The sequence below is a fragment of the Variovorax fucosicus genome (genome assembly GCF_030316825.1).
Lineage (GTDB): Bacteria > Pseudomonadota > Gammaproteobacteria > Burkholderiales > Burkholderiaceae_C > Variovorax > Variovorax fucosicus.
Genome location: NZ_JASZYU010000002.1, coordinates 1 through 57,671 on the forward strand (window position 1 = coordinate 1; position 57,671 = coordinate 57,671).

Consider the following 57,671-nt stretch of genomic DNA (forward strand, 5'->3'; position numbering starts at 1 on the left):
CGTGCCGAAGCGGCACCACTCGCTGCCCACGCAGGTCTTGACCGTGCGCAGCGACTTCGCATACGCAAACCCCGAAGGCATGCCGATGTCCTTCCACACGCCCGCCAGGTCTTCCTTCTTCACCCCCAACAGGTCGATGCGCTGGCCGCCGGTGACCTTCACGGTCGGGATCTTGTACTTGTCGGCCGCGTCCGCGATGCGGCGCAGCTCATCGGGCGTGGTGTGCCCGCCCCACATGCGCGGAATCACCGAGTAGGTGCCGTCCTTCTGGATGTTGGCGTGGCTGCGCTCGTTGATGAAGCGGCTCTGCGGATCGTCCTTGGCCTCCTTGGGCCAGGTGCTGATCAGGTAGTAGTTGACCGCCGGGCGGCAGGTGGCGCAGCCGTTGGGCGTGCGCCAGCCCAGGCCCTCGTAGACCTCGGCGTGCGTCAGGTACTTCTGCGCGCGGATGGCCTCGCGCACGTCCTTGTGGCTCGCGTCGGTGCAGCCGCACACCGCCTTCTTCTTGGGCGCGGCCGAGTAGTCGCCGCCGGCCGTGAACATCAGGATCTGCTCGACCAGCCCGGTGCAGGAACCACAGCTCGCACTGGCCTTGGTGTGCTTCTTGACCTCGTCCAGCGTGAACAGGCCCTTGTCCTTGATCGCCTTGCAGATGGCGCCCTTGCTCACGCCGTTGCAGCCGCACACCTCGGCCTCGTCGGGCATGGCAGCGGCGCTGTTGTGCCCCTCGTGGCCGGTGTCCCCGATGTTCGACTCGCCGAACATCAGCTTGTCGCGGATGTCGCTCACGCTGCGCCCGTCGCGCAGGAGCTTGAAGTACCAGCTGCCGTCCACCGTGTCGCCGTACAGGCACGCGCCCACCAGCTTGTCGTCCTTGATCACCAGCTTCTTGTAGACGCCGCCGAAGGGGTCGCTCATGACGATCTCCTCGGTGCCCTCGCCACCCATGAACTCGCCGGCGCTGAAGAGGTCGATGCCCGTCACCTTCAGCTTGGTCGAGGTGAGCGAGCCCAGGTAGCGCCCGATGCCGAACTGCGCCAGGTGGTTGGCCGCCACCTTGGCCTGCTCGAAGAGAGGCGCCACCAGCCCGTAGGCGATGCCGCGGTGCGCTGCGCATTCGCCCACCGAGTAGATGCGCGCATCGGTCACGGTCTGCATGGTGTCGTTCACCACGATGCCGCGGTTGCAGTGCAGCCGCATCGATTCGGCCAGCGCCGTGTTGGGGCGGATGCCCACCGCCATCACCACCAGGTCGGCCGCAACCTCGGTGCCGTCCTTGAAGCGGATGGCCTTCACGCGGCCATCCTCGCCTCCGAGCAGATCCTGCGTCTGCGCGCCGATCAGGAATTTGAGGCCCCGGTCTTCCAGCGACTTCTGCAGGAGCTTGCCGGCCACGTCATCCAGCTGGCGCTCCATCAGCCAGGGCATCACGTGCACCACGGTCACGTTCATGCCGCGCAGCATGAGGCCATTGGCCGCCTCCAGCCCGAGCAGGCCGCCGCCGATCACCACCGCGTTCTTGTGCGTGCGGGCGGTCTCGATCATGTAGTCGGTGTCGGCAATGTCGCGGTAGGCGATCACGCCCTTGAGGTCCTTGCCCGGCACCGGCAGCATGAATGGGTTGGAGCCGGTGCACATGAGCAGCCGGTCGTAGGCCGCCTCGGCGACGCTGCCGTCCTTGCCCACCGCGCGCACGATGCGCTTGACGCGGTCCACCTCGGTCACCGTCTTGCCCGCGTGCAGCGTGATGTGGTTCTCCGCATACCACTCCCAGCTGTTGAGCACGATCTCCTCGACCGTCTGCTCCCCGGCCAGCACCGGCGACAAGAGGATGCGGTTGTAGTTCGGATGCGGCTCCGAGCCAAACACCGTGATCTCGTACAGGTCCGGCGCTATCTTGAGCAACTCCTCCACCGCACGGACTCCGGCCATGCCGTTGCCTATGAGCACGAGTTTCATTTTTTCAGCCATGGGTTGAACCTTTCCTGGACTCAAGCAAGGGGATGCGCATGGCGCGCGTGGAGAATCGCGCCATGAGCTTTGAAGTGGACATTGGCTACAGCAGCCTGCGCGGACCGCGCGACGTGAACGAGGATTTCGCCGGCGCCGTGCATGCGCCGCCGGGCGACGAGGCGCGCGGGCTGATCGCCGCGATTGCCGACGGCGTGTCCATGGGCGGCCGCGGCCTGGAGGCGGCGCAGACCACGGTGATGGGCCTTCTGGCCGACTACTTCGCCACGCCCGACACCTGGGAGCCGACCGCCGCGCTCGACCGCTTGATCGGCGCGCAGAACGCCTGGCTGGCCGACCACAATCGGCGCCGCCAGGGCAGCGGCACCGCGCTCACCACCATGACCGCACTGGTTCTGCATGGCCAGAGCTACACGTTGGCGCATGTGGGAGACACCCGTGCCTGGCACGTGCGCGAGGGCGGTGAGGCGGCCGTGCCGCTGACGCAGGACCATGCCTTCGACCATCCCGATCTGCGCAGCCGCCTGACGCGTGCGATCGGCCTGGATGACCAGGTGCGTGTCGACTATTGCGAAGGCAATGTGCGCGTGGGCGACTGCTTTGTGCTCAGCACCGACGGCGTGCACGGCGTGCTCAAGGCGCAGCATCTCGCGGCTCTCGCACTGCAGGGCAGTGCCGGGCAGGCCAGCGAAGCACTGGTGCAGGCCGCGCTGGCGGGCGGCACGCGCGACAACGCCACGGCCCTCGTGATTCGCGTCATCGGACTCGATGCGCGGCAACTGGACGACGAGCAGGGCGATGCGCGCCGGCTGGCACCGCCGCCCGCGCTGAAGGTGGGCGAGGTGCTCGATGGCTACGTCATCACCGCGCTGGTGGCCGATACCGGCGTTCACCTGCTCTACCAGGCGCGCGATCCGGCCACCCGCGCCCTGGTCGCGCTCAAGACCCTGCATCCGTCGCGCGCCAGCGATCCGCAAGAACGCGCGATGCTGGCGCACGAGGCCTGGCTCGGGCTGCGCGTCAGCGCGCGCGGCGAGGGCGGCTTCGTGCGGGTGCACGAGCGCAGCGAACATGCGAGCGCGCTGTACACCGTGTTCGACTGGCATGGTGGCCGCACGCTGGAACAGCTGCGCAAGTCCGGCCAGCGCGGCACGGTGGCCGAGGCGGTGGCCGCGGCCATCGAGGTGGCCAAGGCACTGGGCCGGCTGCACCGGCATGGCGTGGTGCATCGCGACATCAAGCCCGGCAACCTGCACCTCGGCGACGACGGCCGCTGGCGCATCATCGACCTCGGCGTAGCGGTGTCCGGCCGCGAGGGCGCGGTTCAACGCGAGTTGCATGCCGGTACGCCGAGCTACATCAACCCCGAGCAGTGGGAGGGCGCCGATGCCGATGCCGCGAGCGACCTGTTCGCACTGGGCGTCACGCTCTACCAGTGGCTGGCCGGGCGCCTGCCCTACGGCGAGATCGAGCCCTACCAGGTGGCGCGCTACCGGCGCGATCCGGTCGCGCTCTCGCGCATCCGGCCCGATGTGCCGATGTGGCTCGATCACCTCGTGCGCAAGGCCGTGGCGCGCGATCCCCGGCAACGCTTCGAGACGGCCGAAGAAATGCTGCTGGCGCTCGAACGCGGCGCCTCCCGTCCGGTCGGTGCGCCCAGCGCCACGCCGTTGATCCGGCGCGACCCGGCGGCGCTCTACAAGATCGCGCTGGCCGTGTCGCTGCTGTTCAACGTGCTGCTGGTGGTGTGGCTGCTTTTCCTGCCGCACTGAACCGACCTGTAGTGTCATTGGCGTGCGGTGGTGCGGGCGCCGGCGGGCTTGGCCGGGGCCGACGGCGTGGTGCGGGCGCGACCGCCTTTTTCTGCCCAGGTGCGCGTCCAGCGGATCTGCATCACGCGCATGACGCCCAGCATGACCATCGACAGCACGGCGAAGAAGACGAAGCCCCAAAGGTAGGTGCCCAGGTACTGCTTCGACAGGCCCATCGCGTTGGGCACCAGCCCGCCGCCGAGCGCGCCGATCTCGCCGATCATCGAGCCGGCCACCGCCGTGCTGGTCGGCCAGCGCAGCGGTACCAGTTGGAACAGGGCGCCGTTGCCGGCGCCCAGCGCGGCAAAGGTCACGATCAGCAGCAGCGTGGTGAGCGTCAGCGAGGCCGATGAGAAGCCCACCAGCGCAAGCCCCACGGCCACCACCAGCAGCACCAGCGTCAGCGTGTTGACGCCGCCCCAGCGGTCCGAAATCCAGCCGCCGACGATGCGGACCGCCGCGCCCATGAAGGCCGCCAGCATGGTCAGTTGCCCGGCCTGCACCTTGCTCACGCCGAACTGGTCGTAGTAGTAGGAGGGCAGGAAGGTGATGAGGCCGATGAAGCCGCCGAAGGTCACGCCGTAGATCAGGCTGAACACCCAGCCGTCCTTCTCGAACAGGCAGGCAATGTGCTCACGGAAGCTGGCATGGCTGTCGACGTCGGGCGGCTCCTTGGCGAACAGGATCATCACGATCATCGGCAGCAGGATGGCGCCCGCCGCCACGCCGTACACGCTCTGCCAGCCCAGCCACTGCGCCAGCGGCGGCGCCACCAGCACCGACACCGCGGTGCCGACGTTGCCCGCGCCCACCAGGCCCATGGCCAGGCCCTTGTGCTGCGGCGGGAACCAGCCCGAGCCGAGCGACAGCGCGACGCCGAAGCTCGCGCCGGCAATGCCCAGCAGCACGCCCATGGCGAGCAGGTCGTTGAAGCTCTTCACGAAGAAGAAGCCGAACAGCATTGCCACGGCGATGAGGCCCATCTCGACCAGCGTGGCGTTCTTGCGGCCGATGTACTGGGACAGGATGCCCAGCGGGAAGCGCATCAGCGCGCCGGCAATGATCGGCACCGACAGCATCAGGCCCTTCTCGGCCGGCGTGAGGTTGAAGGTTTCGCCGATGAAGGGCGCCATGGCACCGTTCAGAACCCATATGCAGCATGAGAACGAGAAATAGAGAAACGCTGCAAAGAGGGTGGGTGAGTGGCCCGATCTCAGAAAGCTCTTGAAGGTCGACATGGCAACAGGCGGTACAAATGCCGCAACGCAGCCATCGCGCGGCCGCATCGTCGGACTGGTTGGGGGGAGGTTGCCGGCGGCGTTGCCGGCGGACGGGGTGTCAGGTCAGGCGCTGGTTGCGCCAGGAGCTCTCGCGAGGCCGCGGGAGTCACACCAAAGCGGTGCTTCGTTACACCGCGAGCAATGAGTGGAGCAAAAAGCGTGCCTGAATGGTTTCGCTGCTTCCCCTTATGCTTTCCACAGTGACGCCGCACTCCAACACCCCGATCTCCCTGCATTGCCTGACGCCCGGTTCAGCGGATACGCATGACCTGCCCGAGGGCGTGCGCCGGGCGCTCGCCGATCCCGGGCTGGCCGTTGTCCACCACCGAGAGTTCGGGACGCTGCCGCCCCCCAGCGACAAAAAGGAGGCCGACGAGGCGCAGCTTCTGATCTGCGCCCCGGCGGACATGGACAAGGTGCTCGAGCTGCTGGGTGCATGGGCCGGGTCGCCACCGTGGCCGGTGAGCCTCCTGAGTCCCCCGCTGGATGCGGCGGTGCACGAGGAGCTGATCCGCGCTGGCGTCCACGCCTGGGCCGCCGTGGATGCCATCAATGAAGCCGGGCTTGCGGCCCTGCTCGCCCGGTCGCGGGCACGCTGGCGCCGCGAGGCCGCGTTGCGCGTCGAACTGGTGCAGTTGCGCACGCGAATGGACGAGCGCAAGTGGGTCGACAAGGCCAAGGGCCTTCTGATGCTGGCGCGCGGCATGGGCGAGGACGAAGCATTTGCACTGTTGCGGCGTGCCGCCATGCACGCCAATCTCCGGCTGGGAGAAGTGTCGCGCTCCGTCGTGGACGCCGCCCAGTGGGCGGAGGCGATCAACCGCGCCGGCCAGCTGCGCATGCAGGCCCAGCGGCTGTCGCGGCTGGCAGCGCAGGCGCTGGCCGGCGTGGATGTGTCGCGCAGCCGCGAGCAGCGCGGGCAATCCGTGGAGCGCGTGCAGGAGAACCTCGGATTTCTCGACGGCCTGGGTCTGGTCGACGAAGCCGCTGCGGCGCTCGATCGCACCAAGGCGGCATGGCGATCGCTCCAGGCCGCATGGACGCCGCGCGTGGCCGCGCCGGCGATGGCCGTCATCGATGCCGCGGCGGAGGCGCTGCTGCGGAGCGCCGACGCACTCACGGCGGTGCTGGAGCGCGCGAGCGGGCGGCGGGCGCTGCGGATCATCAACCTCTGCGGGCGGCAACGCATGCTGGCGGAGCGGCTTGCCAAGGATGCGCTGCTGGCCTTGACCCAGGCGGCCGATCAGGGCCCCGGGCTGGCGTCCACGGCGGACGAGTTCGAGAAGGCCTTGCGCGAACTGGAAAACGCGCCACTGACGTCGCCCGAGATCCGCACCGCGCTGGGCAAGGCGCGCGACGAATGGCTTCGCCTTGCGCGCGGCGTGCAGGGCATCAACCGGCCGCAGGGCGGCCTGGAACTGGTGCGATCGGCTGAAGCGCTGGTCGACACCTTCGACCACCTCGCCGCACAGTACGAACACAGCGTCCAGGTCATCATGTCCTGATGGCCATGGAGCCGGGTGGGGGCGCCGTTGCATTGACAGCGCCTGCGCGGGACGAAACAATCCCCGTGTTGTACGACATCGTATGACGGCAAATTGCCAACGCTATAACCTATAAAAGGAGACGATTTCATGCAAACGCGTACGAGGTGGTTCTACGGCCAGGCCTGGCCGGCTTGGCTGTCGGGAGCGGCCATGCTGCTGTTGGCGGCAGGCGCCCAGGCCGGAACCTTTGTCTATGTTTCGAATGCCGACAGCCAGGAGATCTCGGTGCTCGAACTCGACCGGGCCCAGGGACAACTCAAGCCGGTGGAAACCGTCGGGGTTGCCGGCACCGTGATGCCGATGGTCGTGAGCGCGGACAAACGGTTCCTGTACGCGGCGCTGCGTTCCCAGCCCTTCCGGGTCACCAGTTTCGCGATCGACGGTGGCAGTGGCCGGCTGCGCAAACTGGGTGAAGCACCCCTGGCCGACAGCATGGCCAACATCGACCTGGATGCCACCGGCCGATGGTTGTTCGCAGCGTCCTACCCGGGGCACAAGATCACCGTCAACGCCATTGGCAAGGACGGTGCGGTGGGCGCCATACAGCAGCTGATTCCGACCGCACCCAATGCCCATGCCATCCATGCCGACGCGTCCAACCGCTACGTGCTGGCAAGCAGCCTCGGCGGGGACAACCTTTCGATCTGGCGCTTCGATGCCGAGAAGGGGCAGCTCACGCCAAGCGACCCGCCTCTGGTTTCCAGCGCACCGAAGTCGGGCCCGCGTCATTTCGCCTGGGACAAGGCGCAGCGTTTCTTCTACCTGCTGAACGAGCTCGATGCGTCGCTCTACACCTATGCCTGGGACAGCGCGCGCGGGACGTTGCGCGAGTTGCAGCGAACCACCACCTTGCCAGCCGGCTTTGCAGCCAAGCCCTGGGCGGCAGACCTGCATCTGACGCCTGACGGCAAGTACTTGTACGCTTCCGAGCGAACCTCCAGCACGATCTCCGCGTTCCGGGTCGATCCGGCCAGCGGCCTGCTGCAGCCGCTCGGGCAGACGCCGACCGAAAAGACGCCACGCGGATTCGCCATCGATTCGACCGGCCGCTACCTGGTGGTCGCGGGACAGGAGTCCCACAGCGTGTCGGTGCACCCCATCGATGCCGCGAGCGGCGCCTTGGGTGCGCCCAAGAGCCTGGCCGTCGGCAAGAACCCGAACTGGATCGAAATCGTCGATCTGCCCTGAAGCGCGTTACTGGCGCAGCTTGATGCGGGCACGTTCGAGCAGCGCCTGTGCCCCGTCGGGATCGGCCGCGACGCCGTAGACGACGTGGTCCGGGCGCACGAGCGCCGCGCCGCAGCCCTGCTTGTCGAACCAGCGCGCGATGACGCCGTCGGCCTCCGCGAGGCAGACAAGATCCTCCAGGTTTCCGGCATCGCCCAGGCAGACGGCTGTCGCGTGCAGGGCCCGCAGACCGGCGGCCAGGCGGCCGAACTGTTCGCGGGAAGGCGGGTCGCGCAGAAACAGCAGGAAGCCGTGGGGCAGCAGATCGTCCATCATCTGCGCGGCGCCCTGCTGGCCGATCCGTCCCACCGCCTGCGGGAAAGGCGTGCCTGATGCGCCATGCTCGTCCTCGATCAAGCCGTGGCGCACGCCGGGCAGCAGGCTCTGGCGCAACTGCATCCGCACCTCGCCGCCTTGCTGCGCGCGCAGGCCGCGATCGCGCTCCGTGGCGCGTTCGGCGTCGCGCTCGCAGATGATCAGGCCCAGGCGCTTGACGGTCTGCGTGGTGTCTTCGACCTGCGGGCCGCGCTCCGTGCCATAGCTGTCCAGCAGCGCGTCGGGCGCTTCGCCGCGCAGCACCCAGTCGAGCTTCCAGGCCAGGTTGAGCGCGTCGCGCAAGCCCTGGCACATGCCCTGTGCCAGGAAGGGCGGCATCTGGTGCGCTGCGTCGCCGGCCAGCAGCACGCGCTGCTGGCGCCATTGCTCGAGGACGACCGCATGGAAGCGGTAGGTCGCGGCCCGCCAGATGCGCGCCTGGTGCGGCGCCAGCCAGGGCGAGAGCAGGGCCCAGATCGCGTCGTGCGGCATCTCGCGGTGCGCTGCTTCGTGCGGCAGCAGCAGGAATTCCCAGCGCCGGTGCGTGCCGGGCCCGACCACGTAGGTGCAGGGGCGCGCCGGGTCGCAGTACTGGATGTTGGTGGCCGGCAGGCAATCGAGCATGTCCTCGTTCACGTGCATGTCGACCACGATCCACGGCTCGTCGAATTCCAGGCTCTTCATGCCGAGGCCGAGCCGCTTGCGCATCGGGCTGGTGCCGCCGTCGCAGGCGACCACGTAACGCGCCCGCACCTGGGCCGGGGCGCCGTCCGGCGCCTGCACGGACAGCGTCGCGTACTCGCCATCCTGATCGGCCTGATCGGCGGACACGACTTCATGGCCCAGGTGAACCGAGACCGAAGGCATCTCGCCCACGGCGCGGCGCAACGAGAGTTCGAGCGCCGGCTGGTTGAAGGTGTACGAAGGCGCCCAGGCCAGAGGGTAGGGCGACGGGCCCATGTCGAAATGCTGGATCGGCTTGCCATCGGCACCCTGGTAGATCGTGGGGCGGTACGGCGTCATGTGGGTTGCCAGGGCGCCTGCGATGCCCAGTTCCTGGAAGGTGCGCATCGCCTCGTGGTCGAGCGCGAAGGCGCGCGGCAGGGGATAGATCTGGTCGGACTTGTCGAACACGGCCACGCGTCGGCCACGCCGGCCCAGAAGCGCCGCCAGCGTTGCACCGACCGGGCCGAAGCCGATGACGGCGACATCGACAGGCTCGTCGAAGGTGTGATTCACTCGTTCTCTCCAAATGCAGGAAGTGAGAATTGTGCATAAAAATGGGTGTTATGGATCGAGGGTTCTTCCCGATGGCGGCCGCCGCGTCGCCGCAGAAAAATGCACAAAACCAACTTTGTGCATTTAACAAGGAGACGAGATGTCAATGATGAAAGCCGCCCGACTTCACAAGGTCGGCGCACCGATGCAGATCGAACAGCTGCCGATTCCCCAGCCCGCAGCCAACGACGTACAAGTGAGGGTGCATGCCTGCGGCATCGTGCCGAACCTGGGCAACATCCTGGCGAACTGGACCACCTGGTTCCCCGAGCTGCCGCTGCCGCCGCTGCCCGCCATCTTCGGGCTCGACCCGGCGGGCGAGGTCACGGCCGTCGGCTCCCACGTCCACACCTGGAAGCCGGGCGACCGCGTCTACGTCAACCCGAGCCTGTACTGCGGCGGGTGCAGGGCCTGCCGCAATGGCGACCTCATCAACTGCACGCACTACGCATTCAGCGGCTACTTCGGCTTCTCGCAGAACGCGCTCAAGCTCTACAAGAACTACCCCTACGGCGGCCTGGGCGAGTACATGATCGCCCCGCAGTACGCGCTGGTGAAACTGCCCGACAACGTGAGCTTCAACCAGGCGGCGCGCTTCGGCTACCTGGGCACCATGTACTCCGCGATGCGCAAGGCGCAGGTCGGCCCCGGGCGCAGCGTGCTGATCAACGGCATCAGCGGCACGCTGGGGATAGGCGGCGCGCTGTTCGGCCTGGCGATGGGCGCCACGCGCATCCTCGGCACCGGCCGCAACAAGGAACTGCTCGAGCGCGTGAAGGCGCTGGCGCCGGATCGCATCGAGGTCTTCTCGAACGCCAGCGGCGAGGCTATCGACACCTGGGCCAAGGAGCGCACCGGTGGCTTGGGCGTGGACACCTTCATCGATGCGCTGGGGCCGGGCGCGCCGCACGAGTCGCTGCAGCAGGGCATTCGCGCGCTCAAGCGCGGCGGCCGCGCCTTCAACATCGGCGCCATCGCAGGCATGGTGGGCATGGATCTGCACACCATGATGGACGAGCAGCAGAGCATCGAGGGCTCGGCATGGTTCACCGCCGGCGAAGGGCAGGACATGGCCGACATGGCCGAGGCCGGAACGCTCGACCTCTCGGTGTTCGAGCACGTCTGCTATCCGCTGGACCGCGTCAACGAGGCGATCTCCGGGATCGCGACGCGCAACGGCGGCTTCAGCAACTTCGTCATCAACCCCTGAACGGCGGAAGGGCGCAGCAAGGGGCGCCGAACCCGGCCGCCCCGCGCCTTCTTCGCCCCGTCTAGCTGCGGGCGCGCGCCAGCATCTCGATTTCAAGCAGCAGATCGTGCAGCGCTGCCTGCACGAACTCGAGCGTGCTTGCGTCGACCAGTCGACCGTCGCGCACACGCTGCCCCACCCCTGCGATGGCGACGTGCTGCCGAACCACCGGCCGCGCCAGCGTGGCGGCCAGCGCGTCGCGAATCTGCGCCTGCGCGCGCACGCCACCGGCGGTGCCGGGCGAGGCGGTCATCACCAGCGCGGGCTTGCCCTTGAGGGGCGAGGCGAATCCGGGCCGCGATGCCCAGTCGATGGCGTTCTTGAGCACGCCGGGCATGCCGTAGTTGTATTCGGGCGAGCACAGCACGAGCCCGTCCGCCTCGGCGATGGCTTTCTTGAGGCGGGCGACCGGCTCGGGCGGCGTGTCGCCATCGAGGTCGGCGTTGTAGATCGGAATGTCATCGAGCGGAAACAGGTCGATGTTCGCAGTGGCGGGCAGCAAGGGCGGCAGGCTGCGCAGCACCGCGGTGCAGTTGGATTCGCGGCGGATGCTGCCGGAGATGGCAAGCAGCCGGATGGATCGGGGCGGGGTGAGGGTCGACATGGAACGGTAGGAAGTGCGGGGAGGGAAGTTTATGCATGAACGCAGACTTGCGCACAAAACAAATATTGAGCATTAGGGTTCGTCCGGATGAAGATCCGGGGGTAGCGATGCATATTTGCACAAAAGAAGTTTTATGCATTTTATTGAAATTCTCAGGAGACCAATCATGAAAGTCAGACGGGTAGTTCTAGGTGTGGGTTCGAACGGCAAGTCAGGCGTGTTGTCGGACGAGGCCGCGCCTCGCAACATCGCATTCAAGACCGTGCCGGGCTTCGAGGCAACCTTGCTCTGGTCGACCGCCGCGTCGAGCGAGGCAGGCAGCAGGAAGGCCTTCGCCGATCCGAGCATCGAAGCCAACTTTCTCCCGGGCCAGGGCGAGTCGCGCCTCATGTTCGTCACGTTTCCGCCCGATTCCGTGATGATGCGGGCGGACTTCGACGGTGCGGCGTTCGGGGCAGAGTTCGGCCAGTTGCTGCCAGGCTTGGCGGAGACCTTCGAGCCGGATGCGCCGGGCATGCACACCACCGACAGCATCGACTACGACGTCGTGCTGGATGGCGAGATCACGCTCGAACTCGATGATGGCCAGGAGGTCTTGCTGAAGCAGCACGACGTTGCCGTGCAGCAAGGCAACCGGCACGCCTGGCGCAACAAGGGCGACAAGCCCGCGACGATGCTCTTCGTGCTGATGGGCAAGAAGCGCGCAGCCTGAGCCGTGGTCCCCATGAGCACCTCCGATCCATCCGACGACGCCAGGGCGTTGATCGACCTCGAGCAGCAGCGCTGCAACGCCATGATGAATGGCGACACCGAACGCCTGCGCGAATTGCTGCATCGCGATCTGACGCATGTCCATGCCAAAGGGCAGGTCGACGGCTTCGACAGCTACTTCAGCACGGGCGGCTTCAACGTTCACTACCAGCGGGTCGAGCGGTCTGAACTCGCCGTGCGCGTGATGGGCAACAGCGCCCTGATGACCGGCCGCCAGCTGCTGGTGGGCGTGCGCAAGAACGGCACCGGCACCGTGACCATCGACTCGCGCGTCATGCAGGTCTGGGTGAAGGAGGGCGAACGCTGGCGCCAGCTCGCATTCCAGACCACGCCCACCGAAATGAGCGTTGCCTGACCTTGCCCCTTGAAGAATCAACCCGGAGACATCCATGACCACAAAGCAACAACGCCGCGACTTCGTTCGCGTTCTGGGAAGCGCCGCACTGGCGGCTTCGGTGCCCGCCTTCGTGCGGGCACAGGGCACCGATACCAAGATCAAGTTCGGCTGGGCCATCTCGAAGACGGGCCCGTTCGCAGGCGGCGCTGCATCAGCGCAGCTTCCAAACTACCGGTTGTGGGTCGATGACGTCAACAAGGCGGGTGGCATTTCGGTCGGGGGTGCGAAGCGCCTCATCGAAGTCGTCGAGTACGACGACCGCAGCCAACCGGAAGAAGCGGTGAGGGCAATCGAGCGGATGGTCAACCAGGACAAGGTCGACTTCCTGCTGCCGCCGTGGGGCACCGGCATGAACCTGGCCGTTGCGCCTGCGTTCCACAAGGGCAACTTTCCCATGATCACGCCCACCTGCATCACCGATCAGATGCCGCAGCTCGTCAAGCGCTGGGACAACATGTTCTCGCTGCTCGGTACCCCGTCCAGCTATTCGGATGCCATCGTCGGGCTGCTCACGCAGATGCGCAGCGACGGCAAGATCGGCAGCAAGGTGGCCATGGTGAACGTGACCGACCAGGGCGGACTGGAACTCGCCGGCGCCGCGCGCAAGTCGCTGAAGGCCGCGAAGTTCGAGGTCGTGGTCGACAGCAGCTATCCGATTTCCACGCAGGACATGACGCCCCTGATTGCCGATGCCCAACGCGCGAATCCGGACGTTTTTCTGGCGTTCAGCTATCCGCCGGACACCTTGGGCCTGACCGAGGCCGCGCGCGTGCGCGGCTTCAACCCGAAGATTTTCTACGCCGGGATCGGAACGGCGCTGCCTCTGTACGTCGGCAAGTTCGGCGCGAGCGCCGAGGGCGTCATGGGCCCGGGCGGATGGAATCCGGCGTCGGACGCCATCAAGGCCTACATCGCCAGGCACACCGCGTTGATCGGGCAGCCGCCCGAGCAGTGGGTCAGCGTGCTCTGCTATTCGGGCCTGCAGGCGCTCGCCCAGTCGATCGAGAAAGTGGGCAAGCTCGACCGGCCGGCCATCATCAAGACGCTCGGATCGACGACCTTCGACACGGTTGCCGGGCCATTGAAGTTCGACAACCATTTCATGGCGGGCGGCTGGACGGTCGGGCAATGGCAGGGCGGCACGTTCTCGGGAATCGCGCCGAAGCAGACGGGCGCGAAAGACCCGGTCGCCAAGCCGGCCTGGAAGGCCTGAAGCCTTTCATGAGGCTGATCGATGCATTGATATTCGGGCTGACACTGGGTGGGACCTATGCGCTCATTGCGCTGGGTCTCAACCTCCAGTACGGCGTCGCCCGCATCCTCAACCTCGCCTACGGCGAGATGTTGATTGCCGCGGCCCTGGGGGGCCTGGTGCTTTTCACGCGCGCCGGTGTCTCGCCGCTGGTCGCACTCCTGCTGCTCGTTCCGGTCGCCGCGGCCGCCGGTGCGCTGCTCTACAAGGTGGCCTTCCTGCCGCTGGTCAGGCGCGCGCGCAGCCGTGACGCGCTGGAGGCCGACAGCATCCTGTCGACCTTCGGCCTGTTGTTCGTGATCCAGGGCCTCATGCTCACCGGGTTCGGCGGCAACTACCTGAGCTACTCGTTCCTGTCGATCCCGATCGAAGTGCTGGGAACCACGGTGGCCGCCAACCGCCTGCTCGCACTCGTGGTTGCGCTGGTGCTGGGCGGCGCGCTGTTCCTGGTCCTCACCCGCACGCGAATCGGCACCGCCCTGCGCGCGGTGGCCGTCGACCCCGGGTCGGCGCCGCTGGTGGCGATCGACGTGACGAAGATCGCGATGCTTGCCTTTGCCATGGGCACGGCGCTGGTCGCCATCGCCGGCGTGCTGGTCAGCATGTTCTCGACCTTCAGCGCCACCATGGGCGTGCTCTTCACCATGAAGGCCTTGATCGTCGTGATCATGGGCGGCGTCGGCAACTTCGTCGGCTGCGTGCTGGCTGCACTGCTGCTCGGGTTGAGCGAAAGCCTTGTTTCCACCTATGTGGATCCGGGCCTCACCCTGGCTGCCAACTACGCCATCTTCCTGCTCGTGCTGGTGTTCCGGCCCTCCGGCCTGTTTGGAAGGGCTGGCCGGTGACATCGAAATCCAGACTCTTCCTTGCGTTGTCGCTTGCAGCCTTCATTGCGCTGGCGTTTGCGCCGCAAACCGGCAACGACTACACGACGTCGCTGCTGATCAACCTGCTGCTCTATGCCAACCTGGCCACGGCCTGGGGCATCTTCTGCGGCACGACACGCTTCATTTCGCTGGCGACCGTCGCGTTTTTCGGGGTCGGGTGCTACAGCGTCGCGGTGCTGTCGGAGTTCCTGCCCTGGCCAGCGGTGCTCGCCGTGGCCGCCTTGCTGGGCGGCGCATTGGCACTCGCCATCGGCATTTGCACGCTACGTCTTTCCGGCATGTACTTCGTCGTCTTCAGCTTCGGAATCGCCGAGCTGATCCGCCAGCTCGTGACCTGGTACGAATCCAAGGTGGTGGGTTCGGTCGGGCGGTATGTGTTCCTGGAGATCACTGCGGCGCAGATCTACTGGCAGCTCCTGGTGTTGCTGGGGTTGCTCTGGCTGTTGGGGGCCTGGCTCTCGAAGTCCCGACTCGGTTTTGCGCTTCGCCTGATCGGCGAGGACGAAACGGCCGCGCGCAGTTGCGGCATCAACACTGTCGGCGTCCGTCTCGCGGTGCTGACGGGGACGGCCATGTTCATGTCTGTCACGGGTGCGATCGTGGCGCCGCGCTGGACTTACATCGAGCCTTCCATCGCGTTCAACTCCCTCGTGTCGTTTCAGGTCGTGGTGATGGCACTGCTGGGTGGCGTGGCGGCGTTCTACGGGCCGATCCTGGGCGTGGTTCCGCTGGTGCTGGCGTTCGAGGTGCTCACCAAGTACTTCCCGGATCACTTCAGCATCGTGCTCGGCGCCATCTTTCTGGTGATCGTGTACCTGCTGCCACGCGGCCTGCTCGGTGCAAGCGAGAAGTTCTGGAGGCGCCGATGAGCGCGCCGTTGCTGGAGGTCAACGACCTGTCCCGGCGCTTCGGCGGGCTGAAGGCGGTCGAAGGCCTGTCGCTCCATGTCGGAAAAGGCGAGATCGTCGGCTTGCTCGGCCCCAACGGCTCGGGCAAGACGACGGCGCTCAATCTGATCAGCGGTGCGCTGCAACCGGATCGCGGTTCGGTCAAGCTCGACGGACAGGAAACCGCCGGCGCCTCGAACTTCAAGGTGGCGCGCCTGGGCATCGCGCGCACCTACCAGCTCGTGCGCCTCTTCAAGACCATGAGCGTGCTGGAAAACGTGGTGGCGGGGATGTCGTTCACGCACGAGCGCCGTTTCGGAACCGAGGCCAACACGGACGCGGCGGAACTTCTGGAGCAGGTCGGCCTGGCGGCCCGGGCGTCCCAGCGCGCCGAAGATCTCACCTACATCGACCAGAAGCGGCTCGAGCTGGCCCGCTGCCTTGCAAGCCGTCCGCGCGTGTTGTTGCTGGACGAGTGGCTGGCCGGATTGAATCCTACGGAACTGCTTCAGGCGATAGAACTCGTGCGCTCGTTGAAGCACGACGGCGTTTCCATCCTGATGGTCGAGCATGTGCTGGAGGCCGTGCGGTCGCTGTGCGATCACTGCGTGGTCATGAACGCCGGCCAGCGCATCGCGGCAGGCCCGGCTGCGGCCGTGCTGGCCGATCCCGAAGTGGTGCGCGCCTATCTTGGAGATGATCATGCTTGAGGTCAGACAACTGAGCGCGCACTACGGCATGCACCAGGCGCTGGCCGATGTGGAGATTCACGTGGGCGCTGGCGAGGTCGTCAGCGTGCTGGGCGCCAACGGTGCCGGCAAGTCCACGCTGCTGCGATGCATCGCCGGGCTGATGCCGGCCAAAGGCGCGCACCTGACGCTGGGCGGCAAGGCACTCACCGGCCTCAAGGCCGATCAGCGGGTGGAGGCGGGCATTGCCCTGGTGCCCGAAGGGCGCGGCGTGTTCGGCGACCTCACGGTGAAGGAGAACCTCTTCCTGGGCGCCTATCCGCGGCGTGCGCGTGCGCACGAGCATCGCAACCTCGAACGCGTGCTCGAGCTTTTTCCGAGACTGCGGGAGCGGCTGCCTCAGAGCGTGCGAACCATGAGTGGCGGCGAGCAGCAGATGGTGGCGATCGGGCGGGCACTCATGTCCAGCCCGGATGTGCTGCTGCTGGACGAGCCTTCGCTGGGCCTGTCGCCGCTGATGGTGTCGGAACTCTTCAAGTCCCTCGAACGCGTTCGCGACGACAAGGTGTCGATCCTGCTCGTGGAGCAGAACGCCAAACGCAGCCTGGCGCTCTCGAATCGCGGCTACCTGCTGGAGCAGGGCCGCGTCGTCGGTGCCGACAGTGCCGGCGCCTTGCTTGCAAGCGAGGCCGTGCAGCGCGCCTACCTCGGCGGGTGAGCGGCGCGGATGAACTCAGCGCTGGCCGTCGTGAACCTTGATGCCGTCCTTCGTCAGGCCACCGAGGCGCGCGTGAACGCGGCCGCCGGTTCCCATGACCAGCGCGAACAGGATCTCCCTGGGCCGCGGCGCATCCTGGATGCCGATTTCCATGCTGTTGTAGTGGCTGCGGACGTAGGAGGCGTGGATGTTGTGCAGCGGAACCATCAACCGATAACCCGTGGCCGCGACGGCCTTGGCCGCCGGCACCATCGCCTTCGGCTCGCCGAGCACGGCGCGCATGGCCCAGCCGCCGGCCTCGTGCCACACCGCGCCGTGTTCCATTTCGCCATCGACGCCCACGATGGCGGCCTTGCTGTACACCTCGACGTTCTCCTTGCCGAGCGTGGCCACCAGCTCTTCGGCAAGCAGGGTGCCGAGCGTGCGCAGTTCCGCCATGAACGGCAACAGATCCGGTTCGTAGCGGCCGGCATAGGGGTTCTTGATGACCGCGCACGACGCGGCCAGCTTCAAGGGCGTGGCCGCCACCGGCCCGCCTTCGTGGTAGATGGATTCGATGGTCAGGCTTCGCTTGCGGATTTCGATCAGGGACATGGAGTGGCTTCAGGAGGGGTTGAACACTTAAATGTGCATGAAAATCAGTTTATGCACAAAAATATCTTCCGATCCTAGTGTTTCCCCTACTCGTCCTGTACATCGAAAGTGCCTCTCGGCATTTGCATGCTTTCTTTCTTTATGCATAAAATGTACGCCATGAACAGTCCCAACATCAACGTGACGGATCCCTCGACGCCGCTGTCGGAACAGGCTTTTCGCAGTCTCCGGCACGACGTCCTGGTCGGTACCTTCGAAGCGGGCAGCAAGCTCAAGCTCGACGAGCTGCAGGGCCACTACGGCTTTTCGAGCAGTCCGCTGCGCGAAGCCCTGAGCCGCCTCACGCAGGAAGGGCTCGTGCGCGCCGACGAGCGGCGAGGGTTCCGCGTCGCGCCGATCTCGTCGGAAGACCTGAACGACATCACGCACATGCGCCTGATGCTCGACGTCCAGGCGCTGGGCAGCGCCATCGAACTCGGCGACGACGCCTGGGAGGGCGCCATCGTGGCGGCCTTTCACAGGCTCGAAAAAGTGGAGTCCCGCCTGAGCGACGGACCGGTCATCCTTGACGAGGAGTGGAGTTCGGTTCACCGGACTTTCCATGCTGCGCTGATTGCCGCGTGCGCATCGGAACGGCAACGGGTCTGGAGCGCGAGCCTGTTCGACCAGGCCGAGCGTTATCGGCGCTTCTCTGCGCGCTACCGGCAGGCCGGCCGCCGCAAGTCCAACGAGCATCGCAAGATCATGGATGCCACCCTGCGCCGCGACACCGAGACGGCGTGCGCCTTGCTCTCGGAACACATCCTGAGCACGCAACGCAACGTCGAAGCCGCCATGCGGCGCGCCGCCGACGCCTGAAGAAGCCGCACGCCGCACCGGCGCGCGAGACACCGAGACTAGGAGACGCACATGCTCAAGGTCAGCAGACCTACGCCTTCGCACTTCGGAATCTACGTAACCGATCTCGACAAGATGGTTGCGTTCTATACCGAGGTGTTCGACCTGACCATCACCGACACCGGCGTTGGCAAGACCTTCAAGAACAAGCTGGTGTTCACGAGTGCCAGCCCGGACCAGCACCACCAGCTGGTCATCGCTTCGGGCCGCCCGGCCGATGTGAAGTTCAGCACGGTGATGCAACTGTCTTTTGCCGTGCCCGGCATCCAGTCGATGCGCGACATCTGGGCCAAGGCCGAGGCGCGCGGGGCAACCGACATTCGTGGGCTCAACCATGGCAACGCGCTGTCGGTCTACATGCTGGACCCCGAAGGCAACATGGTCGAGATCTACGTCGACACGCCTTTCTACGTCGAACAGCCCCATGGCGACCCGCTGGATCTTTCGCAGTCCGACGAAGAGATCCTGCGCGAGACCGAGGCGATCTGCCGCCGCGATCCGACCTTCAAAACCCTTGACGCCTGGCAGGCCGACTTCCTGAGCCGTGCGCCTGTGCCGAGCGCGTGACCCGCAACCCTTTCTTGAAACGGAAATTCCGTGAGACTTCTCTCGTTCATCCACCAGGGCCGTGAGACCTGGGGCGCAGTCGCAGGCGATGGCGTCGTCGACCTCGGCAAGGCCATGCCTTCGTTTGCCACCTTGGCCGACTACATCGCTTCGGGCGAGTACCTGAAGGCTGCCGAGCACGTGAAGGGCAAGGCCGTCGATGCCAAGCTGGCGGACATCACCTACCTGCCGGTCATTCCTCGCCCGGAAAAGATCGTCTGCGCGGTGCGCAACTACATGGACCATCACCAGGAGGTTCTGGCGGCCGGCATGAACCGCGAGCTCTCGGAGCAGCCGCCGATCTTCCTGCGCGTGTGGCGTTCACAGGTCGCACACAACCAGGCGATCGTGCGTCCGCACGTCTCCGAGTCGCTCGACTGGGAAGGCGAGCTCGCCGTGATCATCGGCAAGGGCGGCCGGAACATTCCGGAAGACAAGGCCTACGAGCACGTTGCCGGCTACTCCTGCTACAACGATGCCAGCATTCGCGAATGGCAGTTCCATGCCAAGCAGATTGCATCGGGCAAGAACTTCGAGAGCACCGGCGGCTTCGGCCCCTGGATGGTCACGGCCGACGAAATTGCGCCGGGCCGCCAGCTCAAGCTCGAAGTGCGCCTGAACGGCGAAACGATTCAATCGAGCCATACCGGGCACATGATCTTCAGCATTCCCAAGCTGATCAACTATGCGTCGACGATCTTCACCCTGACGCCCGGCGATGTCATCGCCACCGGAACGCCTGCGGGCGTGGGCTGGAGCAAGAAGCCGCCGCGCTTCATGAAGCCCGGTGACATCTGCGAGGTAGAGATCGAAGGCATCGGCCGCCTCAGCAACCCTATCGTCCAGCAGGACTGACGCCGCCACCCACTGGCAAGCTGCTGTTGATAATCGGCGGAGAAAGGGCTCTCCATGCCGATCAACGAAATGCGTTCCATCGCGACCTTTGCAAAGGCTGCCGAGCTCGGCAGCCTGCGCAAGGCCGCTGTTGCCCAGGGAATGACGCCGCAGGCGGCAAGCCAGGCCCTGGCACAGCTGGAGCAGCACCTCGGTGTGCGGCTGTTTCACCGAACCACGCGCAGCCTGTCGCTCACCGACGAGGGCCGGCAGTTTCTCGAAGCCGCGCAGCCCGCGCTGGTGGGCCTGCAGCGCGCGCTGCACATGGCGCAACAGGCCAAGGACGAGATCGCCGGGCCGCTGCGCATCGTCGGGCCGCGTTCGACCTTCGCGCCCGTGCTGTGGCCCTTGCTCGACGAGTTCTGCCGGCTTCACCCGCAAGTGCAACCCGACGTGCAACTGGACGACCGGATCGGCAACTGGGTGGAAGACCGCGTCGACGTGGGCTTTCGCGTGGGGCGATCGCCTGCCGAGGGCGTCATCGCGCGCAGGCTGTTTCCGTCGCAGCTCATCATCTGCGCGGCACCGGCCTACCTTGCCCGCGAGGGGGCGCCGGACAGCCTCGATGCACTCGCCGCCCATCGCTGCAGCACTTTTCGCCATCCGAGCAAAGGCAGCGTTCTGCCCTGGTACGTCAAGGTTGAGGACATGAGGGTTGACCACCACGTGGTCCCCGCGTTGTGCACCAATGATGAAGGGCTCGAGGCCGAAGCCGTGCTGGCCGGGCACGTTCTCGGACTGCTGACAGCCGTCATCGCCGCGCCGCACATTCGCGCGGGGCGCCTGGTGCCGCTGCTGACCGGGCACGTGGACGACCACTCCAGCATCTTCGTGTACTACGGAAGCCGCACCGCCCAGCCCGCCCGGGTAAGGGCCTTCATCGACCTGGCCGTCAAGCGCCTGGTCAACAACAAGGCCTACGTCTTGACGGCGAAGGAACTGCAGACGGCGGAAGCGAAGGGGCGCAAGGCCCACCCGCGCAGAGGCGCCTGACATCAGGCTCTAACATCCTCTTATGTACGTCGGTCATTTCGCCATCGGCCTGGCGCTGAAAGCACGCTATCCAAAAGTACCTGCCTTGCCCATCATGCTTGGCGCGGGTTTCCTGGACATCCTTGATGGCATCTTCATCGTCCTGGGTTGGGACCGCGTGGCGCCGAATCTGCTTGCCGGCCCATACCTCTTCTTCGACCTCAAGTTCATAGACTGGGACCACTCATTGCTGGCCGGGCTGTTCTGGTCAGCGCTCTGGGGTGCGCTTTTCCTGCGAGACAGGCGGGTCGCCACCCTGGCGTTCGTCGCGGCCCTTTCGCATCTCGTTGCAGACTGGCCCGTGCACAACCACGATATGGCGCTGTATCCGCACGCCGAGACCCATGTGGGCTATGGGCTGTGGGGCAAGCTGGGCACTGCATCCTGGGTTCTGGAAGGTATCTTTGCTGCAGCCTTGGCCACGTACGCATGGGTCGCAAGCGCTCGCCGTGGGGTGAGCCTGCTCTGGCCTTCGGTACTGCTCGTTGTCCTGTTCCTGAACCTCTCACCCTGGCTTTCGCCCATGAAGCACGTCGCCGGGTTGGATGAACCTTTGACTCATCTGCTGCACGGCACGCTGGTCGCCCTGGGCTTTCTTGTGCCCGGTAGTCTGATGACGTGGCTTCTCAACAAGGCGGAAAGCAGGGCGACACGCTTCGGCTGACCAATCATGGCCATTTGCCTCGTTGTGTCAGCCGCCGCAGGCGGTGGATCGACCTCGGTGCTCGGCTTGCTGCAAAGCACCTGTCTAACGGCTCGGTCAACCTGTTGTGGCCGGGGTCTGGAGTCCGTTCTGCCGCAAAAGCAGACATCGGCATGTTTGGCGAATCTAAGGAGGTCCGCTCAAGATTAGCGGGTCGCCAAAATCGCTTTCTCGATTGGTGCCCGGGTGGTTTGGATGAAATCCATCATCGCCAGAGCCACTGCGGCCGGGTCATCCTGCTTGGACGGCGTGATGCGAAGGCCCGGCGTCTTGCCCCGCTGCACGAACTCTAACTGCGTGCCTCCCACGCTCCTGACCGATCGGGCTAAAACCTCCAGCGCCTCAACGAAATCGGGCCGCGGCGTCACTTCTGCGTGAAACTCGCATGACAGGCCCCGGCGGACCTGAAACTGGAACTCGTAGTGGTATCCCTTGAGGATACCGCCACCCAGATGGATTTGCCGGTAATGCCCACTCCGGTTGTCCACTGCTGGCGCGTTGCCGGAGAGCTTGCGGTACTCCTCAACCACGCGATCGAGCTGCTCGAAGCTCCGCTTGGCGCCCCTGGCCCGACCTTTGGAGAGTTCCGCCTCGCTGGTGCGGCCAACCACCGAAGGCGCGATCGCACGCAGCGCCGTGGTCTGCTCGGTGTCCGTTCGGAACTGACGCAGCTCTATGCCAAGCACCTCCACGTCTTTCATCTGTCCGTTGAGGAACTCGATCACTCGACACAGTTGGGGCGGAAGCTCATCTGCGACGAAGACGATGCGGATGTTGTGCTCCTCAAAGTTTTTCTCCACGCGCCGCCAGAAGTCGTTCTCCTCCAGTCCAGCGGACTCCAAGAATGCATCCAGCTCCTCCTGAGCCCGCTCCGGATCGCCGTACTGCTTCTGTAGGCAGTGCTTGACGCTGTCGATCGACCAGTAGACCGCCGCGTGTGCCGCGTAGTCCAGCAGTTGACCGACGATTGCGCGGCGCATGTCGCCGCTCTTGCTGCGCTTGACCTCGACCAGTACCGGGATGCAGTTCTGGTCAATATAAAAGTGGTCAACAGCCCAGCGGTCGTTGCCATTCTCCTGGTCTGGCACGCCCATCTCGCGCTTGATAAGGAGCAGCTCGCACTCGTCTTCCTCTGTTTGCGCGGTGCAGCTGCCAAGTAGCGCCGGGTGAGTGGCGATGAGCTGTTGGATGTCAGCTTCACTGAGGTAGTCCGACTGCGGCATGCGGGTGAGGCTATTGTTGGGGCCGACGAGGAAAACACCGGACATGCAGAAACTCTCTCTTGAGTGGATAAAGCGGGCGTTGGCGCACCGAGGACCCCTCGAGACTACTCGCACTACGGCGTGCCCTCGAAGAAAAATTTCGTTTCGACGGCGATACTCCTAACGAACATGATGTCCCTTCGGGCCGCAGACTAGACCTAGGCTGTCGCGGCAGCTGAGATCTAGGCTGCGGCCCGAGAAACTATGGACGATGCACGCCACACGACACGGTGAGGCTGCTACCGGGCTCCATGCGGCACCGCGCAGGAGGTCTCGTTGCGCCGAACGCCTCAAACTCATTCGGCTTTGCACCGTTGCTCTTTTTCATTGACTCAGCGAGCTTCGGCCTGTCGGCGTTTACGGTGACTCGACTTCTGCACGAGTCTTGCCGCGGCGCAACTGCGAGAAGAAGACGATCCCCGGCGGCAGGCTGGGGTCATCGATCCGGTAGACCCCGTACTTATGGTAGACCGGACCAGAGCCAACGTTCATCGTCTGCAGCGAGGTTTCGTCAATCACCGGGTCGCTTTCACCATCGACCCACACTTGCAGAAACCCGCTGTTGCCCCTGGTCCATTTAATGTGCACGACCAGGTCATGCCATTTGCCTGGGAAGTCCGAGTGGGAGATAAGCGGCCACGATCTGTCGTACCCCACACGAAAGTCCTTCGGAAAGTGCCTCAGAATGAAGCGATCCCTTACCTTTGCGAACACGAAGGCTGGCTTGAATTTTCCAGACTCACCCTTTTGCTGCATGAACTGTGTCAGCGTAACGTAGGGCCACGCTTCACTGCCGCGGGAGACGGAGTCGGGAAAGTCTGCAGGCACAAAGAACGACCAGGCGTACCAGTAGATGTCGCCCTCGTCCTGCAGGTCTCCGTGCTGCGCCATTTCCGCCCGAGCGCGAGGAATGTTGTCGTCCTCGCGTTCCTCGACGGTGTCCATGTGCCCTACTTCCCCTTTTCGAACCTCGAACCGCTGGGAGGCGCACTCCACGCCAAGCGGACGCTCTTCGATGCTGAGGGTGTAGCTGTGATCGGCGTTGACTGAATGGCTCGCTTCGAAGTGATGCGTCCAGCCGTGAGGCCAGGGAAGATGCGGCATGCTTGTGAATTTGGTTGTGGTAAGCCGACTTCCATTGTGCCGACGAGACGAGGTACCTCAGCCTGTGAGCCGGTGTTGTAATGGGTTCCCGCAATGATTTCACACTGACCCACGGGCCTGTACGACGGGCGCTGTGCAGCCCACAGAAGAACCGGAAGCACCTAAGATGATCGACAGCGTGTTCGCCGATGCAATGCAGGCTGCGGCTGGGGAACTTGAGAGAACCCGGACGGAACTTCGCAAGCTCCCATGTCCGTTTCCATTTGGCCCTCTCACGTTCAACCTCAAGGATCTAGGCAGTGCTAAGGAGGCGGCCCTTCTCAAGCGGCTGCCAACTGGCTACGCGAAGGCAGACAAGGGAAACGATCACATCTACGTATTCAGCCTACCCGACGCGCCTCCTACCGTTTACAAGCATCTTTGTAAGGTATTTGAAGGTGCGCGAGGAACGGACTCGGAGCAGGTTGCCGCCTACTGCCGCGTCATCAAGGAACACGTCTGCCCGGGCGCGCTTTATGTTGGCCGATCGAGACGTCTAAGAAAGCGGATCGCGGAGCACATGGACCGAAAGGATGGCGGCACATATGCAATGCATCTTGGCAGATGGGCCTCAGATTTGGACCTAGAGATTTCCATCTCGTACATTACCCTAAAGGACCGGTCCGACACCCTTGTGCAGGCGGTCGAGGACGGTCTCTGGGTTGCGCTCAAACCCGCGCTGGGAAGGCGCGGTGCACGTTGACGCCGACCTCCTTGATGCGAAGGGTCCCATCGGCGGCGCGCTCAATGCTCCATCAATTTGCGCGCAAGCAAGAGGCGTCGCATTGAGCGTTGGTGGCTTTCAGAAGGAGACGGCCTCAAGAGCCATGCGGGCGAACGTCCATGATCCGCCTCAAAAGCCGACTTGGAGAGCGGGCTGATGAAGTGACTGCAACCAGTCTAAAGGGAGCGTACGCGAAGGATGGCTGTGCAGCGATTGCAGTCTTCCAAACCCATAGACCAGACAGCCGATTTCTAGCCCTAGCGGTCGGTCGCTGCTTACGATTGCGACCGCTTCAGAATTGCAGCATCCTCGAACTCAGCTCTTCAAGCTTTGAAGCAGCGCCGCCTTGCGCCTTGGACCACAGTGGCACAGAGCACGACCAAAATGCAAAGTGTCCGAAAAGCTCCGCAATGCACATCTGAGAATCGGATCCCCGAACAATCGTTGCCGCCGACCGCAAGTTGTTGTCCCCAAGGCAATCGGGAAATGCGTGGCGACGAGGCTATGCTCAGCAAGAGCCTCAGCCTTCGTGGCGGCGCAACTGGTTCTAAACATCATGAAGGGAATGAGTGGTGAGCTATGACTTCATGACACTCGCGCCAGAGGACTTTGAGGCGCTCAGTGCTGACCTACTCTCAAAGGAGTGGGGTGGCGGGCCGCTGGAAATGTTCAAGGCAGGCAAGGACGGCGGGATTGATCTTCGCCACTCGCGCATCCCTCCGGGTCAACCGGGTGTCATCGTGCAATGCAAGCGATATGCCACCGACCGATATGCAGCGCTCGAGCGCAGTCTGAAGAAGGAACTGCCAAAGCTCAACCGGCTCCGGCCCGAGCGGTACGTCGTGGTTACGTCGGTCCCACTTTCTTCGCACCAGAAGGACAAACTGGTGGATGCGGTCTCGCCGTGGTGCAAGGGTCCACATGACATCTACGGATGCGCCGAACTGAATGGGCTGCTGCGGCAGCATCCCGAAGTCGTCACGGCACACTTCAAGCTGTGGATCTCGGGCACGCAGGTGCTACGCCAGGTGCTGCACGCCGACGTTTTCGCTCTGTCCAACGCGAACTTGGACGCCGCCCGTGATCTGATCTCTCGCCTTGTAGTTCACGACGGCGTGAAGGATGCGCTTGAAGTGTTGCAGCAGCGCCGACACCTGCTCATTTTGGGTAACCCGGGTATCGGTAAGTCGACCTTGGCGCGCATGATGATGTCGAGGTACGTGGCAGAAGGCTACGAGGCTGTCTGGACGACAACGGTGCGCGATGCGTGGAGAGTACTGGGCGAGCCGAGAGATGGTGGAAGAAAGCTTTTTCTGGTGCTGGACGACTTCCTAGGCCGTGTCAGGTTCAACGAGTCCAAGTTGCAGCAGGATGAAGATCGATCGCTTTTCGCGCTTCTGGATACCGCAGCGCGTTCTTCCCATCTGCGCGTCGTTCTGACCACGCGTGAGTACATCCTCGAGGATGCCAAACGAGCTTCAGGTTTGTTGGGTGAGAAGAGCCGGGAAATGAAGACATACACGCTGCTGCTGAAGCGGTACAGCGACGAACACCGCGCACGGATGGTCTTCAATCACCTCTACTTCTCTGACCTTCCCGACAGCCGCTTGGAAGCGTTTGTCGCTTCGCATGCCTATCGCACCATCGTTTCGCATCGTCACTTTAGCCCGCGTGTGGTGGAGTCCATCAGCAAGGCCGCAAACAGTCAGTCCCTCACCGATGACGAGTTCCTGGAATATGTGACGAAGGAGTTCAACAATCCGAAGGATCTCTGGCGTCACCCCTTTGAGAATGAGATCAGTCCTCTCGCGCGGTTACTCTTGACCGTGCTATGGACCTTCGGTGGGCGGGCAACGGTCCGAGAGTTCCAATCGGCCTGTGCGTGTCTTCAGTCGGGCACCGCCGGGGAAGAGCGTCAGCTAGAGTTCGAAAAGGCGCTGAGGCAGTTGGACGGCAATTTCTTGCTGATTGATCGGCTTGAAGCTTGGGAAGTTGAGGCCGGACTTCGTGTGTCATTCCAGAACCCGTCTGTGGAAGAATTTATCGAACAACGCATAGGAAACGATCCCGGAATGCTACGGGTTTCGGTCGGCGCAGTCCTCTCATTCGGGCAGATCAAAAATCTGCTGGAGTATCTCGAAGCCAATGCTGTCTCGATGCAACGAGCGGATGTGTCAGAGGTCTACGCCGCCCTTCGGGAGCGCGCGTATGAAGTGATCGAACCCCAGGCTGAAAATTTTCTGAGCCCTCCGCAGGCGTCCGGCGGCGGGGCTCGATGGTGGACCCTCGACCGCTCTGGTCCTGCTGATCGGGTACGGTCCCTTTTGAAGCTGGATAAGGCGGTCGAGCCCAATGACGAGAGAGGTGCAGTGGTGCGCAAAGCGCTGGCGCAACAGGCCTATTGGGCCAGCTTGATGAAGCATGTCCAGAGTTCGCCTTACGCCGCTAATGCCCTGAAGTATCTGGCCCAATGGATTCGCAATGATTCAGTCTGGCCACAGGAGGAAGTCTGGCGCTGTATGGAGGCGATGCGGGAAGCCTTCCACCAACTGATGGTGCACGAAGACGAGCATCTCATCGAGATCAATGCAGTCGAAGAACTGATCGACGGGTTCTGGACCGTCGCCGAGGACTGGCCCTCTGCAGTCGAACGCGCAGCGCTAGATGAAGCGCTTGCGGACATCGTCGACTCTTTAGTCCATGGATCGGCCAGCGCCGACGACGTTGAGTCTGAGCGCCGCAGCCTTGAACTGATCGAAATTATGCTGGGTTCGAAATATGCCGCGGAGATGGTGAAACTCGAGCAGCATGAGCTTGACCTGAGGGAGCAGGATGAGCAACGAGCAGTACAGGTTGAAGAAATCTCGCCTGTTCAGACGGAAAAGGCGGCGATTGAACGGTCAATTGACGAACTGTTTGCCAGTCTCGCTGAACGATAGCAAGGATGTGTAGCGCCGCGCGACGATCAATGCGTGGCCGAATTGCAGTCCGGCTTGGTGGCGCGAAACCTAGAATCGGTGAATGAGGCTCTAAGGAGACGCGCATGGCCACGGCCGAGCAGGACTACGTTCGCTTCTTGCGGTGGCTGCATTCGTTGCAACCGGCCGCCCCCGACCACGTCAGGCAATTCGCGAACATGGTGCTCGGCGACTTCGAGGCCGTCGCCGAAACGGCGCTCCAACGCAATGCGCGAGCCACCCAGTTGGCCGCCCTCGCTCGTCGGGGCTTGGCGGCGACTGCGGTGGGTATGCCCGAGGGCAAGGACGAAGACCAAGCGGCGGAATGGCCATGGACGCGGCTTCGTAGCTTGGCGGTCGGGCCATTTCGCGGTTTCGTACGCGAAGAGGTCTTCGACCTGCAGCGCCGGGTCGTTCTCTTTTACGGGCCCAACGGCGCGGGAAAATCCAGCATTTGCGAGGCGATCGAGCGCGCTATGCTGGGTTCGGTCGAAGAGGCTGGATTGAAGCGCCTCGACGAGCCCGCGTATCTTCGCAACATTCATGCTGGCCGCTTCGTGGAACCAAGGCTCATGGCGACGAGCCCTGATCGCCGGGAAGCTCCCGTTCGCGCGAACGCGGACCTCTACCGCTTCTGCTTCATCGAAAAGAACCGGATCGACGCCTTCTCGCGAATCGCGCAACGTCCGACCGGGCAACGGGCGGAGTTGATCGCCACGCTGTTCGGCATGGAGAAGTTCAACGATTTCTGCGGCCGCTTCAACGACCAGATTGATCCCGTCTTGGTCATCGACGCTCGGAAGCAGAGAGAGTTACGGCTCAAACAGGAGGCTCTCGCGTGGGCCCGCGCGACGGTGAGTGGCGAAGCCGAGAAACTCGCCCAGCACGACGCAGAAAACGAGGCCTACGCCGCGGCGTTCAGGTCCGAGACGACCTTCGCCCGCCTGCAGGAGATCATCGGCTCGACGGAAGTACCCGGGCGACTCGCCGAGTTGGACGGATTGCTCAACGCAGTGCCAGGATTGGTGATCGGCGTGGACCGAGCCAGCCTTGCAATGGCTTTCGAACGCGCCAACATCGCGGCGGAGGCGCTGTCCACCACAACGCGCGAGCTGCAGCGTCGCGCGAGCCAAGTTTCGTTCCGAGCGCTGTATGGGGCGGTGGTGGCGCTGGAGGCCGAAAGCGCCGATCGGTGCCCCGCCTGCGAAACCCCGCTGGACCGGGTGACCCGTGACCCATTCGAGAAGGCGCGCAAGGGGGTCGTTGAACTCCGCGAACTCGCCGAGTTGCAAGAGCGTCAGGAGCGGCAGCGTGGCGAGCTGATGACGGCTTCGACCGAGTTGCACGCCGCGCTGACGAAGCTCTCAGGCTTCATCATCGCCCAAGGTGAGGCGGCCACAGTCGTGCGCAGGCATCTCGAGGAGTTACCGGCGCGGCCAGCGGGCGCCAACTGGTGGATGGGCGTCTATCTGCCGGAGGCCGGGCAGGACGACGGACCGGCGTCTCTCGAGCAGCTTCTTTCTGTGGCCGACCACGTCTCCGCCACCGACCAGAACACCCGGGCGCAACTCGAACGCCGAGTCGAGCTTGCCGCCGAGCGCGAGGGTCTGCTCGCGCGCCAGCGCCACATCGATCAGAGGAATCAGACTCGCCAGAGGATCGGCGACGACGCGGCAGCCGCGCGCGAGACCATCGCCGCCTTCGACGTGACCAACGCGCGCCTCATTGCCGACGCCGAGCAGGAGCGGCTCGACATCCTGCGCGACGCACCGATCCGCGCCGCGTACGACGCGTTCCTTCCCTACCTGCGCCGTTTCAAAAATGAGTTGCCCGGCATGCTGATCGCGGGCCTGGGCGACATGGCTCGCGATCTCTACAACGACTTCAACCGAGGCGACCGCGATGAGGACAAGCTCGCCCACCTCTACTTGCCCCTCACCGGCGAGCAGCGCATCCAACTCGCGTTTCGCGACGCGATCAACCGGCGCGTCGACGCACTGCAAGTGCTGAGCGAGGGTCATATCCGGTGCCTCGGCCTCGCGATCCTGTTGGCCAAGGCCACGAACATCGGCTCGCCGCTGTTGATCTTTGACGATGCTGTGAACGCGATCGACCACGACCATCGCCACGGCATAAAGGAGACGATCTTCGCCGGCGAGCGCTTCCTCGCGACGCAAATCTTGGTCACGTGCCACAGCCCCGAGTTCATCAAGGACGTTAAGAACGCTATCCCGCGCGAACGGCGCGGCGATTGTCAGGAATACGCCCTCACGCACCACGAAGGCGACCACCACCCGCGCGTGCATCGGGACGTTCCCAGCAGCGCCTACATCGACAAGGCCCGCAACGATCTCGGCAGATTCCAGTTGCGCGATGCGCTGGCAAATTCCAGGCGTGCCTTGGAGATGCTGTCTAACAAGGCTTGGAAGTGGCTGGGCTCACACGAGCTCGGCGAGCTCAGGCTGACGATGCATGGCCCGACGTCGCCGCTGAATGTTCGGGACCTGTGCGACGCGATCCGCGTCAAGCTTCGCTACAGCGCCACGTTCGACCACCCCAGCAAAGCGCCCTTACGCGAGGCCCTGGAGGAAATCCTCAGCGCCTCGAACCTGACGTGGAAATATCTGAACGGCGGGACGCACGAAGAGGAGGACAGGGATGAGTTTGACCGGGTCGAAGTGGAACTCGTAGTGTCCCGCCTCGAACGCATCGATGCCTTGGACCTTCGCACTCGCAGGTGACCGCTTGGCGGAGCGGAGTGCCAGATCCGCGCTACTGGGCCGCGTCGAGGCCGCGCGGCTGGCTCAAACGTCTTCATCTGCAACACTCCTTCCGCCTACGCGGTGGTTAGTGTGTTGCAGCGACCGGTTGAATCCGCCGTCGAAGCCGACCGACGCGCCTAGATTGCGCGAGTCCACCCCGCAAGCAAGTCCCCTCCAGCCTCACCCCTTCGACAATCGCCGCCGCGCCTTGACCGCCGAAGCCAGCCCCTCGAGCACCGGCACCGTCTGAGCAAAGCCGATGCAGGCATCGGTGATCGAGACACCGTGCTTCAGCGCGACGCCAGGCTTCAAGTCCTGCCGTCCTTCCTCGAGATGGCTCTCGATCATGATGCCCGTGATGCGCCGGTCGCCGGCTGCGATCTGCGCCGCCACGTCTTGGGCGACCACGATCTGCCGCTGATGCTGCTTGCTGCTGTTGCCGTGCGAGACGTCGACCATGACCTGGGGCCGCAGGCCGTTGGCCAGCAGCGCCTCGCAGCTGGCCGCGACATCCGCGGCCGAATAGTTGGGGGCCTTGCCGCCGCGCAGGATCACGTGGCAGTCGTCGTTGCCGCGCGTCTCGAAGATGGCCGCCATGCCCATCTTGGTCATGCCCATGAAGGCATGCGGTGCGCGGGCCGCGAGGATGGCGTCGGCCGCCACCTTCACGCTGCCATCCGTGCCATTCTTGAAGCCGACCGGGCAACTCAGGCCCGACGCCAGCTGCCGATGGCTTTGGCTCTCGGTGGTGCGGGCGCCGATGGCACCCCAGGCGATCAGGTCGGCAATGAATTGCGGGCTCAATAGGTCAAGGAACTCGGTGCCGGTCGGCAGGCCCAGCGTGGTCAGCTCGAGCAGCAGGCGCCGCGCGCGCTCGAGGCCTTCGTTGATCGCGAAGCTGCCGTCCAGGTGCGGGTCGTTGATGTAGCCCTTCCAGCCCACGGTGGTGCGCGGCTTCTCGAAATAGGCACGCATCACGATCAGCAGGTCGTCCTGCAGGGAATCGGCGACCTTCTTCAAACGCTGTGCGTATTCGATGGCCTGGTCGTGATCATGGATGGAGCAGGGGCCGACCACGACGACCAGCCGGTCGTCGCGACCATGCAGCACGTCGGCGATCGCCGCGCGGCTGCCTTCGACCAGCGCCAGCGTGTTGTCGCGCACGGGCACGCGTTCCTGCAGCAGGGCAGGGGTGATGAGCGGTCGAACGGCGCCGATGCGCACGTCGTCGATCCGGGTGGTGTCGAGCGTGCTGTCGCGGGAGCCGATTTCGGCGTCGTGGAGGGGGTCGTCGAGGCGGGGCATGGTCGTGGCTGTGATTTCGAACTGGGCTTCTTCGATTGTCATCTCCAAGGCGCCCACAGCCGACACGGTCCGGGCATGGCCGATGTATAACTGCAAAGTTCTCACTTCAAGGGGTGGGATATGTCAGGCTCCTCGCAGGATCCGCGTGCTTCGGGTTTCGCATGGATCGCCTTGTGCGCCCCATTGGTGATCACCGCCTGCGGTGGTGGCGGCGACAGCGCAGGCACCGGCATGGCCGCAACGCCCACCGGTGCCAGTAATGCGCCGGCCCCCGGCGCGGTGCCCAAGCCGCCGTCTCCATCGTCGCCCATCAGCAAGGCCGTCAGGTCGGCGGACGACATCGCCCGGTTGCGGCAGCTGGAGCGGGATCGTGCTACCCCAATCGATCGCGGCCGCGGGGCGCCGGGTCAGACCACAACCGCTGCTGCGGCGGCGGCAGCAGCAGCCCCGGTAGCGCCCAGCGCGGGCGGCCAATGGGCCGACCCGATCAGCTGGCCGATCAATGCCATCCACGCGGTGCTGACGCCCGACGGCAAGGTCATGAGCTACGGCACCGACCCGAGCGGTGCCCAAGGCGCCCAGCTCTACTACGACGTGTGGACGCCCGCCACCAACGCCCACAGCCTGCTGCAGCACACCACCCGCACCGATATTTTCTGCACCGCCCAGTCCACGCTGCCGTCCGGGCTCGTGCTGCTGGCCGGCGGCGATACCCGTGGAATCACGCCGAACCAGGTGAATGGGGGCGTGCGTGACGTCAATCTGTACGACCCCGCTGCGGCCACCATCACGCCCGGGCCACCGATGGCTTATGCGCGCTGGTACGGCACGCTGGTGCCGCTGGCCGACGGGCGCCAGCTGGTCGTCGCCGGCATCAACGCCGTCGGAGGGGGATCCGGCGTGCCCGAAATCTACCGACCGACGCTCGGCTGGCAGACCCTCGATATCCAGAGCTGGCCGGCGGACTTTTTCTATCCGCGGGCCGTGCTGGCGCCCAACGGGCGCGTGCTGGTGACCGGCGGAAGCGGGCTGTTCAGCATGAACACCGAGACACCTTTCATCCTGCAGATCGGCACTTTTCCCAAGGCGACGAGCTGGAGCATGCCCTGGGCCATGTTCGACCGCGGCAAGATCCTGATGGTTGCCGAGGACGGCAGCGCGATGGTGGTGGACTTCAATGGCAGCACGCCGGTCATGACTTCGATCCCCGGCCCCGGTGCCAATCGCATTTGGGCCACCGCAACGGTGCTTGCGGACGGCAAGGTGCTGGTCACCGGCGGCTCGGCCACCTACAACGAGCTAGTGGACACCGCCTTCAGCGCCATGATCTGGGATCCCGCCACGGGCCAGTGGAGCACCGGCGCAGAGGCGACGAAGCCCCGCCTCTATCACTCGACGGCAATGCTGCTGCCCGATGGCACGGTGCTGTCGGCCGGCGGCGGCTCGCCCGGGCCGGTGGTAAACCTCAATGCCGAAATCTACTCGCCGCCGTATCTGTTCGACAGCAACGGCCAGCGCCGGGCGCGCCCCATCATCAACCAGACGCCGCCCCAACTGACGCTAGGCACTGACTTCCGCGTTACCGTCGCGTCCTCGCGGCCGATCCGACGCGTCACGTTGATCCACACCGGCGCGGTCACGCATTCCACCGGCTTCGGGGAGCGCTTCCTCGAGCTACCTTTCACCCAGGCCAGCGGCAGTGCCAATGTTGACATCACCTTCAACGAGAGCCCGAACGTCGTGCCGATCGGCCACTACCTGCTGTTTGTGATCGACGACGCCGGCGTGCCCTCGATTGGAAAAATACTCAAGGTGGATGGGGGCATGACCAAGGTCGCCGACCAGGGCCAGACCTTCAACCTGCCCGCGCCGACTGTCGTGGAGTTTGGCGTGGGAGGGAACTGGACCCAGAAGACGGTCTCCGGCAGCGTGAGTTGCCAGAGCGACTTCTTCGGGGCCAACCCTTCGCCCACCGTGACCAAAAACTGCAAGGTGCTCGCAACCAAGGCTTCCGGCGTGACCCCGGGCAGCACGCAGACGACTGGCGACCGTACAGTCGCCGCGCAAAACGCCGCGTTCAACATGCCGAGCGCGGTGCTGGTGAGCTACGGCGTCGACAACCGCTGGGTCGACAAGGTCGTGACCGGCGCCGGCACCTGCACGACCACCTTCTTCGGCACCGATCCGGCGCCCGGCGTGACCAAGTCCTGCGTGGCGGATTCGGGCGTCACAGGATCGCCGGCGCCGGCACCATCTCCTCCTTCGGGGGCCACGCTGGCCGGCGAAGGCGGCAGCTTCACCGTGTCGGCTCCGACCCTGGTCGCCTTCGGTGCTGACACGCGGTGGGTGCAGAAGACGGTCAGCGGCACTGTGCCCTGCACGAATGACTTCTTCGGCACCGACCCTGCGCCATTCGTGGTGAAGTCCTGCAGGCTGGTGACAGCCTCGCCGCCCGCGCCAGCCCCAGCCCCAGCCCCCGCGCCTGCGCCTGCGCCAGCACCTTCGCCGGTGCCGTCCGGAGCGACGCTGGTTCCCGAGGGCGGCACCTTCACGGTGCCGAGCCAGACGCTGGTGGCTTACGGCGCCGACACGCGCTGGGTGCAGAAGACGGTCAGCGGCACGGCGCCCTGCACCAATGACTTTTTCGGCACCGACCCGGCACCCTTCGTGGTGAAGTCCTGCAGGCTGGCATCCGCACCAGCACCAGCACCAGCACCAGCACCAGCACCAGCACCAGCACCAGCACCAGCACCAGCACCAGCACCAGCACCAGCACCAGCACCAGCACCAGCACCAGCACCAGCACCGGCACCGGCACCGGCACCGGCACCAACGCCGCCACCTTCAGGCGCATTCCTGGCCAATGAGGGACAAAGCTTCACCGTCTCGGCTCCCACCGTCGTGAGGTACGGCGCCGACACGCGCTGGGTGGAGAAGACGGTCAACGGCACGGTGCCTTGCACCAATGCCTTCTTCGGCACCGACCCGGCGCTCTATGTCATCAAGTCGTGCCGCGTCGCCTGACGGTCAACAGGAAGCATTTTTGGGGGGCAAGATGGGTAACCGGCTTGATGGCGCTCGGACGCCGCGGCCGCGCACCCAGCTCCGTCCTGCCGCTTCCCGCTCCAGCCAACACGTGCGATGCAACATCGTCAGCAACATCACCCCACCGAACAGTTGATACGACTGCAAGAAATTCATGGCGCTCGCAGCCGAGGCATTGACGACGGGCGATAGATTCACCGCGATTAGCAGATAGGAAAGCATCAGCACTGCGACCTGCCCCCAACGCCGCTCGATGAACGTCAACCATCGTGGGAAAACAAGCGCCAGGATCGGCAACATCACCGCATAGTGATGGTCCCAGACGATAGGAGAAGCGAGTGTCAGCGTTGCAACGACCAGTGCGAGTGGCTCTGCGCGCCCGACTGTTGTGCCGGCGGTAAAGAAAACCGCCCCCAGCAGTGCGACCGAAGTCAGGGTGGTGGCGAGGTAAACGGCAGGGTGGAACGGCGCGAAGGCATTGCCGAGCCACTCAAGGTTGTTCCCGTTGGACAGCAACCGATTCAGCAGGCCGTTGATGGATTGGTTGGCATAGAAGCTCTCACCGCGCAGTGCGACGTGCTTCAGCACGGGTAAGTAGTCGAAGAAGTTCTGAAATCCGTAGAGCAACATGGCCACCGCGCTGGAACAGGCGACCACTGCGGCCGCTGCGCCCGCAAAACGCCATTGACGCGTCATGAGAGCCCAAAAAATGGCGAAGGCCCACTGGGGCTTGATGGTGCAACAAATCCCGATGAGTAGCCCCGCGGCGACGGGGCGCCCACGTTGCTGCGCAAGCAACGCCAAAGCCGCCACAAAGGTCAGGAGCGTTTGAATCTGCCCCAGGTGGTCCCCGCGAGTCAGGGGATAGAAGAACAGCGCAGCGATGCCTCCCAGCAGGAGAATGCCACGAGGAGGACGCGCCGTCAGATGCGGCCAGGCTTGGGCAGTCGTGCGGGTTTGTTGTGCACCGTACAGCAGAAGCACAGCAACTACCCCGGTCCCGATCACGGAGAATTTTGAGAGAAACCACATCACGCGAACCGGACTGACGCAGTTGCATGGATTCCTGGCCAGGAGGTCGAGACTCAGCAGCGACGTCAGGGGGTACTGAAACTTGACTCGTTCCGTGAAGAACAGCTCGCCGTAGACATTGGCACCCGACGGTCCATGGAGATGCGCCAACGCACGCAGCATCGGCCCCCAGGAGTCCATGCCAACCGTCATGGAAAAGAAGTGCGCCGCGTATCCCAGCGTGCTCTCGGAAAACTTGCCAGCTGCCAGCGCGAACACCGCGTCGACCACGACGCAAGCGCCCATCATGAGAAACCAGCAATGCTGCACCCCCAGATGCCAGAAGAAGTCATGAACTCTTCGCTGCAAGCCGTCGCTTGGCCGCTGCCCGATTTCGGTGGAGGGCATCATCTAGACCGCCATGTTGACGTGGTGCAGAAACTCGATTGCTTCGGACTGGGTCTCGAACAGATGCGCGGCTCCCTGACGAGAGGACAACGACGAGCCAAGCTTCATTCGCATGAAGGCACTGGTCGTATAGCGTGTCGCGGTGCTGTAGTACTGCTCGTGCAGTTCTTCGACCATCGCGAAGTACGAATCGCTCAGGGATTCGTCGATCAGAAATCCGTCGTAGTTGGCGACGAGTGCCATCTTGCGACCCGCTTTCCGGTACAGCGCGGCAAGCACCCGGCGCACGCTGTCGACCCCGTCCTGATCCCGTATGACGTGACCCTGAAAGTTGACGAAGAGAATGTTTCGCTCGCCGTCGTAGCTGAGGCGCTCGGTCAACTGGAGGTCGAGCAGCGCCGCCGACAGCCCCATCGGGCCGGCGCGGTACAGCCGCGCATCCATGCATTTGACTTGCGCGATCAACGGCCGGAAATCCATATGCGCCAGGATGTCCCGGTCGATGTCGATGCCTGGCGCCACCTCGGTCAACTGAAGTCCGCCCGGCTGCAGTGTGAAGACGCAGCGTTCGGTCACATAGTGCACTGACTGCCGCTTGCCCACGGCCTCGGGCCCGCTGAACGTGATCTGCTCCACCGCCGCGACGAACTTTGGAGCACGGCCCTCGGTCACGATGCGCAGCTTTCCACCTTCAATGGCAACTTCGAGGCCACCCGCCGTGAAGGTGCCCGCAAAGACCACACGGCGCGCGTTCTGGCTGATGTTGATGAAGCCGCCCGCACCTGCCAGCCGTGTGCCGAACCGACTGACATTGACGTTGCCGGCGCGATCGATCTGTGCCATGCCAAGGCAGGCCAGGTCGAGGCCACCGCCGTCGTAAAAATCGAACTGCTGGTTCTGGTGCAGCAAGGCCTGTGTGTTGACCGCGGCGCCGAAGTCCAGCCCACCTTGGGGCATTCCACCGATGACGCCGGGCTCCGCTGTCAGCGTCAGGTGGTCGAGCACGCGCTCTTCGGCGGCCACGGCCCCCAGAATCTCCGGCACACCGATGCCGAGGTTGATGACGCCTCCCAGCGGCAGTTCGAAGGCACACCGGCGCGCGATGAGCTTGCGTTCGTCCAGCGCCGCAACAGCGATCCTGTTGGCAGGGACACGCATCTCGCCAGAGAAGGCGGCGTTGTAGGCGGTGCCGTAGGTCTGCTGGTGGAGCTCCGGTGACGCAACCACCACGCAGTCGACCATGACGCCCGGCACGACCACGCTACGCGGGTCGAGCGTTCCTGCGGCAGCGATGCGCTCGACCTGGGCAATGACCAGCCCGTTGGCGTTGTGCGCCGCCATGGCTGCCGCCTGCGCGTCGAGCAGCAGTGCTTCGTGCTCCATCGTGATGTTGCCGGCCGGATCTGCTGTCGTGCCGCGGATCAGCGCGACATTGACCGGGAAGGCCTTGTAGAAAAGCCATTCCTCGCCGTCGATCTCCATGACACGCACGAGTTCTTCCTGAGTGCGCTGATTGATGCGCCCGCCGCTTTGCCGCGGATCAACGAAGGTGCCGAGACCGACCTTGCTCAGAGTGCCGGCGCGGTGCGCAGCGGCGTCACGGTAGAGATGTGAGATGGTGCCCAGAGGCAGGTTGTACGCCTCGATCAGGTTGTCGGTGGCAAGCTTGGCGAGTTGCGGCACCAGTGCCCAGTGGCCGCCGATCGCGCGCCTGATGAGGCCCTCGTAGGCCAGGCGGTTGACGCCGCGCGCCTTGCCATCTCCCGGTGCGGCCGCAAAGACCAGCGTCAGGTCGCGCGGGCTCTGCGTCATCACGAAGCGCCTTTCCAAGGCGACGATCAGTTCCTCCGGCGTTCCAATGCCGACGAAGCCGGAGCAGCTCACGCTATCGCCATCGCGGATGAGCGCGATGGCCTCATCGGCGGTGACGATCTTGTCCCGATTCATCACCTTGTTCAATCGAAAACGACGACCTGCCGTATGGCTTTTCCTTCGTGCAGAAGGTCGAAGCCAGTGTTGATGTCTTCGAGCGCGATGCGGCCGGTGAGAAGCTTGTCGACCGGCAGGCGCCCCTGGCGGTACAAGCTGATGTAGCGAGGAACGTCACGAGAAGGCACGCAGGTTCCGATATAGCTGCCCTTGAGCGTGCGTTCTTCCGCAACGAGATTGACGGCAGCCAATGGAAAAGTCGCATTCGATGGGGGCAGGCCAGCGGTCACGGTGGTGCCGCCGCGACGCGTGATGCGGTAAGCCAGATCGAGCGCCGGGATGGAACCGGCGAACTCGAAGGCGTACTCGACGCCGCCCGCGCTGAACTGTCGAACCTGCTCGAGCGCGTCGGGTTGCCCGGCATTCACCGTGTGCGTGGCGCCCAGTGCGCGTGCCTGCGCCAGCTTGTCGTCCGACAGGTCGATGGCGATGATCTGCCGCGCGCCGGCGGCCTGCGCGCCGATCAACGCGGCCAGGCCGACGCCGCCCAGGCCAACCACCGCGACCGATGCGCCCAACGGAACCTTTGCCGTGTTGACGACCGCGCCGACGCCCGTCAAGACGGCGCAGCCGAAGAGCGCCGCCTCGTCCAGCGGAACCGAGCTGTCAATCTTCACGAGCGAATGACGGGAGACGGTGGCGTATTCGGCAAACACGGAGCAACCGAGATGATGATTGAGTGTCTGCCCGACCTGCGAGATGCGCCGTGCGCCGGAAAGCAGCGTACCCGCGCCATTTGCGGCGGCACCAGGTTCGCACAAGGCCGGCCGGCCTTCGGCGCATGGCGCGCAATGGCCGCAACTGGGCACGAACACCACGACCACGTGGTCGCCAGCCTTCAGATCGGTGACACCATCACCCAGGCTTTCGACGACGCCGGCGGCTTCGTGGCCCAGCGCCATCGGCATGGGCCGCGGACGATCGCCATTGATGACAGAGAGGTCCGAATGGCACAGGCCCGCGGCGCTCACCTTGATCAAAACCTCCCCCGGCCCCGGTGGCGCCAGATCGACCGTCTCGATCGAGAGCGGCCTGGACAATGCATAGGGCGGTGCGGCGCCCATCTGCCGAAGAACGGCGGCCTTGATCTTCATCAGAGTACTCCTGGTTGGGTGGAAGTTGCCGCAACGCGATTGCGCAGTTCGTCGACCAATACCCGGGTGTTCTCGGAGTAGTCGATCGGCACGGCGATGATCTGCACGCCCCCTTCGGAGAATGCCGTTTCGAGCGCGGGTGCCAGACCTTCGGCGGTCTCTACGCGGCGCCCCTTCGCGCCGTACGCGTCCGCATACTTCACGAAATCGGGATTCCCGAAAGTCATGCCCCAGTCGGGAAATTGGTCAACCGACTGCTTCCAGCGAATCATCCCGTAGGCGTTGTCCTCGACGATCAACACCACGAGATCGAGATTGAGCCGAATGGCAGTCTCGAGCTCCTGCGAATTCATCATGAAGCCGCCGTCGCCGCACACTGCCAATACCCGGCGCCCCGGATACAACAGCGCGGCCATCATGGCCGACGGCAGACCGGCGCCCATGGTCGCCAGCGCGTTGTCGAGCAGCAGTGCATTGGCTGTCCGCGTGGGATAGCAGCGAGCGAACCAGATCTTGTACATGCCGTTGTCGAGCGCGACGATGCCGTCATCGGGCATGACCCGCCGCACGTCGTAGACGATGCGTTGCGGCGTCAACGGAAAACGCGACTCGGTGGAACGGCTCATGGTGCGCGCCAGGATTCCCTCTCGCTGCGGCAGCAAAGCCCCGGCGTTTGGAAGGCGGCCTTCGATGCGATCGGCCAACAGCGTCAGGCTCGGGCCGACGTCGCCCACAACCTCCGCATGCGGGAAGTACACCTGCTCGACTGCGGCCGGCATGTAGCCGACGTGGATCACCAGCGGGCCGTTGGGACCCATGATGAACGGCGGCTTTTCGATGGTGTCGTGGCCGATGGCGAGAATCACGTCGGCCCTGTCGATCGCTTCGTGTACGTAGTCGCGCTCCGTGAGTGCGGCGGTACCCATCCAGAAGCCGGTCCTGCCTTCGGCGATGCCACCGCCGGCGACCGTTCCCTTGCCCATCTGGGTGTTGAAGAAAGGAATACCGACACGGCGGACGAAATCGGCCAACTGGCCTTGCAGCCGGGGGCGATTGCTTGCAGCGCCAAACATGACGAGCGGTCGCTCCGCCCGCAACAGCATTGCAGCAGCGCGTGCGATAGCGGCTTCGTGGGCCACCGGCAGATCGATCGGGTGCACGGGAATGACGTCCACGTCGTTGCCCACCTCTTCGGCGGCCACGTCTTCCGGCAATTCGAGATGCACCGGGCCGGGCCGCTCTTCGGCGGCGACTCTGAACGCGTCGCGCACTACGGTGGGGATGCTCGAGGCACTCACGATCTGCCGCGATGCCTTCGTCAGCGGCTTCATCGTGGCGACGATGTCGACGATCTGGAATCGCGCCTGCCGCGCAGTCATGATGGCCTTCTGACCCGTGATCAACACCATCGGCATGGCGCCGAGATGCGCATAGGCCGCGCCCGTGACCAGGTTGAGCGCACCCGGCCCGAGTGTGGCCATGCACACGCCGGGCTGTCCGGTCAGGCGTCCATGGGTCGCAGCCATGAAGGCGGCAGATTGCTCGTGCCGCGTGAGCACAAGTTCGATGCTGGATCGCCGCAACGATTCGACGAGATCGAGATTTTCTTCGCCAGGCACAGCGAAGATGCGCGTGACGCCCTCGTTCTCCAGCGCTTTGACGAAGAGGTCGGATGCTTTCATGGCAACCTCAAGCTGGAGGCGGGTGCGGTCATGACGGCTTTCTGTGAAATTTGGAATCCCGCCGCAACGCTTGTTGCACTGCAGCATGATCGAGTGTGAGGTAGGGTGGGTTGGAGGCACAAGCGAAATGTGCTGTGCCGAAACGGCATTAGAGGAGTGCACTCAAAGAGCACGCCCCAGAACGAGCAACTTCAGCGGAAAAACCTGTCGCGATCCTGGGTTGCATACCGAAGCCTGGAGCCTCCGTCTGTGCGACATCGCACATAGCGATTCGCGCTGAGAACGCGGCTCGCGCCATCGTCCAAAACCTCCGATCGTCCTCATTGCGAACTCTCGTTCTGTCGGATAGGACTGATGCCGTTGTAGGGATCCGCAGATGCCTCACAGTCTCGCCACGCTCGGCGCGAGCGAATCGGTGATGCGCTAGCTGCGGGCGCACTCGACGCGGGCTGATAGCTATGGGGCACTATCAGGACATCACTGGTGCTGTCACGCAGCACGCCCTGGGCAACGCTTTCGAAGAGGAGGTCCACTGCTGCCGATGAAGGGTGCTTCCCGACAACGATGAGCTCTGCCCCGCTGCGCTGCTGCTGCACAGCCACCTGCCTCGCCGGGTTTCCGTATCGGATGGCAGACAGCACGCGATTGCGGCGCGCATCGTAGGAATCTGTCAGCCAGAACATGCGGTCCTGTGCATACCGTCGGCACTCCTCGCGGTACGCCCTGATGGCCTGCTCGGAAACCTCTGCATAGCGAAGCTTGCCCTCGTTGGCCGTGCTGACGGCATGGAACAGCTCGACCTGTGCATCCTTGTTGAGCGCGAACGCAAGCTCCACCAGGCTGCGCGACGCTTCCGAGAAGTCGATGGCCACGACCAGGCTGCGATAGGGGCCTTCGGCCGGGTTACGCACGACAAGAATGGGGCGCTGGCACCTGCGGAGCATGCGTTCCACGGGCTGGCCCGAAAAGAATGATCGAATTCCTCGCACCGGCGCAGTGCCCCAGACCAGGAGGTCAGCGCACCGCGCCTCGGGCAGGACGTCTTCGAGCGTGAAAGCGATTCGGCTCGCTGAACGCACGGGGATGTCATGGCGCTCACTGAGCTGCATGGCATGCAGCGCCAGGCGGCGCGCCGCATCGGGCGGCGGCGGTTCGCCAGGATAGGCGAGGTAGAGGAGCTTGAGCGTTGCGCCGTGTTCCACGGCGAGGAGGGCTGCGCGAGACAGCGCGTTGTCGCCCTGTGCGGAGAAATCGGTGACGGCAAGGATGGCGTGTGGGGTCATGGCAGAACTGCTTTCGGAATGGCTTGCGCCTGCTTCCGGCGCCGGGAGAGGCAATCGGGAGCAGCGCGATGAAGAGAAGGATCGGGTGCGAAGCGTTGGGCCGCGCCCAACTGCTCGGGGCGATGGCCCCGCTACGTCTGGTAGTCGCCCGTGGCCTCGGGCTGAAAGAGGATGGCGGCGACTTCAGCGGCGCACTCATCGCCACTGGGCGTGCTCCACTTCGCGACGTCCCCCACTTTCAGACCCAGCAGGCTGTTGCCAACCGGCGAGAGCACTGAAATGAAGCCAGCCGCGGGTTCCGCGTCGCCCGGATAGCAAACCGTCAGCGTTTGGCGGCGGGCGGTGTGCACGTCGACCAACTCGACCCGCGAGTACATCGTCACGACGTCGGAAGGCACCGCGCGCGAACTCGTCACTTCTGCGCTTGCCAGCAGGTCGGCCAGGCTTGGCGAAAGCGGGTGTCCGGGCAACTTGCTCAAACGGGAGAAATCAAGATCGGTGAGCATGCGCTCGCCGTGAATCGTTGCATGCATTGACGCACTCCATCGAATGCGAGCGTCGTCCGGGTGGGACGGCGGCCGCTACCGCGCTAGGTTTTATGCCCGGCGGTGGATGGTTGCGCTGAAAGGGGAGAGAGCGGACCGCCGGGCTTAGGAATGTGCTGGCGTCAGCTGACGACGCGCCTGCTTCGCGACCGCAAGCGCGCAGGCCGCTGCAAGAAGCAGGGCGGCCAGTGCAGCGTGGGTGGAAACAAGGGCGATGGTCATGCAAGGAGTCTAGGCCGTAGTGGGCCGCAGTGGTAGTTGCGCCAGCAATGGCCTCACGCTTCTTGCCAGATTGAAGCTGTCATCGAGGCGGCCACGAATCGGCGCTCGCGCATCCACTTCGTCATGACCCACTTCTCGCCCCGGGTCACGGGCGCGCTGGCGTGCAGGGACCGCGTATCGACGCGGCCGTTGTCATCGCAGTACTCGAAGTAGCAGGCATTGCCGCGAATCGGCGAAACCGCCAGGCCAAGTCGCGGAAAGACCGTTTGGCCGCCGTCCGGCACATCGTTGAGATAGGTAACCAGGGTGCTCACGCGCTGACCGCTTCGTGCGATGGATTCCCGGTTGGCGGCATTGGTGGGCGCCAGGTAGTCGTAGTGAGGCTCGCTGCCTGCGCCGGTTGGGTAGTACAGCACCTGCAGCCCTTCGCCGTTTTCCAACGGAAGGTTCATCAGCATCGAAAGGCGTCGATCGAGACGGGTGACCAGATCGTTCTCCCCCAAACAGAAAAACATGCCCCAGCTCGCGCGCTTGTCGCTCACCACGTCGTGGCCGCTCACCGGATCGACCAGCGTGGAAGGCTTCAGGCGCGGCCGAGCCATTTCAATGAGGGTCTTGCATTCTTCGGCGTCCACGACGTTGCCAAGCGCGGCAAAGACCGGGTCTTCGCCGCGCGAGTGCACGACGATCTCACGGTCGCACGCCAGGATTCGCGTGCCCGGCGCGAGTCGCGCTACGGGCGTGGATGGGGCCTCGTCCGGCAGTTCGATGGAATCGGCCGGCATCGCTCTGCCACGCTGCCGCGCATCGAGGTAGGCCGCGACGATGGCCTGCGCAGTCCGCTCGGCCATGCCCTTTCCCCGCATCGTGGCCACAAGCGCGTGCGGCGCTTGGCCTGCATCGAGGTTGTGCGTGAGCCATCGGCCCAGATCGGGCGAGAAGCGGACGACGGTGCTCATTGGTGCACCCTTGGCGCTGCGCTCATACGCGAGTCAAACCGGACCCATCTGGGCAGCCCAGCCCTTGTCGCCGAGCGTGAAGCCCTGGCGCAGTTGCAGTTGGCCACCCGCGCCATTCATGATGCGCGCGATCATCGGGAACACGCGCTGCGCGTCGTCGTTCTGCATCCACGGCGCCGGGTCGATCTGGTAGGTGTAGCTCACCACCGCCAGCGGGTGGCGCGCGTCGGATGCGTCGACCTTGACCTCAACGATCTTCTCGCGCTTGAGATGCGCCACGCAGAAGTCGTTCGCGTGTTCGGTGCCGTGGGCCGCGTACGGATGCGGCTTGTAGAACTTGCGACCGGCCTCTGTCAGCTCGAATCGCTTGACCGCGCCGTCCGGGTTCTCGCTGCTCTTCGGTGCGGTGACGATGGTGCTGTGCAGCAGGCCCAACTGTTCCATCACCGGAAACTGGATCGCATGGCGCGCGCCGGAACCGGCCTCGGCTTCGGTCAGGTCGATCGGCCAGTCGAACATGGCAAGGCAGATGTCGCCACGCTGGGCCAGGTAGTCGTCCAGCGGGGCTGCGAGATTCTCGGCGGTGGGTGCATTGGCATCGTGGCTGGTGCTGCACGCGGCCAGCACGCAGACCATGGCGATGCCCGTCAGGGTCTTGATCGAAGCCAGCGCGCGGCGGCTCGGGCGGATGAAGCGGAGATTCATGGGGTCTCTGGTTGATTGCGGGGCAATGGGCTGCGCGATGTCGCGGACTCAGTGCGCATCGAGCTCGTCCGCGACCCAGCCGTGCCGTGTCAGGTGAACGCCAAGGCGCACCTGCATCGTTCCTTCGCGCTGGATGGCGCGCGCCAACAACGGGAAGGCATGCAGCACTTCGGGCGTACCTGCCCAGGATTCGGGTGCGATGCGGTAGGTGAAGAGCAGCGAGGTCGCGGTGCGGCCATCGCGTGTTTGTGGCGGGTCCCAGCCGATCAGGTGATCCAGGCTCAGGGTGGCCGCACAGAAGTCGGCCGGGTGCGTGACCGTCTGCGTCGTGGTGCGCATCACCACGGGCACCTGCAGGTAGTACTTGCGCCCCGCATCGGTCAGCGCGTATTCACGGGCCGGCACGGTGACTGCGGCGTTGTTGGCGGCGACGACGACATCCTTGCCGCTCACCAGGCCCAGCTTCTCGAGCACCGGCATCTGCTGCGCATCGGCCTCGTGCGAGCCGACCACCACCGTGATCGGCCATTCGTATTTGGCCAGGCACACATGCCCGCGCTGCGCGAGGTAGTCGTTCGTCGTTGCCGTGAAGTTGTCGCGGTTCGGGAAGCGTGCTTCTTCGTTGTCGCAACCCGCCAGCGCCAGCGAGGCCAGCAGCACCAGCACAAGTACCGGGGTTCTGTTTGTCGTCACTTCACACATCTGCCGGTGGTCGGTGCGGCGGAGGAAGGCTGGTAGCCGTCACTCAGCGTGCCCAGAAAGCAGACCAGGTCGGCGATCTGCTGCGGCGTCATGACGGGTGCGGAGCCGGGCTGACGTGGCCGCGTGCCGCTGGCGAGCGTCTTGTCGCCGCCCTCGCCGGTACCCATCGGCACCTCCTCGTCGATGCTGCCTTGCTGCGAGGTCGGCAGGTCGTTGTACTTGCTGACCGTGGCGCCCGGCACGTGGGTGGGCTGCAGCGCCCAGCTCGGGTTGGCCTGCGGCGTGCCGGTGCCGTCGCTGCTGCTGTTGCCATTGGCGGGATACCAGTACTCCGGATTGGTATCCCGCGTGTTGTAGAAGTTGACGACCTGGTCCAGCGAGTGGAGCACGCCGTTGTGGAAGAAGGCCCCCCGCGTCGCCACGTTGCGCAACCCGGGAACCTTGAACATGCCGCAGTACGGATTGGCCGTGTCCGGCGTGGCGGGCATGTGGTCGGTGCGATACGGGCCGCACAGTCCCATGTCGAAGTATTTCGGGTCGTTGTTGGCCGGAATCGGATCCGGGTTGTTCGGGATCGACCTGTCATTGCGTGGCGCACCCAGAGCCTGGTAGGTGAAGTCCGTCATCAGGCCGCTGTTGCCGTTGAAGTTGGCGCCCGTGTAGTGGCAGCCCGAGCAGTTGGAAACGCCGGTGCTGTGAAACACAACCTCGCCGCGCTGTTCGGCCGGCGTCAGCGTTCCACCGACCTTGTTGAAGACATGGAGGTCGTACTTGCTGCTGTACGGATGAAAGCTCAGGTCTTCCGTCTCCAGCGCCTGGATCGCGGTGCCAAGGGCCTCGAAGGCGGCGTCGGTGTTGTTGAACACATCGGCACCGAAGGCCTGTTTGAACAAGCCGGCATAGGTGCCGTTCCGGACCGCCTTCACGACCGCGTCCTTGGAGGCGTTGTTCATCTCGAGCGGGTTGAGCAGCGGCATTCCGGCCTGTGTCGCCAGCGTCGTCGCGCGGCCATCCCACATGAAGCCGCCGCCCGGCGAGTTGGAGGTCACGCCGTCGGGGTTCGGAGCATCGTCGCTGTAGGCGGGTGTCGATTCCCTGTAGCGCAGGGAGGGCACGGCGCGCACGCCGGTCTGCGTGATATCGGAACCCAACTGGACCGAGACGCTGTTCGGCGGACCGTAGGCGTACTGCGGGTCGTGGCAGCTCGCGCACGACATGTTCCTGCCACCCGACAGGTTCTGGTCGAAGAAGGCCAACTGCCCGACCTGGGCTCCCAGGCTCAGCGGCGGCTTGCGTGGGCCGGCGCTGCCGGTGGAGCTGTTCTCCATCATTGCCGTGCTCTTGCCCTCGCAAGCCGCCAAGGCCAATAGCGCCACGCCGAGTGGCAGCAACCTGTGCATTGCCAGATTCCCGGCTTTGCTCGTCGGTCCTCGGCTTACCTGGTCGCCCAGACGTTGGTCTGGCTCGCGTCGGGACCCACTTGCGGGGTGATCTGGCCCTCGAGCTTGCCCGTGAGGGTGTCGACCTGGCCGACGATGTCGGCTGGGTACAGCTTCTGCGTGTAGTTGCCCGGGATCACATAGGCGTGGTTGATCGGCCGCACCGAGTCGAAATGCGTGTCCGCGCTGCCTGCGAATTCCGGCAGAGCCGTGATGTTGGCCGTGATGAATGCTTCCGTGTATTTGGCGCGGTTCAGGTACGACGCATCAACGGCCGGGTCGGCGATCTGGAACATGTCTTGCAGCGTACGCACGAACGAGAAGTGGCTGTAGGCGTCGCTGTCTGCAACCTTCTTCTTCGCCGTGCCCACGTCCTGCTGGTTGGAGATGATGCCGAAGATCGAATTGCCGTGACCGAAGTTGCCCGCGGCGTAGTTGCTCGGCGCAGTGGTGGCCGTCGCCTTGCCGCTCGCGTCCACGGTCACCGGTGCGGCGCCGGAATTCTTGCCACCCGCGTTCCAGCCGCAGCAGGAGCCGTTGCTGCCGCCTTCGCCTTCGTCGTACATCACGACGATCGCGACGCGCTTTTGCGGATTCTTCCAAAGCGCCGAGTTCTGGATCGCCTTGACCGTCATGCCGAGGTAGATGTCGGCACGCATGACGCCGTTGGCCTGGCCGTTGTTGTTGCTGACGCAGCTCGTGTCGCTGCCGACGCCATGCATGTCGTCGCACTGGTCCGGAACGATGAAGTTGATGTTGCCCACATCGCCCGTGGCCAGATCCTTGCTGAACTGATCGTAGATCCAGCCGCTCGGAACCTTGTAGGCCGTGGATTTGAGCCAGTCTGCTTCCTGGTACTGCGTGCCGAAGATGGTGCGGTTGGTGGCCGCAAACTCGGGCAGGTTGCGTGCGTCCTGGTAGGCGATCGACGGGCCGTGCTTGACCTTGTACAGGCCGCCCACCACGGCAAAGTTGGCGGTGCCGGTGAGGTTGGGCGTGGAGCCGTCGAGGTTGGTGACGCCGTTCAGACGGCTGCTCGTGTCGTACGTGGCGGTCACGGCTGCATCTGCAATGCTGTCGGCGCGCACATCCTGGCCGGGGTTCATCGACTCGCTGTAGGTACGGATGGTGCGGCCCGTCTTGGACATCAACGTGAACAGGTTGTTGCCAGGGATGTTGTGCACGGCGCCGCCGGTCGGGTTGTCGCCGCAGGTTGCACTGGCCGCGCTGTAGCCGGCGCGGGTGGCGCTGGTTGCCGGGGGAAGCTTGTCCTGGGTGGGCAAGGGCTGGCCGTCGGAGGCCGCGCCGCCAGCGAACGCGACGTCGGTGATTGCGTAGGGGCTGCCGGCGACGGCACCGCAACCGAACCAGTTGTCGTCGGTGATGCCGAAGTCATCGCCGCCGCCCAGCGCGGTGTAGTTCGGCTCGGACGGATTGCCGGTCGAGTAGTACGTGGTCAGCTGGTTGTATTTGTTCAGGATGTAGTTGATGTTCACGGCCCGCGAGTTGCCGACGATCACATCGGTCGACTTGTTTTCCTCGACGATGATGAAAATGTTGTCGTACGCCGGCACGCCTTCCACATTGAAGGCCGCCTGCTGCGCCTGCGCGAAGGTGATGGGCGCCTGCTTTTGCGTCGGCACGGTGGGGGTGGCCTTGCTGCCGTCCCTGTTGGTGAGCGTCACGCTCGACAGGCCGACGAGGCGGGGGTCGCCACCCGCGACGGCCAGGTTGTCGGGGAACAGGTCTTTGCGGTCGAGCTTGGTCGTTGCGTAGGTGTAGCGGTTGGTCAGCTGGTTGTCTTCGAACAGCGCCGCATATTGGGTGGCGCCGGTCAGGGTGTTGACGTCTGCCAGCGGGTCGGTGAACGCGGCCATACCCAGATTGAAGGCCGGCCCATTGAGGCGCGCGACGAGGTTGGCCTTTTCGGTCGCGTAGCTGCTGCCGTTGGCTTCCACCAGGCGTTGCGCTTCGCTCGACAGCGGGCTGATGACGATCTTGCCCGCGCCCTGGTCGGCGATCTGGTCGGCCGACGCGCGCAGGATGAGGTGGCTGGCCACTCCAGCGCCGGTGGCGGTATTGGTCGCGGTGGTGCCGATATCGGCCACCAGCGGCCCGGTGGTGGTGGTCGTCAGCGTGAACTTGCCGCTGGCATCGGTGACGGTCGACGTTTCGCCGCTGTCGAGCACGCCGTTGCCGTTGGTGTCGACAAAGACCGTTGCCTTCTGGTAGTAGCCGGCCTTCAGGGTCGGGTTGCCCGTGGCGCTGCCCGGCACGTAGCCACTGGCGGCCACCACGCCGCTGAGGGTCGTGCTGGTCGAGTTCGCGGGTGGGGTGCTGATCGGGAAGAACCCGCTGCTCCCGTCGCTTCCGCCTCCACAAGCGGCGAGCACGCAAGCCGCAATTGTCGTCAATGACGTGAGCAAAACTTTCTTTTCGAAAATCATCATATATATCTCGGGGCAGTTTGTTATGAATGGTTTTGACCGGCCTGCATGGGACATGCTGCGCATCTGCGTTTTGAATTCAAAACGCCACATCGAGGAGAAATGTAGAAATAGCGGATGACATCTGTGTGTCAAAAGAATGCCTAATTCTTTGCTAATTCATGAAGGCGTCCGTGCCCGTCAATTCTGCGGTAGCGAATTAATCTGACCGCAAACTGACCTTTCAATTAGGCGGGAATTAGGGCGCTAATTGATGCCGTATTCAGAGCAGATGGCCGCGCTCTGCCCGAGCGCGTCCTAGGTCTATCCGGCCGGACAAACCAGATGGCTAGCGTCCAGCCATCGAATACCGAGACAAGTTCGGCGAGCACCTGCTGATGCGCCGGCTTGATTTTTGCGAGGCGCGCGGAGTTTTAAAGATCCGGGCGCGTTCCGTCTGTTCGCCCGCGAACCCAAAACTCAGAACGCGTGCCGGATGCCAAAGTCATATCCGGTGGAACTGCGTGGCGCGAATCCTGATGTTCCCGCGCCCGTGGACAGATACGTCACACCGCCTGTCACCGCGCCCATGATGGCCGGATTGTTCTGCCCGTCCTTGATCCGGATCCGGGCTGCCGTTGCGTACAGCGCGGTGCGCTTGGAGAGGTTGTAGTCGAGGCCGATGGCAAGCTTGCTGACCGACGCGTCCCGTCGCGGTGTCAATGAGGTCGCCTGCGGGCCGAGGTCGTTGTCGAACTTGACGCGTGAATAAGCGGCCTTGATCAGCCCCGCACCAACGGGCACGGTGATGCCCAGCAGGCCGCCCTTGTACTTGTCTGAATCACGCAGCGTGACGAGACCAAGAACCGGTACCGGAGCCGTCGACAGCGCCCGGTCTGCGACTTGCGAGACTTCACCGAAGATCTTCACGAAACCAAAATCGTACGAGGCACCGAGATTGAGGGTCTTGATCTTCTCGTCCAGGTTGACGCCGGTGCGCAATCCAGCGGCGTTCACGCCGGTGGTGTCCGCGGCGGTGCTCTCTCCGTAGGCCAAAGCCACATCGAGCGGCCCGGCCGCATAGCCCAGGCGGCCACCGAAATAGCGGCCCTTGCCGCTCGGACTGCCTGGCAGATTGCTCTGCGAAACGTTCTCGTGCAGGGCGTACTGCAGTTGGCCATAGATCCCGCCCAGATTGGGTGGAAGGAAGTAGCCGATGCTGTTGCTGGTGCGAAGGTAGTTGTCGGAAGCCGCCGCCAGCGAGCCAGGGCCTCTTGCGACCTGCAGGTTCGTCCCGACGGTGGACACGACATTGGCGCCGACGCCGATCGTGCTGAACGGGCTGAACACAGAGTCGTTCCAGAACGTCGGCGTGAAGTCGCGGCCCAGGCGAATCTCGCCAAAGGGCCCCGACAAGCCGACGGTAGACCGCCGATTGAAGGCCATCGCGGCAGCACCGTTGTCCGGTGTCATGGCAGATTCCAGCCAGAAGCCGGCGGCAAGTCCACCGCCGAGATCCTCCGTGCCGCGAAAGCCCAGGCGGCTGTTGGAAGTCCCGCTGTTCGACAACGCCGTCTGGCTCCGGGTGACGCCGGGCTGTGCGATGACGGGCGAAGCCGTGTTGTTGTAGAAGTCGCTCCTGGCGCTGTAGTAGCTGACCCCGACATCGACGACGCCGAAGAGCGTGACGGACGACTGGGCTGTCGCCGCGGTAGCGCAGGACAGCAAGCTAGCTGCCACGATGGTGGTTCTGTTCATGGTCTGATCTCCTTGGGTTGAGTGGTGCGCGACGCCCGTGTCATTCGGGCTTGAAGCCGGCGCTCTTGAGCAGGTCGGCGCTTTGGGTCACGAAGCCGGCGACATAGCGTTTGAACTGCTCGACGTCCTGGGTCACCGGCTCGACGCCAAGGCTTGCCAGCGCGCCCGACTTGCCCAGCTCGGACATGGCGGCGTTGATCGCACTGTTGAGCAACTGGACGCGATCGGCGGGGGTGCCCTTGGGAGCCCATACGCCGTACCACGACCCGTAGGTGAAACCCGGCAGCCCGCTTTCCTGCACCGTCGGGACATCCGGCGCGAGCGGACTGCGCTTGGCGGAGCTGATGGCAATCGGGCGAACCCGCCCGGCCTTGGCCAACGGCAGCACCGAGATCATCGAGTCCATCAGGAGCTGCACGTGTCCGCCCCCCACGTCCACCAGCGCTGGTTGCGTGCCCTTGTAAGGCACATAGGTGAACTTGACGTTGCCCTGCTTGGCCAGAAGCAATGTGGCCAGATGGCTGGGCGCACCCGCAGCAGGTATGGCCGCCGTCCACTTGTCCGGCTCTTTCTTCGCCGCAGCCAGCAGCTCGGAGAGTTTCCGCGGCTCGAGTTGGGGCGCAATGACGAGCATTAGCGGTGCCTCGGCAACGCGCGCAATCGGGGCGAAGTCCGTTTGCGGGTCGTAGGGCGGCGTGCTCATGACCTCCTTGGCCAGTACGTGCGTCGCCGCGGAGAAGAGCAGGGTGTAGCCGTCGGCGGGCGCCGTCTGCACCGCCTTGCCACCCAGCGCGCCGTTGGCACCGGCGCGGTTCTCCACGATCACGGGCACCCCCCCAAGCTGCGTGTGCAGCTGGTTGGCCAGGAGGCGCGCGATGTTGTCCACGCCGCCGCCTGCAGCAAACGGAACGACGATGCGGATCAACCGATCGGGGAACTTGGCGGTCTGCGCCCATGCGGGCGCGACCGCGAGCACCGCGCATGCGGCCAGTACTTTCAGCGATTTCATGGTGTCTCCTTTGGTTTGAATGAGGTGTCCGGTGAAGAGGCCGCAGGCGGCCTCTGCCGTCGACGTCGCTCGAAAACGCGCAGGGACTCGTCCAGCGCCTCTGCGTCGACGCCGCGTGTGATGAAGACAATCCGGGTGCGCCGGTCCAGGCTCGGCCAAGCCGGCAACGACACAGGCGGCTGGTACAGGTGCTGTACGCCGTGGAAGACAAGCGGCTGCTCCGGCTGCTCGGCCAGGTTGACGATTCCTTTCACGCGCAGCAGGTCTTCGCCGCGCATCGCGATCACCATGTCGAGCCAGGCATAGAAGCCGTCGCGCGGCAACGGATCGTCGCGAACGATCACGAATGAAGTGATTCCGCCCGAATGGGGCGGTGGCTCGCCCGCGTCGCCGGTGACCGGCATCGGCCTGTAGAACGGACCGCTCTCTGCGGGGACAGGCCGCGCGTCGTTGGCGCGTGTCTCCATCGTCTGCCGCAGCACGGCCGCGTGCGCTTCGCGCTGCTGGTGCACCGTGGCCGTGGGATTCAGGCCCCTCAGGCAGTCCAGCAACGCCTGCGATACCGGTTCGCCCAGGAGGTCGGTCTTTGTGAGGAAGAGGTGATCGGCCATGGCGATCTGCCGGGCGGCCTCCGGATGCCGATCGAGCGTGCGAGGCGCCAGCACCGCGTCGACCGTGCAGCACACGCCCGCCAAGGTGAAGCGATCCTTGACAGCGGGCTCTCCCATCAGGGTTCGGAGGATGGGCGCAGGGTCGGCAAGGCCGCTGGTTTCGATCAATACCTGCCGCAGCGCCGAGCCATCGGAAGCGGCTCGTTCCCCGAGACTCGCCAGCGCCCCGATGAGATCGCCGCGCACCGCACAACACATGCAGCCGTTGGCCAGCAGGATGGTGTCTTCCGTCGTGTTGGCGATAAGGTCGTGGTCGATTCCAACTTCACCGAACTCGTTGACGATGACTGCGGTGCCGTGCAGATCAGGTTCGCGCAGCAGCTCGTTGAGAAGCGTCGTCTTTCCGCTGCCAAGGAATCCGGTCAGCACCGTCACAGGCACGCGCGCATGCCCGGGCTGGTCGGCGCCCAGCAGCGAGGAGAAGTGGCCGGTCATGACCCACCCTGCTGTCGCCCGCCGTGAAGCTCGGCGAAAGAGTTCAAGGTTCGCTCCAGCCTTGCCAGCAACCATTCGCTCGCCTCGGCGGCAAACTCGTCGCGCTCGAGATCTTCCAGCAGCGTCTGGAGCGGGAGACCGGTGGCTTCAGAGGTCGGGCGGGCCCGGAAGAATTTCTCCACTTCGGCAACACCTGAGCGAAGGCCTTGATCCTCGAGGTAGTCCACGATGTCCAGTTCGAAGTCGACCAGCTGGAGGCTCACGCCGCCAGCGCCGCAGCCGCAGCTGGACCCGAGTGCCACGTGACGCATCGCGAGCTCGCTCCACAGGCGTGAGAGCCTGGAGGCACGCTGCGACACGTCATCGGCCATGACGAGGCTCACTGCCCGTCCCAGGCGACGTCGGGCGAGGCGCCATTGCGCAGGGCGTTCGGCGCATTCCGGAGCGTGCGCGTGGCCTCCTGGTCGACCTGCCCCCGGGAGTCCAGCGCGACGCGATAGACCCGGCGCGCTACCTCGCTGCTCACGTAGCCCTCGCGCACATCCTCTGCGACCAGGTCGATCTCCCGATCCAGCGGATCGCCGAAGCCGCCACCGCCACCCGACAGCATCTTGTAGGCGTCGCCGCGTTCCAGCCGCACGTTGAAGATCTTTGCGTTCAGGTGGTCGGTCTTCCACTCGCCCTTGTGACGCACGGCCAGGCCGTTGCCCATGGCGTCCCCGCCGCCTTCCAGGCCCCATGGCTTGCAGTGGACGCGATCGATGCGGGTAGTGACCGTGAAGGGCGACAGCGCCTGCACCACCATCTCCGCGCCCAGGCCGCCGCGGTACCGTCCGGCGCCGGAACTGTCCTGACGGATCTGGTACTTCTCGACCAGCACGGGGTACTTGGCCTCGAGCTGCTCGGTCGGGCTGTTGTGGGTGTCGCCGTCATTGATGCAGACCGTGACCGAGACGCCGTCCTCGCTGGACTTCGCGCCCCAGCCGCCGCCCAGCGGGCCGATGCCGACGATGAAGAGCCGCCCGTCCTCCGGCGAGATGCCGTGGATGTTGGGAAACACCAGATCGGCGTGGTGGCCGGCGATGGAACGATCGGGAATGGCGGGCGCCAGCGCCTTGAAGATCGTGTCGATCACCGTCATCGGGAAGGTCATCCACACCCGCATCGGGTAGGGCCGCTCGGCACTGATCACGGTGCCCATCGGCATGATCACCTTCAGCGAGCGGAAGCTTCCGTCGTTGACCGGGTAGTCGGTTGGCGTGGTCAGGCACTTGTAGGCCACCTGCGCACAGGCGATGCCGGTGGTGAAGCCGGAGTTGTAGAAACCGCGCACCTGCTTGCTGACGTCGGACAAGTCCACCGTCATCTCTTCACCGGTGACGGTCACCTTGACGCGGATCGGGATGCGCTTGCCGATCTCGAGTCCGTCATCGTCCATGAAGGACTCGGCCTCATACACGCCATCGGGAATCGACAGGGTGTTCTTGCGCGCCACAGCTTCCGAGGAATCCATGATCTGGCGGATCGAACCGTTCACCGCATCCACGCCATAGCGCTGCAGAAGCTCCACGTAGCGGCGCTCGCCGGTGGTGATGGCCGTGATCTGGGCGCGCAGGTCGCCCAGGGCGCGCTCAGCCAGCCGCACGTTCATTGCGATGATGTCGATCAGGTCCTGGTTGACCACGCCTTCGCGCTGGTACTTCATGATGGGGATCTGGATCCCCTCGCTGAAGATGTCGGTGGTGACGTTGCCGAGCGTGCCGCCCACGTCGAGCCAGTGCGCCATGCAGCAGGTGAAGCCTTCGAGCCTGCCGTCGTGGAACACCGGCATCGTGAACGTGAAGTGGTTCAGGTGGCTGCCGGTGGTGTAGGCATCGTTGGTGACCAGGATGTCGCCCGGCAAGATGTTCTCGTAGCCGAAGTGCCTGATCTTCGCCTTGACCGTCTCGGACATGCCGCGGATGAACATCGGCAGGCCCAGGCCGATGGAGACCGTGTCGCCCTCCTTGGTGAAGAGCCCGACGGTGAAGTCCAGCGCCTCGTAGATGATGAGGTTGTAGGCAGTGCGCGTGAGGTTGGTCTTCATCTCCTCCGTCACGGCATACAGGCCGTTGCGGATGATCTCGACGGTGACCGGGTCAATCGCGGCCGCTGGGGTTTGGGGGGTGCTCATGACCGGTCGCTCCCGATGGAAATTTGAAGGTTGCCGAGTTCGTCCACGCGCATCTCGTCGCCTGGCTGCATCACGGTGGTGGAGGCGTGCTCCTCGATCAGCGCGGGGCCGCTGACAACGTTGCCGGCGCGCAGCAGGTCGCGCTTGTAGACCGGCGTGTCGGCCCAGCCGCCGGAGCGGAAATACACCGGCTTGATGGTGCGCACCGCGGCCTTCTCTGGCGCAGACGACCCCTCGTCCACGCGGTGCTTCGGCGGTTTCTTCATGATGCCGAGCACGGTGACGCGCAGGCTCACCAGGTCGGCCGGCTCCTTGGGCGCCGACGTGCCGTAGCGCACCTTGTGCAGTTCATCGAACTGCTGCTTGATCGCCGAGCGGTCCTTGCCTTCGAAGAACGCCAGCGGCAGGTCGACGGTGACAGCGTGCTCCTGGCCGACGTAGCGCATGTCGGCCGCACGCTCGATCACGACGCCGTCCGCCTTCACGCCGGACTGCGCCAGCGCCGCGCGGCCCTCGTCTTCCATCGTCTTGTAGGCCGCTTCTATTTCCTCGAAGGAGACGTCATTGAGCTTGCGGAACACCGAGCGCACGTAGTCGTAGCGCAGGTCGGAGAACAGCATCCCGTAGGCCGAGAAGTAGCCCGGCGCGTACGGAATCAGCACCTTGCGGATGCCGATCTCGCGTGCGATCGCCGAGGCATGCAGCGGGCCGGCGCCGCCGTACACCACCATGGTGAAGCTGCCGGCGTCCAGGCCGCGCTCGGTGGTCACGGCCTTCACGGCGTGCGACATCTGCGTCACCGCGATGCGAAGGATGCCGTCGGCCGCTTCGGTCGGGTCCAGGCCCAGCGGGCCGGCCACGCGCTCTGCCATCTGGCGCTTGCATCCTTCCAGGTCGAGCTTGAGTTCGCCGCCGAGGAAGTTGTCGGCGTCGAGCCGGCCCAGCACCAGGTTGGCGTCGGTCACGGTCGGCTCCTTGCCGCCGCGGCCATAGGCCACCGGGCCGGGGATGGAGCCGGCGCTCTGCGGCCCCACGCGCAGCGCGTTGCCGGTCTCCACGCGGGCGATCGAGCCGCCGCCGGTGCCGACCTCGTGGATGTCCATCATCGGGATCTGGATCGGCAGCGCGCGCTCGTAGCCGCCGATCAGCGCCGAGCCCGTCGTGAGCGGCCGGCCCTTGCTGATCACGCCCGCCTTGGCCGTCGTGCCGCCCATGTCGAAGGCGATCGCATCGCCCATGCCGAGTTGCGCGCAAATGGCCTGCGCACCGATCACGCCGGCCGCGGGGCCGGACTCCAGCATGCGAACGCAGCCGACGCGCGCATGCTCGATCGGGAACAGGCCGCCGGTCGACTGCACGACATAGAAGTCGCCGCCGAAGCCCTTGTCGGAAAGGTGCGTCTCGAGTTGACCGAGGTATTGGGAGACGCGCGGGCCGACGTAGGCGTTGGCCACGACGGTGGAGACGCGTTCGAACTCACGGTATTCCTGCGAAAGCTCGTGCGAAGCGGAGACGAAGGCGCCCGGCAGTTCTTCCTGCAGGATCTGCTTGACGCGCTGCTCGTGCGCCGGATTGCGATACGAGTGCAGCAGCAGCACCGCCACCGCCTCGATGTTCTGACCCTTCAGCTCGCGGGCCAGCTCGCGCACCGCCCCCTCGTCCAGCGGCTTGTGCAGACTGCCGTCGGCGCGCAGGCGCTCGGCCACCTCGAAGCGCAGCGAGCGCTTGACCAGCGGCTGGTGCTTGTTGAAGAACAGGTTGTAGGCATCCGGACGGTTGACGCGGCCGATCTCGTAGATGTCGCGAAAGCCTTCGGTGATCAAGAGCGCCGTGTTGGCGCCGTTGCGCTCCAGCAGCGTGTTGATGGCGATGGTGGAACCGTGCAGGAACAGCTGTCCGTTGCGCACATCGATGTCGGCGCTGTCCAGCGTGGCCTGGATGCCATTGACCAGCTGGCCGTGGGTCGAGAGCGCCTTGCCGAACAGCAGCTTGCCGGTGGCCTCGTCGAAGGCGGCCATGTCGGTGAACGTGCCGCCGATGTCGACCGCGATGCGCAAATTGGGGGTGGAGGGGGTTGCCATGATGTGTCGCGGCCCCTCAGGCTGCCGTTCCGATGCGGTTGCGCAGGATGCCCAGGCCGGTGATCTCCACCTCGACCACGTCGCCTTCCTTCATGTACAGCGGTGGCTCGCGGCGGTCGCCGACGCCGCCGGGCGTTCCGGTGGCGATCACGTCGCCGGGCGACAGCGGCGTGAAGCGCGAGATGTACTCGACCAGGACGGGGATGTTGAAGATCAGGTCGTCGATGCTCGCGTGCTGCATCACGTTGCCGTTGACGCGCGTCTCCAGCGTC

Annotated in this window: 47 protein-coding genes (1 of these 47 running past the window's edge); 21 read left to right on the forward strand and 26 right to left on the reverse strand. The window is 64.7% G+C overall.

All coding sequences use genetic code 11. From position 1 onward, the window contains the following. Positions 1-1,971, reverse strand: a 1,971-nt coding sequence (gene nirB / locus QTI05_RS12050; RefSeq protein WP_286657812.1) for a nitrite reductase large subunit NirB, incomplete at its 3' end; no start/stop codon positions are given. Between the two features lie 62 nt (positions 1,972-2,033). Between nirB and QTI05_RS12055 the strand changes: the two genes are divergently transcribed. Continuing rightward, positions 2,034-3,743 carry a bifunctional protein-serine/threonine kinase/phosphatase gene (locus QTI05_RS12055; RefSeq protein WP_286624841.1) on the forward strand — a complete coding sequence of 570 codons (1,710 nt, stop codon included), beginning with the start codon at positions 2,034-2,036 and terminating at the stop codon, positions 3,741-3,743. A gap of 14 nt (positions 3,744-3,757) precedes the next feature. On the opposite strand, the gene QTI05_RS12060 is transcribed toward QTI05_RS12055, so the two are convergent. Continuing rightward, positions 3,758-5,020 carry an MFS transporter gene (locus QTI05_RS12060; protein WP_286546809.1) on the reverse strand — a complete coding sequence of 421 codons (1,263 nt, stop codon included), beginning with the start codon at positions 5,018-5,020 and terminating at the stop codon, positions 3,758-3,760. 209 nt (positions 5,021-5,229) lie between these two features. Between QTI05_RS12060 and QTI05_RS12065 the strand changes: the two genes are divergently transcribed. Together QTI05_RS12065 and QTI05_RS12070 are read left to right on the forward strand one after the other, a co-directional pair. After that, complete coding sequence (locus QTI05_RS12065; RefSeq protein ID WP_286624840.1) at positions 5,230-6,567, forward strand: type IV pili methyl-accepting chemotaxis transducer N-terminal domain-containing protein; 1,338 nt, start codon at positions 5,230-5,232, stop codon at positions 6,565-6,567. A 129-nt stretch (positions 6,568-6,696) separates the two neighbouring features. Beyond that, positions 6,697-7,797, forward strand: coding sequence for a lactonase family protein (locus tag QTI05_RS12070; RefSeq protein WP_444812897.1), 1,101 nt, complete (start codon positions 6,697-6,699; stop codon positions 7,795-7,797). Between the two features lie 6 nt (positions 7,798-7,803). Here the strand turns inward: QTI05_RS12070 and QTI05_RS12075 are convergent, their stop codons facing one another. Further along, positions 7,804-9,390, reverse strand: coding sequence for a bifunctional 3-(3-hydroxy-phenyl)propionate/3-hydroxycinnamic acid hydroxylase (locus tag QTI05_RS12075; protein WP_286624839.1), 1,587 nt, complete (start codon positions 9,388-9,390; stop codon positions 7,804-7,806). A gap of 139 nt (positions 9,391-9,529) precedes the next feature. Between QTI05_RS12075 and QTI05_RS12080 the strand changes: the two genes are divergently transcribed. Beyond that, positions 9,530-10,639, forward strand: coding sequence for an alcohol dehydrogenase catalytic domain-containing protein (locus QTI05_RS12080; RefSeq protein WP_286546813.1), 1,110 nt, complete (start codon positions 9,530-9,532; stop codon positions 10,637-10,639). A 61-nt stretch (positions 10,640-10,700) separates the two neighbouring features. On the opposite strand, the gene QTI05_RS12085 is transcribed toward QTI05_RS12080, so the two are convergent. Next, entirely contained in the window at positions 10,701-11,282 is a 582-nt protein-coding gene (locus tag QTI05_RS12085; RefSeq protein ID WP_286546814.1) for an NADPH-dependent FMN reductase, read from the reverse strand. Between the two features lie 166 nt (positions 11,283-11,448). Between QTI05_RS12085 and QTI05_RS12090 the strand changes: the two genes are divergently transcribed. The 7 genes from QTI05_RS12090 to QTI05_RS12120 are packed head-to-tail and all read left to right on the forward strand — an operon-like array spanning position 11,449 to position 16,883. Next, positions 11,449-11,994, forward strand: a complete 546-nt coding sequence (locus tag QTI05_RS12090; protein WP_286546816.1) for a cupin domain-containing protein — start codon at positions 11,449-11,451, stop codon at positions 11,992-11,994. A 12-nt stretch (positions 11,995-12,006) separates the two neighbouring features. Next, positions 12,007-12,408 (forward strand): nuclear transport factor 2 family protein, encoded by a 402-nt coding sequence (locus QTI05_RS12095; RefSeq protein WP_286546817.1) that lies wholly within the window; start codon positions 12,007-12,009, stop codon positions 12,406-12,408. A gap of 34 nt (positions 12,409-12,442) precedes the next feature. Next, complete coding sequence (locus QTI05_RS12100) at positions 12,443-13,663, forward strand: amino acid ABC transporter substrate-binding protein (protein ID WP_286624838.1); 1,221 nt, start codon at positions 12,443-12,445, stop codon at positions 13,661-13,663. A gap of 8 nt (positions 13,664-13,671) precedes the next feature. After that, positions 13,672-14,547, forward strand: a complete 876-nt coding sequence (locus QTI05_RS12105; protein ID WP_286546819.1) for a branched-chain amino acid ABC transporter permease — start codon at positions 13,672-13,674, stop codon at positions 14,545-14,547. Then, the gene (locus QTI05_RS12110; protein ID WP_286657813.1) at positions 14,544-15,458 is read left to right on the forward strand and encodes a branched-chain amino acid ABC transporter permease; all 915 of its coding nucleotides are present in this window, start codon (positions 14,544-14,546) and stop codon (positions 15,456-15,458) included. Before QTI05_RS12105 ends, QTI05_RS12110 begins: the two co-directional genes overlap by 4 nt. Further along, positions 15,455-16,186, forward strand: coding sequence for an ABC transporter ATP-binding protein (locus QTI05_RS12115; RefSeq protein WP_286624836.1), 732 nt, complete (start codon positions 15,455-15,457; stop codon positions 16,184-16,186). The genes QTI05_RS12110 and QTI05_RS12115 overlap by 4 nt, the downstream gene beginning before the upstream one ends. Beyond that, positions 16,179-16,883, forward strand: a complete 705-nt coding sequence (locus tag QTI05_RS12120; protein ID WP_286624835.1) for an ABC transporter ATP-binding protein — start codon at positions 16,179-16,181, stop codon at positions 16,881-16,883. The genes QTI05_RS12115 and QTI05_RS12120 overlap by 8 nt, the downstream gene beginning before the upstream one ends. Before the next feature lie 15 nt (positions 16,884-16,898). On the opposite strand, the gene QTI05_RS12125 is transcribed toward QTI05_RS12120, so the two are convergent. Then, the gene (locus QTI05_RS12125) at positions 16,899-17,477 is read right to left on the reverse strand and encodes an amino acid synthesis family protein (protein ID WP_286546824.1); all 579 of its coding nucleotides are present in this window, start codon (positions 17,475-17,477) and stop codon (positions 16,899-16,901) included. 141 nt (positions 17,478-17,618) lie between these two features. On the opposite strand from QTI05_RS12125, the gene QTI05_RS12130 reads away from it, so the two are divergent. From QTI05_RS12130 to QTI05_RS12150, 5 genes are read left to right on the forward strand one after another with little or no spacing between them, the layout of a single operon-like run. Continuing rightward, positions 17,619-18,335 (forward strand): FCD domain-containing protein, encoded by a 717-nt coding sequence (locus tag QTI05_RS12130; RefSeq protein ID WP_286546825.1) that lies wholly within the window; start codon positions 17,619-17,621, stop codon positions 18,333-18,335. Between the two features lie 51 nt (positions 18,336-18,386). Continuing rightward, positions 18,387-18,941: a VOC family protein gene (locus QTI05_RS12135; RefSeq protein WP_286624834.1), complete on the forward strand. Its 555-nt coding sequence runs from the start codon at positions 18,387-18,389 to the stop codon at positions 18,939-18,941. 30 nt (positions 18,942-18,971) lie between these two features. Next, a complete protein-coding gene (locus QTI05_RS12140; RefSeq protein ID WP_286624832.1) occupies positions 18,972-19,835 on the forward strand; it encodes a fumarylacetoacetate hydrolase family protein in 864 nt (287 codons plus the stop codon). A 54-nt stretch (positions 19,836-19,889) separates the two neighbouring features. Beyond that, entirely contained in the window at positions 19,890-20,867 is a 978-nt protein-coding gene (locus QTI05_RS12145; RefSeq protein ID WP_286624831.1) for a LysR family transcriptional regulator, read from the forward strand. Positions 20,868-20,889: 22 nt separating this feature from the next. Continuing rightward, positions 20,890-21,570 (forward strand): hypothetical protein, encoded by a 681-nt coding sequence (locus QTI05_RS12150; RefSeq protein ID WP_286624829.1) that lies wholly within the window; start codon positions 20,890-20,892, stop codon positions 21,568-21,570. A gap of 185 nt (positions 21,571-21,755) precedes the next feature. On the opposite strand, the gene QTI05_RS12155 is transcribed toward QTI05_RS12150, so the two are convergent. Next, the gene (locus QTI05_RS12155; protein WP_286624827.1) at positions 21,756-22,877 is read right to left on the reverse strand and encodes a PDDEXK family nuclease; all 1,122 of its coding nucleotides are present in this window, start codon (positions 22,875-22,877) and stop codon (positions 21,756-21,758) included. A 351-nt stretch (positions 22,878-23,228) separates the two neighbouring features. Beyond that, positions 23,229-23,975: a heparin lyase I family protein gene (locus QTI05_RS12160; protein ID WP_286624824.1), complete on the reverse strand. Its 747-nt coding sequence runs from the start codon at positions 23,973-23,975 to the stop codon at positions 23,229-23,231. A 166-nt stretch (positions 23,976-24,141) separates the two neighbouring features. Here QTI05_RS12160 and QTI05_RS12165 point away from each other — a divergent pair, with 166 nt between their 5' ends. The 3 genes from QTI05_RS12165 (at position 24,142) to QTI05_RS12175 (ending at position 30,436) form a co-directional block, all read left to right on the forward strand. After that, the gene (locus QTI05_RS12165; RefSeq protein ID WP_286624823.1) at positions 24,142-24,717 is read left to right on the forward strand and encodes a hypothetical protein; all 576 of its coding nucleotides are present in this window, start codon (positions 24,142-24,144) and stop codon (positions 24,715-24,717) included. Between the two features lie 593 nt (positions 24,718-25,310). Beyond that, positions 25,311-27,677: an nSTAND3 domain-containing NTPase gene (locus QTI05_RS12170; RefSeq protein ID WP_286624821.1), complete on the forward strand. Its 2,367-nt coding sequence runs from the start codon at positions 25,311-25,313 to the stop codon at positions 27,675-27,677. A gap of 104 nt (positions 27,678-27,781) precedes the next feature. Continuing rightward, positions 27,782-30,436: an AAA family ATPase gene (locus QTI05_RS12175; protein ID WP_286624819.1), complete on the forward strand. Its 2,655-nt coding sequence runs from the start codon at positions 27,782-27,784 to the stop codon at positions 30,434-30,436. 201 nt (positions 30,437-30,637) lie between these two features. On the opposite strand, the gene QTI05_RS12180 is transcribed toward QTI05_RS12175, so the two are convergent. Further along, the gene (locus QTI05_RS12180) at positions 30,638-31,762 is read right to left on the reverse strand and encodes a 3-deoxy-7-phosphoheptulonate synthase (protein WP_286624817.1); all 1,125 of its coding nucleotides are present in this window, start codon (positions 31,760-31,762) and stop codon (positions 30,638-30,640) included. A gap of 120 nt (positions 31,763-31,882) precedes the next feature. On the opposite strand from QTI05_RS12180, the gene QTI05_RS12185 reads away from it, so the two are divergent. After that, positions 31,883-34,786 (forward strand): galactose oxidase early set domain-containing protein, encoded by a 2,904-nt coding sequence (locus tag QTI05_RS12185; protein ID WP_286657814.1) that lies wholly within the window; start codon positions 31,883-31,885, stop codon positions 34,784-34,786. Between the two features lie 3 nt (positions 34,787-34,789). Here QTI05_RS12185 and QTI05_RS12190 read toward each other — a convergent pair whose 3' ends face one another. The 11 genes from QTI05_RS12190 to QTI05_RS12240 form a co-directional block, all read right to left on the reverse strand. After that, a complete protein-coding gene (locus QTI05_RS12190; protein ID WP_286624815.1) occupies positions 34,790-36,229 on the reverse strand; it encodes a glycosyltransferase family 87 protein in 1,440 nt (479 codons plus the stop codon). Further along, a complete protein-coding gene (locus QTI05_RS12195) occupies positions 36,230-38,173 on the reverse strand; it encodes an acyl CoA:acetate/3-ketoacid CoA transferase (RefSeq protein ID WP_286624814.1) in 1,944 nt (647 codons plus the stop codon). An 8-nt stretch (positions 38,174-38,181) separates the two neighbouring features. Beyond that, positions 38,182-39,309, reverse strand: coding sequence for a zinc-dependent alcohol dehydrogenase family protein (locus tag QTI05_RS12200; protein WP_286624813.1), 1,128 nt, complete (start codon positions 39,307-39,309; stop codon positions 38,182-38,184). Beyond that, entirely contained in the window at positions 39,309-40,991 is a 1,683-nt protein-coding gene (locus tag QTI05_RS12205; protein WP_286624811.1) for an acetolactate synthase large subunit, read from the reverse strand. The genes QTI05_RS12200 and QTI05_RS12205 overlap by 1 nt, the downstream gene beginning before the upstream one ends. 320 nt (positions 40,992-41,311) lie before the next feature. After that, entirely contained in the window at positions 41,312-42,274 is a 963-nt protein-coding gene (locus QTI05_RS12210) for a universal stress protein (protein ID WP_286624809.1), read from the reverse strand. A gap of 131 nt (positions 42,275-42,405) precedes the next feature. Continuing rightward, positions 42,406-42,807: a GreA/GreB family elongation factor gene (locus QTI05_RS12215; protein ID WP_286624807.1), complete on the reverse strand. Its 402-nt coding sequence runs from the start codon at positions 42,805-42,807 to the stop codon at positions 42,406-42,408. Positions 42,808-43,094: 287 nt separating this feature from the next. Next, positions 43,095-44,000, reverse strand: a complete 906-nt coding sequence (locus tag QTI05_RS12220) for a 2OG-Fe(II) oxygenase (protein WP_286624805.1) — start codon at positions 43,998-44,000, stop codon at positions 43,095-43,097. Positions 44,001-44,033: 33 nt separating this feature from the next. Beyond that, positions 44,034-44,705 carry an SEN1982 family lipoprotein gene (locus QTI05_RS12225; protein WP_286624803.1) on the reverse strand — a complete coding sequence of 224 codons (672 nt, stop codon included), beginning with the start codon at positions 44,703-44,705 and terminating at the stop codon, positions 44,034-44,036. Positions 44,706-44,753: 48 nt separating this feature from the next. Beyond that, entirely contained in the window at positions 44,754-45,398 is a 645-nt protein-coding gene (locus tag QTI05_RS12230; RefSeq protein ID WP_286624802.1) for an SEN1982 family lipoprotein, read from the reverse strand. Further along, the gene (locus tag QTI05_RS12235) at positions 45,395-46,807 is read right to left on the reverse strand and encodes a cytochrome-c peroxidase (RefSeq protein WP_286624801.1); all 1,413 of its coding nucleotides are present in this window, start codon (positions 46,805-46,807) and stop codon (positions 45,395-45,397) included. Before QTI05_RS12235 ends, QTI05_RS12230 begins: the two co-directional genes overlap by 4 nt. Before the next feature lie 35 nt (positions 46,808-46,842). Beyond that, complete coding sequence (locus QTI05_RS12240) at positions 46,843-49,143, reverse strand: alkaline phosphatase family protein (protein WP_286624799.1); 2,301 nt, start codon at positions 49,141-49,143, stop codon at positions 46,843-46,845. A gap of 13 nt (positions 49,144-49,156) precedes the next feature. Between QTI05_RS12240 and QTI05_RS12245 the strand changes: the two genes are divergently transcribed. Beyond that, complete coding sequence (locus tag QTI05_RS12245) at positions 49,157-49,414, forward strand: hypothetical protein (RefSeq protein WP_286624797.1); 258 nt, start codon at positions 49,157-49,159, stop codon at positions 49,412-49,414. A gap of 338 nt (positions 49,415-49,752) precedes the next feature. Here QTI05_RS12245 and QTI05_RS12250 read toward each other — a convergent pair whose 3' ends face one another. The 7 genes in view from QTI05_RS12250 to QTI05_RS12280 are tightly spaced (at most 40 nt apart) and all read right to left on the reverse strand, a layout consistent with a single transcriptional unit that may run on beyond the window. After that, positions 49,753-51,030, reverse strand: coding sequence for a porin (locus tag QTI05_RS12250; RefSeq protein WP_286624795.1), 1,278 nt, complete (start codon positions 51,028-51,030; stop codon positions 49,753-49,755). Positions 51,031-51,070: 40 nt separating this feature from the next. Next, on the reverse strand, positions 51,071-52,039 hold the full coding sequence (locus QTI05_RS12255) for a Bug family tripartite tricarboxylate transporter substrate binding protein (protein ID WP_286624793.1): 969 nt from the start codon (positions 52,037-52,039) through the stop codon (positions 51,071-51,073). After that, entirely contained in the window at positions 52,036-53,145 is a 1,110-nt protein-coding gene (locus QTI05_RS12260) for a CobW family GTP-binding protein (protein ID WP_286624790.1), read from the reverse strand. Before QTI05_RS12260 ends, QTI05_RS12255 begins: the two co-directional genes overlap by 4 nt. Beyond that, positions 53,142-53,516, reverse strand: coding sequence for a hypothetical protein (locus QTI05_RS12265; RefSeq protein WP_286624789.1), 375 nt, complete (start codon positions 53,514-53,516; stop codon positions 53,142-53,144). Before QTI05_RS12265 ends, QTI05_RS12260 begins: the two co-directional genes overlap by 4 nt. A gap of 8 nt (positions 53,517-53,524) precedes the next feature. Beyond that, positions 53,525-55,318, reverse strand: coding sequence for a hydantoinase B/oxoprolinase family protein (locus QTI05_RS12270; protein ID WP_286624787.1), 1,794 nt, complete (start codon positions 55,316-55,318; stop codon positions 53,525-53,527). After that, positions 55,315-57,399 carry a hydantoinase/oxoprolinase family protein gene (locus tag QTI05_RS12275; RefSeq protein ID WP_286624785.1) on the reverse strand — a complete coding sequence of 695 codons (2,085 nt, stop codon included), beginning with the start codon at positions 57,397-57,399 and terminating at the stop codon, positions 55,315-55,317. Before QTI05_RS12275 ends, QTI05_RS12270 begins: the two co-directional genes overlap by 4 nt. A gap of 16 nt (positions 57,400-57,415) precedes the next feature. After that, positions 57,416-57,671, reverse strand: partial view of a fumarylacetoacetate hydrolase family protein gene (locus QTI05_RS12280; RefSeq protein ID WP_286624783.1) — the 3' portion only. Its footprint extends 596 nt past the window's final position; only the last 256 of its 852 coding nucleotides appear in the window; the start codon falls outside the window, past its right edge — the gene reads right to left on this strand; its stop codon occupies positions 57,416-57,418.

Excerpts from the sequence above, each read along its gene's own strand:
- QTI05_RS12055 (WP_286624841.1), top strand. The coding sequence starts at position 2,034 with ATGAGCTTTGAAGTGGACATTGGCTACAGCAGCCTGCGCGGACCGCGC.
- QTI05_RS12060 (WP_286546809.1), bottom strand. The coding sequence starts at position 5,020 with ATGTCGACCTTCAAGAGCTTTCTGAGATCGGGCCACTCACCCACCCTC.
- QTI05_RS12065 (WP_286624840.1), top strand. The coding sequence starts at position 5,230 with ATGGTTTCGCTGCTTCCCCTTATGCTTTCCACAGTGACGCCGCACTCC.
- QTI05_RS12070 (WP_444812897.1), top strand. The coding sequence starts at position 6,697 with ATGCAAACGCGTACGAGGTGGTTCTACGGCCAGGCCTGGCCGGCTTGG.
- QTI05_RS12080 (WP_286546813.1), top strand. The coding sequence starts at position 9,530 with ATGTCAATGATGAAAGCCGCCCGACTTCACAAGGTCGGCGCACCGATG.
- QTI05_RS12085 (WP_286546814.1), bottom strand. The coding sequence starts at position 11,282 with ATGTCGACCCTCACCCCGCCCCGATCCATCCGGCTGCTTGCCATCTCC.
- QTI05_RS12090 (WP_286546816.1), top strand. The coding sequence starts at position 11,449 with ATGAAAGTCAGACGGGTAGTTCTAGGTGTGGGTTCGAACGGCAAGTCA.
- QTI05_RS12095 (WP_286546817.1), top strand. The coding sequence starts at position 12,007 with ATGAGCACCTCCGATCCATCCGACGACGCCAGGGCGTTGATCGACCTC.
- QTI05_RS12100 (WP_286624838.1), top strand. The coding sequence starts at position 12,443 with ATGACCACAAAGCAACAACGCCGCGACTTCGTTCGCGTTCTGGGAAGC.
- QTI05_RS12105 (WP_286546819.1), top strand. The coding sequence starts at position 13,672 with ATGAGGCTGATCGATGCATTGATATTCGGGCTGACACTGGGTGGGACC.
- QTI05_RS12115 (WP_286624836.1), top strand. The coding sequence starts at position 15,455 with ATGAGCGCGCCGTTGCTGGAGGTCAACGACCTGTCCCGGCGCTTCGGC.
- QTI05_RS12120 (WP_286624835.1), top strand. The coding sequence starts at position 16,179 with ATGCTTGAGGTCAGACAACTGAGCGCGCACTACGGCATGCACCAGGCG.
- QTI05_RS12125 (WP_286546824.1), bottom strand. The coding sequence starts at position 17,477 with ATGTCCCTGATCGAAATCCGCAAGCGAAGCCTGACCATCGAATCCATC.
- QTI05_RS12130 (WP_286546825.1), top strand. The coding sequence starts at position 17,619 with ATGCATAAAATGTACGCCATGAACAGTCCCAACATCAACGTGACGGAT.
- QTI05_RS12135 (WP_286624834.1), top strand. The coding sequence starts at position 18,387 with ATGCTCAAGGTCAGCAGACCTACGCCTTCGCACTTCGGAATCTACGTA.
- QTI05_RS12145 (WP_286624831.1), top strand. The coding sequence starts at position 19,890 with ATGCCGATCAACGAAATGCGTTCCATCGCGACCTTTGCAAAGGCTGCC.
- QTI05_RS12150 (WP_286624829.1), top strand. The coding sequence starts at position 20,890 with ATGTACGTCGGTCATTTCGCCATCGGCCTGGCGCTGAAAGCACGCTAT.
- QTI05_RS12155 (WP_286624827.1), bottom strand. The coding sequence starts at position 22,877 with ATGTCCGGTGTTTTCCTCGTCGGCCCCAACAATAGCCTCACCCGCATG.
- QTI05_RS12160 (WP_286624824.1), bottom strand. The coding sequence starts at position 23,975 with ATGCCGCATCTTCCCTGGCCTCACGGCTGGACGCATCACTTCGAAGCG.
- QTI05_RS12165 (WP_286624823.1), top strand. The coding sequence starts at position 24,142 with ATGATCGACAGCGTGTTCGCCGATGCAATGCAGGCTGCGGCTGGGGAA.
- QTI05_RS12175 (WP_286624819.1), top strand. The coding sequence starts at position 27,782 with ATGGCCACGGCCGAGCAGGACTACGTTCGCTTCTTGCGGTGGCTGCAT.
- QTI05_RS12180 (WP_286624817.1), bottom strand. The coding sequence starts at position 31,762 with ATGCCCCGCCTCGACGACCCCCTCCACGACGCCGAAATCGGCTCCCGC.
- QTI05_RS12185 (WP_286657814.1), top strand. The coding sequence starts at position 31,883 with ATGTCAGGCTCCTCGCAGGATCCGCGTGCTTCGGGTTTCGCATGGATC.
- QTI05_RS12190 (WP_286624815.1), bottom strand. The coding sequence starts at position 36,229 with ATGATGCCCTCCACCGAAATCGGGCAGCGGCCAAGCGACGGCTTGCAG.
- QTI05_RS12195 (WP_286624814.1), bottom strand. The coding sequence starts at position 38,173 with ATGAATCGGGACAAGATCGTCACCGCCGATGAGGCCATCGCGCTCATC.
- QTI05_RS12200 (WP_286624813.1), bottom strand. The coding sequence starts at position 39,309 with ATGAAGATCAAGGCCGCCGTTCTTCGGCAGATGGGCGCCGCACCGCCC.
- QTI05_RS12205 (WP_286624811.1), bottom strand. The coding sequence starts at position 40,991 with ATGAAAGCATCCGACCTCTTCGTCAAAGCGCTGGAGAACGAGGGCGTC.
- QTI05_RS12210 (WP_286624809.1), bottom strand. The coding sequence starts at position 42,274 with ATGACCCCACACGCCATCCTTGCCGTCACCGATTTCTCCGCACAGGGC.
- QTI05_RS12215 (WP_286624807.1), bottom strand. The coding sequence starts at position 42,807 with ATGCATGCAACGATTCACGGCGAGCGCATGCTCACCGATCTTGATTTC.
- QTI05_RS12220 (WP_286624805.1), bottom strand. The coding sequence starts at position 44,000 with ATGAGCACCGTCGTCCGCTTCTCGCCCGATCTGGGCCGATGGCTCACG.
- QTI05_RS12225 (WP_286624803.1), bottom strand. The coding sequence starts at position 44,705 with ATGAATCTCCGCTTCATCCGCCCGAGCCGCCGCGCGCTGGCTTCGATC.
- QTI05_RS12235 (WP_286624801.1), bottom strand. The coding sequence starts at position 46,807 with ATGCACAGGTTGCTGCCACTCGGCGTGGCGCTATTGGCCTTGGCGGCT.
- QTI05_RS12250 (WP_286624795.1), bottom strand. The coding sequence starts at position 51,030 with ATGAACAGAACCACCATCGTGGCAGCTAGCTTGCTGTCCTGCGCTACC.
- QTI05_RS12255 (WP_286624793.1), bottom strand. The coding sequence starts at position 52,039 with ATGAAATCGCTGAAAGTACTGGCCGCATGCGCGGTGCTCGCGGTCGCG.
- QTI05_RS12260 (WP_286624790.1), bottom strand. The coding sequence starts at position 53,145 with ATGACCGGCCACTTCTCCTCGCTGCTGGGCGCCGACCAGCCCGGGCAT.
- QTI05_RS12265 (WP_286624789.1), bottom strand. The coding sequence starts at position 53,516 with ATGGCCGATGACGTGTCGCAGCGTGCCTCCAGGCTCTCACGCCTGTGG.
- QTI05_RS12270 (WP_286624787.1), bottom strand. The coding sequence starts at position 55,318 with ATGAGCACCCCCCAAACCCCAGCGGCCGCGATTGACCCGGTCACCGTC.
- QTI05_RS12275 (WP_286624785.1), bottom strand. The coding sequence starts at position 57,399 with ATGGCAACCCCCTCCACCCCCAATTTGCGCATCGCGGTCGACATCGGC.